General features: G+C 59.6%; 46 protein-coding genes, 2 tRNA genes and 2 pseudogenes (1 of these 50 only partly in view). 19 read left to right on the forward strand and 31 right to left on the reverse strand.

Annotated elements, in window-relative coordinates:
• The first annotated feature begins 3 nt into the window (after nucleotides 1–3).
• Nucleotides 4–390, forward strand: coding sequence for a hypothetical protein (locus KVG95_RS09610; protein ID WP_217855968.1), 387 nt, complete (start codon nucleotides 4–6; stop codon nucleotides 388–390).
• Nucleotides 391–542: 152 nt separating this feature from the next.
• Here the strand turns inward: KVG95_RS09610 and KVG95_RS09615 are convergent, their stop codons facing one another.
• The 10 genes from KVG95_RS09615 to KVG95_RS09655 form a co-directional block, all read right to left on the reverse strand.
• Complete coding sequence (locus KVG95_RS09615; protein ID WP_217855970.1) at nucleotides 543–1007, reverse strand: hypothetical protein; 465 nt, start codon at nucleotides 1005–1007, stop codon at nucleotides 543–545.
• Between the two features lie 168 nt (nucleotides 1008–1175).
• Nucleotides 1176–1529, reverse strand: a complete 354-nt coding sequence (locus tag KVG95_RS09620) for an HNH endonuclease (RefSeq protein WP_217855972.1) — start codon at nucleotides 1527–1529, stop codon at nucleotides 1176–1178.
• Between the two features lie 255 nt (nucleotides 1530–1784).
• The gene (locus KVG95_RS09625) at nucleotides 1785–2075 is read right to left on the reverse strand and encodes a hypothetical protein (protein ID WP_124301732.1); all 291 of its coding nucleotides are present in this window, start codon (nucleotides 2073–2075) and stop codon (nucleotides 1785–1787) included.
• Nucleotides 2075–4549: an AICE element replication initiation protein gene (locus KVG95_RS09630; RefSeq protein WP_225922974.1), complete on the reverse strand. Its 2475-nt coding sequence runs from the start codon at nucleotides 4547–4549 to the stop codon at nucleotides 2075–2077. Before KVG95_RS09630 ends, KVG95_RS09625 begins: the two co-directional genes overlap by 1 nt.
• 122 nt (nucleotides 4550–4671) lie before the next feature.
• Nucleotides 4672–4893, reverse strand: a complete 222-nt coding sequence (locus KVG95_RS29730; protein ID WP_063321337.1) for a helix-turn-helix transcriptional regulator — start codon at nucleotides 4891–4893, stop codon at nucleotides 4672–4674.
• A 77-nt stretch (nucleotides 4894–4970) separates the two neighbouring features.
• Nucleotides 4971–5630 carry a hypothetical protein gene (locus KVG95_RS09635; protein WP_217855974.1) on the reverse strand — a complete coding sequence of 220 codons (660 nt, stop codon included), beginning with the start codon at nucleotides 5628–5630 and terminating at the stop codon, nucleotides 4971–4973.
• Nucleotides 5621–6940: a tyrosine-type recombinase/integrase gene (locus tag KVG95_RS09640; protein ID WP_217855976.1), complete on the reverse strand. Its 1320-nt coding sequence runs from the start codon at nucleotides 6938–6940 to the stop codon at nucleotides 5621–5623. The genes KVG95_RS09635 and KVG95_RS09640 overlap by 10 nt, the downstream gene beginning before the upstream one ends.
• A gap of 160 nt (nucleotides 6941–7100) precedes the next feature.
• Nucleotides 7101–7187 (reverse strand) — tRNA-Leu (locus tag KVG95_RS09645).
• 196 nt (nucleotides 7188–7383) lie between these two features.
• Nucleotides 7384–7457, reverse strand: a tRNA-Cys gene (locus KVG95_RS09650).
• A 277-nt stretch (nucleotides 7458–7734) separates the two neighbouring features.
• The gene (locus tag KVG95_RS09655) at nucleotides 7735–8640 is read right to left on the reverse strand and encodes an AraC family transcriptional regulator (protein WP_217855978.1); all 906 of its coding nucleotides are present in this window, start codon (nucleotides 8638–8640) and stop codon (nucleotides 7735–7737) included.
• A gap of 325 nt (nucleotides 8641–8965) precedes the next feature.
• Between KVG95_RS09655 and KVG95_RS09660 the strand changes: the two genes are divergently transcribed.
• Together KVG95_RS09660 and KVG95_RS09665 are read left to right on the forward strand one after the other, a co-directional pair.
• Nucleotides 8966–10276, forward strand: a complete 1311-nt coding sequence (locus tag KVG95_RS09660; RefSeq protein ID WP_217855981.1) for an ABC transporter substrate-binding protein — start codon at nucleotides 8966–8968, stop codon at nucleotides 10274–10276.
• Between the two features lie 167 nt (nucleotides 10277–10443).
• Nucleotides 10444–11217, forward strand: a complete 774-nt coding sequence (locus tag KVG95_RS09665; protein WP_217855983.1) for an L-iditol 2-dehydrogenase — start codon at nucleotides 10444–10446, stop codon at nucleotides 11215–11217.
• 310 nt (nucleotides 11218–11527) lie between these two features.
• On the opposite strand, the gene KVG95_RS09670 is transcribed toward KVG95_RS09665, so the two are convergent.
• The 3 genes from KVG95_RS09670 to nirB are packed head-to-tail and all read right to left on the reverse strand — an operon-like array spanning nucleotide 11528 to nucleotide 14947.
• Nucleotides 11528–11968, reverse strand: a complete 441-nt coding sequence (locus tag KVG95_RS09670) for a CBS domain-containing protein (protein ID WP_008071340.1) — start codon at nucleotides 11966–11968, stop codon at nucleotides 11528–11530.
• A gap of 31 nt (nucleotides 11969–11999) precedes the next feature.
• Nucleotides 12000–12386, reverse strand: coding sequence for a nitrite reductase small subunit NirD (nirD, locus tag KVG95_RS09675; RefSeq protein WP_052963770.1), 387 nt, complete (start codon nucleotides 12384–12386; stop codon nucleotides 12000–12002).
• Nucleotides 12386–14947 carry a nitrite reductase large subunit NirB gene (gene nirB, locus KVG95_RS09680; RefSeq protein WP_217855985.1) on the reverse strand — a complete coding sequence of 854 codons (2562 nt, stop codon included), beginning with the start codon at nucleotides 14945–14947 and terminating at the stop codon, nucleotides 12386–12388. The genes nirD and nirB overlap by 1 nt, the downstream gene beginning before the upstream one ends.
• Before the next feature lie 646 nt (nucleotides 14948–15593).
• Between nirB and KVG95_RS09685 the strand changes: the two genes are divergently transcribed.
• Nucleotides 15594–16565: a TerC family protein gene (locus KVG95_RS09685; protein WP_217855987.1), complete on the forward strand. Its 972-nt coding sequence runs from the start codon at nucleotides 15594–15596 to the stop codon at nucleotides 16563–16565.
• A gap of 143 nt (nucleotides 16566–16708) precedes the next feature.
• Nucleotides 16709–17635: a bifunctional methylenetetrahydrofolate dehydrogenase/methenyltetrahydrofolate cyclohydrolase FolD gene (gene folD / locus KVG95_RS09690; protein ID WP_217855989.1), complete on the forward strand. Its 927-nt coding sequence runs from the start codon at nucleotides 16709–16711 to the stop codon at nucleotides 17633–17635.
• Nucleotides 17636–17795: 160 nt separating this feature from the next.
• Here the strand turns inward: folD and KVG95_RS09695 are convergent, their stop codons facing one another.
• The gene (locus KVG95_RS09695) at nucleotides 17796–18314 is read right to left on the reverse strand and encodes an SgcJ/EcaC family oxidoreductase (RefSeq protein WP_217855991.1); all 519 of its coding nucleotides are present in this window, start codon (nucleotides 18312–18314) and stop codon (nucleotides 17796–17798) included.
• 171 nt (nucleotides 18315–18485) lie between these two features.
• Between KVG95_RS09695 and KVG95_RS09700 the strand changes: the two genes are divergently transcribed.
• Genes KVG95_RS09700 through KVG95_RS09715 form a run of 4 tightly spaced genes read left to right on the forward strand, consistent with a single transcriptional unit; the run spans nucleotide 18486 to nucleotide 23105 of the window.
• Nucleotides 18486–19670, forward strand: coding sequence for a sensor histidine kinase (locus tag KVG95_RS09700; RefSeq protein WP_217855993.1), 1185 nt, complete (start codon nucleotides 18486–18488; stop codon nucleotides 19668–19670).
• Nucleotides 19667–20320 (forward strand): response regulator, encoded by a 654-nt coding sequence (locus KVG95_RS09705; protein WP_217855995.1) that lies wholly within the window; start codon nucleotides 19667–19669, stop codon nucleotides 20318–20320. The genes KVG95_RS09700 and KVG95_RS09705 overlap by 4 nt, the downstream gene beginning before the upstream one ends.
• Complete coding sequence (locus KVG95_RS09710) at nucleotides 20317–22644, forward strand: ATP-binding protein (RefSeq protein WP_217855997.1); 2328 nt, start codon at nucleotides 20317–20319, stop codon at nucleotides 22642–22644. The genes KVG95_RS09705 and KVG95_RS09710 overlap by 4 nt, the downstream gene beginning before the upstream one ends.
• Nucleotides 22641–23105 (forward strand): response regulator, encoded by a 465-nt coding sequence (locus tag KVG95_RS09715; protein WP_007901111.1) that lies wholly within the window; start codon nucleotides 22641–22643, stop codon nucleotides 23103–23105. The genes KVG95_RS09710 and KVG95_RS09715 overlap by 4 nt, the downstream gene beginning before the upstream one ends.
• Here the strand turns inward: KVG95_RS09715 and KVG95_RS09720 are convergent.
• The gene (locus KVG95_RS09720) at nucleotides 23082–23999 is read right to left on the reverse strand and encodes an alpha/beta fold hydrolase (RefSeq protein ID WP_217855999.1); all 918 of its coding nucleotides are present in this window, start codon (nucleotides 23997–23999) and stop codon (nucleotides 23082–23084) included. The two genes, KVG95_RS09715 and KVG95_RS09720, sit on opposite strands and share 24 nt — an antisense overlap.
• A 274-nt stretch (nucleotides 24000–24273) precedes the next feature.
• Between KVG95_RS09720 and KVG95_RS09725 the strand changes: the two genes are divergently transcribed.
• Complete coding sequence (locus KVG95_RS09725; protein WP_217856001.1) at nucleotides 24274–24954, forward strand: glutathione S-transferase family protein; 681 nt, start codon at nucleotides 24274–24276, stop codon at nucleotides 24952–24954.
• Between the two features lie 82 nt (nucleotides 24955–25036).
• Here KVG95_RS09725 and KVG95_RS09730 read toward each other — a convergent pair whose 3' ends face one another.
• Both KVG95_RS09730 and KVG95_RS09735 read right to left on the reverse strand, forming a co-directional pair.
• Complete coding sequence (locus tag KVG95_RS09730) at nucleotides 25037–26311, reverse strand: glucarate dehydratase family protein (RefSeq protein WP_217856003.1); 1275 nt, start codon at nucleotides 26309–26311, stop codon at nucleotides 25037–25039.
• Nucleotides 26308–27705 (reverse strand): MFS transporter, encoded by a 1398-nt coding sequence (locus KVG95_RS09735; RefSeq protein ID WP_217856005.1) that lies wholly within the window; start codon nucleotides 27703–27705, stop codon nucleotides 26308–26310. Before KVG95_RS09735 ends, KVG95_RS09730 begins: the two co-directional genes overlap by 4 nt.
• A 106-nt stretch (nucleotides 27706–27811) precedes the next feature.
• Between KVG95_RS09735 and KVG95_RS09740 the strand changes: the two genes are divergently transcribed.
• Entirely contained in the window at nucleotides 27812–28714 is a 903-nt protein-coding gene (locus tag KVG95_RS09740; protein ID WP_123721814.1) for a LysR family transcriptional regulator, read from the forward strand.
• 76 nt (nucleotides 28715–28790) lie between these two features.
• On the opposite strand, the gene KVG95_RS09745 is transcribed toward KVG95_RS09740, so the two are convergent.
• The gene (locus tag KVG95_RS09745) at nucleotides 28791–29120 is read right to left on the reverse strand and encodes a hypothetical protein (RefSeq protein ID WP_052963785.1); all 330 of its coding nucleotides are present in this window, start codon (nucleotides 29118–29120) and stop codon (nucleotides 28791–28793) included.
• Between the two features lie 241 nt (nucleotides 29121–29361).
• Between KVG95_RS09745 and KVG95_RS09750 the strand changes: the two genes are divergently transcribed.
• A complete protein-coding gene (locus tag KVG95_RS09750) occupies nucleotides 29362–30786 on the forward strand; it encodes a homospermidine synthase (protein WP_217856007.1) in 1425 nt (474 codons plus the stop codon).
• Between the two features lie 36 nt (nucleotides 30787–30822).
• Here the strand turns inward: KVG95_RS09750 and KVG95_RS09755 are convergent, their stop codons facing one another.
• Nucleotides 30823–31527 carry a phosphoribosyltransferase gene (locus tag KVG95_RS09755; RefSeq protein ID WP_052963787.1) on the reverse strand — a complete coding sequence of 235 codons (705 nt, stop codon included), beginning with the start codon at nucleotides 31525–31527 and terminating at the stop codon, nucleotides 30823–30825.
• 82 nt (nucleotides 31528–31609) lie between these two features.
• Complete coding sequence (locus KVG95_RS09760; RefSeq protein ID WP_123721812.1) at nucleotides 31610–32497, reverse strand: universal stress protein; 888 nt, start codon at nucleotides 32495–32497, stop codon at nucleotides 31610–31612.
• Between the two features lie 367 nt (nucleotides 32498–32864).
• Here KVG95_RS09760 and KVG95_RS09765 point away from each other — a divergent pair, with 367 nt between their 5' ends.
• Complete coding sequence (locus tag KVG95_RS09765; protein WP_217856009.1) at nucleotides 32865–34088, forward strand: DUF3422 domain-containing protein; 1224 nt, start codon at nucleotides 32865–32867, stop codon at nucleotides 34086–34088.
• A gap of 174 nt (nucleotides 34089–34262) precedes the next feature.
• Nucleotides 34263–36449, forward strand: coding sequence for a TonB-dependent siderophore receptor (locus KVG95_RS09770; RefSeq protein WP_217856011.1), 2187 nt, complete (start codon nucleotides 34263–34265; stop codon nucleotides 36447–36449).
• 204 nt (nucleotides 36450–36653) lie between these two features.
• Here KVG95_RS09770 and KVG95_RS09775 read toward each other — a convergent pair whose 3' ends face one another.
• Nucleotides 36654–38741 carry a TonB-dependent siderophore receptor gene (locus KVG95_RS09775; protein ID WP_217856488.1) on the reverse strand — a complete coding sequence of 696 codons (2088 nt, stop codon included), beginning with the start codon at nucleotides 38739–38741 and terminating at the stop codon, nucleotides 36654–36656.
• Between the two features lie 388 nt (nucleotides 38742–39129).
• On the opposite strand from KVG95_RS09775, the gene KVG95_RS09780 reads away from it, so the two are divergent.
• Nucleotides 39130–40176, forward strand: a complete 1047-nt coding sequence (locus KVG95_RS09780; RefSeq protein ID WP_217856013.1) for a Rieske 2Fe-2S domain-containing protein — start codon at nucleotides 39130–39132, stop codon at nucleotides 40174–40176.
• On the forward strand, nucleotides 40173–41123 hold the full coding sequence (locus tag KVG95_RS09785; protein ID WP_217856014.1) for a PDR/VanB family oxidoreductase: 951 nt from the start codon (nucleotides 40173–40175) through the stop codon (nucleotides 41121–41123). Before KVG95_RS09780 ends, KVG95_RS09785 begins: the two co-directional genes overlap by 4 nt.
• Before the next feature lie 11 nt (nucleotides 41124–41134).
• On the opposite strand, the gene KVG95_RS09790 is transcribed toward KVG95_RS09785, so the two are convergent.
• The 5 genes from KVG95_RS09790 to KVG95_RS09810 all read right to left on the reverse strand — a co-directional run bounded on the left by KVG95_RS09790 (nucleotide 41135) and on the right by KVG95_RS09810 (nucleotide 47627).
• Nucleotides 41135–41848: a GntR family transcriptional regulator gene (locus tag KVG95_RS09790; RefSeq protein WP_038983134.1), complete on the reverse strand. Its 714-nt coding sequence runs from the start codon at nucleotides 41846–41848 to the stop codon at nucleotides 41135–41137.
• A gap of 94 nt (nucleotides 41849–41942) precedes the next feature.
• Nucleotides 41943–43184 (reverse strand): thiolase family protein, encoded by a 1242-nt coding sequence (locus KVG95_RS09795; protein ID WP_217856016.1) that lies wholly within the window; start codon nucleotides 43182–43184, stop codon nucleotides 41943–41945.
• Nucleotides 43181–45064, reverse strand: a complete 1884-nt coding sequence (locus tag KVG95_RS09800; RefSeq protein WP_217856018.1) for a feruloyl-CoA synthase — start codon at nucleotides 45062–45064, stop codon at nucleotides 43181–43183. Before KVG95_RS09800 ends, KVG95_RS09795 begins: the two co-directional genes overlap by 4 nt.
• 155 nt (nucleotides 45065–45219) lie before the next feature.
• The gene (locus KVG95_RS09805; protein ID WP_217856020.1) at nucleotides 45220–46668 is read right to left on the reverse strand and encodes an aldehyde dehydrogenase; all 1449 of its coding nucleotides are present in this window, start codon (nucleotides 46666–46668) and stop codon (nucleotides 45220–45222) included.
• Nucleotides 46669–46796: 128 nt separating this feature from the next.
• Entirely contained in the window at nucleotides 46797–47627 is an 831-nt protein-coding gene (locus tag KVG95_RS09810) for a p-hydroxycinnamoyl CoA hydratase/lyase (RefSeq protein WP_217856022.1), read from the reverse strand.
• A 211-nt stretch (nucleotides 47628–47838) separates the two neighbouring features.
• On the opposite strand from KVG95_RS09810, the gene KVG95_RS09815 reads away from it, so the two are divergent.
• Complete coding sequence (locus tag KVG95_RS09815) at nucleotides 47839–48327, forward strand: MarR family winged helix-turn-helix transcriptional regulator (RefSeq protein WP_217856023.1); 489 nt, start codon at nucleotides 47839–47841, stop codon at nucleotides 48325–48327.
• A 56-nt stretch (nucleotides 48328–48383) separates the two neighbouring features.
• On the opposite strand, the gene KVG95_RS09820 is transcribed toward KVG95_RS09815, so the two are convergent.
• Nucleotides 48384–49694 (reverse strand): OprD family porin, encoded by a 1311-nt coding sequence (locus KVG95_RS09820; RefSeq protein ID WP_217856025.1) that lies wholly within the window; start codon nucleotides 49692–49694, stop codon nucleotides 48384–48386.
• 335 nt (nucleotides 49695–50029) lie between these two features.
• Between KVG95_RS09820 and mhpT the strand changes: the two genes are divergently transcribed.
• The gene (gene mhpT, locus KVG95_RS09825) at nucleotides 50030–51247 is read left to right on the forward strand and encodes a 3-(3-hydroxy-phenyl)propionate transporter MhpT (protein WP_217856027.1); all 1218 of its coding nucleotides are present in this window, start codon (nucleotides 50030–50032) and stop codon (nucleotides 51245–51247) included.
• Nucleotides 51248–51381: 134 nt separating this feature from the next.
• Here the strand turns inward: mhpT and KVG95_RS09830 are convergent.
• The 4 genes and pseudogenes from KVG95_RS09830 to KVG95_RS09845 all read right to left on the reverse strand — a co-directional run.
• Nucleotides 51382–52821, reverse strand: a pseudogene (locus KVG95_RS09830) (efflux RND transporter permease subunit); the annotation flags it as partial.
• Nucleotides 52815–53243 (reverse strand): annotated as a pseudogene (locus KVG95_RS09835) (DUF1302 domain-containing protein); the annotation flags it as partial. The pseudogenes KVG95_RS09830 and KVG95_RS09835, both read right to left, overlap by 7 nt.
• A gap of 101 nt (nucleotides 53244–53344) precedes the next feature.
• Nucleotides 53345–54112, reverse strand: coding sequence for a coniferyl-alcohol dehydrogenase (locus tag KVG95_RS09840; protein ID WP_217856029.1), 768 nt, complete (start codon nucleotides 54110–54112; stop codon nucleotides 53345–53347).
• Between the two features lie 59 nt (nucleotides 54113–54171).
• A complete protein-coding gene (locus KVG95_RS09845) occupies nucleotides 54172–55647 on the reverse strand; it encodes a benzaldehyde dehydrogenase (RefSeq protein ID WP_217856031.1) in 1476 nt (491 codons plus the stop codon).
• Nucleotides 55648–55934: 287 nt separating this feature from the next.
• Between KVG95_RS09845 and KVG95_RS09850 the strand changes: the two genes are divergently transcribed.
• Nucleotides 55935–57671 carry the 5' portion of a sigma-54-dependent Fis family transcriptional regulator gene (locus KVG95_RS09850; RefSeq protein WP_217856033.1) on the forward strand. It continues 39 nt past the right edge of the window, so 1737 of the gene's 1776 nt are visible here — the first part of the coding sequence; it begins with the start codon at nucleotides 55935–55937; its stop codon lies off the right edge, out of view.

The following is a 57671-nucleotide window of genomic DNA, read 5'->3' on the forward strand; positions in this document are numbered from 1 at the left end:
CTCATGATCATGGTGTTACCGAAGATCGAACTCAAGGAACTGTCGGTGAAAGCGGAAGCAGACGGTTTAACGCTGAGTGATCTAGTCCCCCTTTGCGAAAGGTTCGGCGTTGCACCGCATGATGTGCTGAACGAGCTGTCCGTCGCAGTTGCGGAAGGCTATCTACAAGGATCTCTGCTCTATGATTTTTGCGACGGCGTTATGAACGGGATCATAAATGCTGTGGTTGAAGTAGGCATGACTAACGACATGCCTCAGCCCGCTTTCTCGCTTTACCAGGCATTCGATCAAGGTGAATGGTTCCGCAGTAACGACCCACCGGAAACTGACCCCAGTGAGAAATACACAAAGCCGGTGGTCGAGGAAATAATGCGTACCCTTAGAGACTAGCTTTCACAGATCGGGAGGTTTTCGCTTATCGGCTGGAAGGTAGTGGATCGAACGCCGCTTTTGGCCGATCTCCGCCTGTCGCGAGGGCCGTAATCGACCCAAAGCGGACATAACGGCTAGAGATACAAAAGGAACAAGCAGCACGGCTACATTTACCGGTATTGTTGCTCTTCTAAAGTAACCACATAATCAGAGAAGTCGACATCACCAACGCCGTCACTGCATTCCAGCATCATCTTGTTACCGGTCTCGCAGACATGCATTCCCGCATTTCCAACCCATGCACTCATGCCAAAAGTGCTTTTCCAGACGTTCCAGATTTTTAAAGTGCTTCCAGATTTGGAAAGCACTTCTATCTCCGCAACATCAGGACTGGTATCAGACCACAAAACTATTTCGGGATAGCCGGTGCCAGAGCTGTCGACGACAAGCTGTCCATTTGCCGCCTTTAACACCAACCCTTGCACTCGACCATTCGTAGCCCTCAATCGGCGAATTGAAAAGACGGTTCTGGGCTTCGTGATCTTGATCTCTATGATCGCAACGACGGTTTGCCCATTGAAATTTATTGGTGTGCCTTTAGTGCGTGCAAATATTGAAGAGAGAGTTTCTTCCACTTTCAGTACCCAGGATTTCTCATGTCAGTGTCAGCATGATCCAGGCGAGGTCAGCGTGTCTATAAAGGTACAGGTCATGAGTGGCTGCTTTTGGCCGATTTCTGCCTGTCGCCACCATCAGCTTCTCCCGATAAACGCGTTCTAGAGCAGCCAAGGCCATCTTGGTGATCAGAACAAATAGGTACCTGCTGGGAGCGGGTGCCAGCCACCTTTGCTCAGCCGCTTCTCTACTAGAGCCTTGTACTCCTGCGGCTCAGGCGCTTCCTTGCGCTTATGACGGCCCTGATTGCACCGCTGGCAGGCGGCAGCAATATTGGACTGGGTATTTCTTCCGCCATCCTGCCTGGCTACTAGATGCTCGGCTGTGCACTGGAAGTGCCTAGCCTGCCGAAGGGAAAGGTCATGGCGGCGGGCGAAGGCCTCAGGAGTATCGCGCCACATCTGGAAGCCGCAGTAATAGCAGCGGCCACCTTGGCGATCGAACGCAGCGAAACGATGTTTGATAACTGATTTATGGGCCATGGCGGCCTCCTGTATGAAAAAGGAAGTCCGCTGCGCCTAAAGGCAAGAAACGGTACCAGTCGACTCACTCGAACCGGCCCAACATCGCCCCCTTAAGGGAACGACAAGAGCAAATCTACGCCAAATCAAAAGCAGTGATCAAGTAGTCTGGAGGCAACCTGAGCTGGTCAAGTATTCCCGGATACCCATGCAGGCGAAATCATCACCAATCAACTGCGTAAAAGAATAAAGCCCGGTAGTTATCCGGGCTAAACATCACTCTATCTTTGCGTTAGGCCATCGCGTTCGGGCTTCAACCAAGGCTTCGGCATGAGTCATTGGCTCACCGATCATTGTGAAGGGACCGTACCCTGTCACGGACACTGTCCAGTGACTGCGTCGGGCTTCACCATCGTTGGCCGCCACTTCGACCATCAGCTCCAAACGGTGCAACTTGATATAGCGGCGCTCCTCCTGTGTCAGCCTGATAGATGGCCAGACGATTAAGCGGTTACCCACCACCTTGGCACTGAACCCGCGATCACGGAGATAGTCGATAACTTTCATCAGAAGGCCTCCGCGTCGGATTCATCGAAGACCATGTCCGGCGAAGTACCGGTGTTGTCGGGGGATAGTTGCCGACTCGAAGTCCTGCAAGTCCCAATGTCCTGCTCGGGGTGATCGTCTGGCAGGACATCAGGACTTGCAGGACATTGCTTCGATAACTTTCTCCCGATACCCCATTTCACCGCCCCCCCAGATTTACCCAGAGACTTGCACTCGATGCCTATCTGCCGAAGAGCGGGAGCAGCACGTCGCAGGGCGTCCCCTAGCCCCTTAGCGGAACGGGGCCACGAATCGCAGCCGGTTGGACGGTACTGTTCCAGGGTACGCAGAATATCCTTTGCCGGGGCGGTCACGCCGTGCGGACGCGCCTCGACCAGTTCCACTACGGCGGCAGCTACCGGGCTAGCGTCAATGGTGCGAGCCAGACTTTCCTGCCGACTGGCGTTGAACTCGCGCAGGAAGTCCTCGGGCTCATGACCTGCTGCGGCGGCGACAGCCATACCGAGGCGAGCAAATTCAACCAGCCGCGGACGATCGTCGGCGGGGATTTGCATCTGCGGCAGTAACTCCAGCGCCTTGGCGAAAATATCCAGCAGCGCCCCCAGCAAACATGGACGCTCGGCTTCGTACTCCCGCCAAAGGTCTGTTACTTCCAGCCGCTCGCTGATAACCGGCGTCTCGATGGTGATCGTTCTGTCCACCAGATCTTGCGCCGTGACTGCCGCAGATATGCCGTTCAGCACGATGGGGCGCTTCACGCTGATAACACTTTCGTCGGCATCCGAGTACAGCTTGCGCTTGGCAAAGCCGCCTCCGGTTGCCAATACGCACATGGCATCCTGAGTTGCTGCGGGCAAGTGCGAGACGTTCTCCAGGCTCACTACCGCACACACACCAGCTGAAACGAATAGGTCCTCCGACGACCTCGGAGCACTGCGCAAAGGGCAGGAATTCGGATCAATGAGCTGGCGCAGCGCTGTTTGTGTCGTGCTCTTCGCACTACCCTGCTCGCCCAGCAGCTCCAGCACTGGATAAGGCGTATCAGGACGCAGGCATTCGATCAGCCAAGCCAGGGCCAGCAGACGGGAGCCGTGCGGGATGTTCGCCACGTGCCAAAGTTGCTCGATCGATCCACCTGGAACTGGAGCTGGAATCGGCTGCATAGATTCAGGTCGAACGAACATGGCCTCGGGTGACTCGGCGATCTCCCACTTACCCGGCCGAATGCGAACCGCTCGGCTACTGCCTAGTACAGCCAGGTCGAGAAAGTAATCACCAGCGGCACCAGCAGTGCGCAGGTGTACCTCCTGACAGTCCCCATGGAATCGGCCGAGGCCGCTCAGGGTGCCCAGCGCCTCCCGGACCGATTGATCTCGGGGCGCCTTTCCGCTGTCCGAGTAAAATCCGGCGACCAGTGCATCTCGGAACTGGCGCGCGGCTAGATTACGCACTTCGCCCGTCGTACGATCCCGGGCGAAGACGTCCTTGTTTTCATCGTGGAACAGCTCGAAGCGTTGTTCCACAAACTTCACCAGTAGAGACGCTTGGCTCTGCTTTTCCTCGGCATCATCACCAGGCTCGAAGTGTTCCTCGACTGGCTGCTGATCGTCGAATTCGAACTGGTGATTGTCGGGAGCGTCCACCATTTGCAGCAGTTGCTCGACAGTGCCACCCGCGTCCAGCCAGTCGGATACGTCGCCCTTCGGCGGCAGCCCTGGAAGGCTCAATACGCGAACTTCTGCCTCGGCCTTACTCAGTGCCCGACAAACCTTGTCGGCGTGTTGATGTCCCGGCTCGTCGTTATCCGCCAGAATCACTACCCGACGGCGTGCGAAGGACTCATTGAGCGCATCAGGCCACTTGCCAGCGCCACCGGCATTGCAGGTTGCGACCAGCCCCAGTGACTCCAAGCGCAACACGTCCTTCTCACCCTCCACGACAAACACTGGCGTACTCCAAGGTGCGCGCAGCAACTGCGGCAGACGGTAGGGAACCTGACGCACACCCTTCACCGACCACACCCAGCCGCCTTTGCCGTCCGGGCGGCACTGGCGAAAGTCCTTTGGTTCGTAGCGGACAACTTGAAACAGAACGTTGCCGTCTTCGTCGGTGTAGTCATAACAAGCCGACATGCGACGGCTGGCCGGTAGGACATCAGGACTTTCAGGACATGGCGCCGGCCGCTTTTCTTTAAAGCCTTGCTGCTCAAACCAGCCCATTTGCTCGGCCCAACTTGTGATGCCGGTTTTCCAGGCAATCAATTCCAATACGCCGCCACCGCACCCGTCTTCGTGCGAGTGCCATACCCCCTTTTCCAGATCGACGGATAAAGAGCCATGCGCTCCAAACCGAAGCTCGCTCGGCTTGCTCATTGCGGCATTTGGCTCGCCAAGAAGGTACCGGGCTACTGGCCCAATCATGGATTTCAGCCAAGCCGATCCCGCCGGCGCATGGGCGCCGTTTTGACTTTTCATGGGTTACACCCCGCGCTGCTTGGCTTTGCGCCAGGACCAATTAGAAGGAGACGGGAAGAAATCAACGTGCAGGGCGGCCATTACGCGAAGCTTCCAGGAAGCTGTAAGCGATGATGAATGGCTCATACTGCGTCTCTCGCTTCAATCTTGGTCCGTAACCAAGCCTCCACCTCAGCCAAGACGTAATAAGCCGCGGCTTGTCGGCTTTCGTTGGCCTTAATTGGCTTCGGGAACGTTGGGTCTTTCTTGCGGAGTTTGTCTAGGCCAGAGCGGGACAGGTCCAGCCATAGACAGAGCGCTGGCTGACGGATGAGAGCTTTCGGGGGAATTGTTGCTGGCTGCATTTGAGTGACTCCGTATCGGGTACAGAGTCATTCTTGTTGAACCCCCGATTGCTGTCGCAGTGCTCAAAAGAGATTAGTTAGAGGCTTATTTCCCCCCTTTTTGCACGTCGGATCAATTTTTCATATTCGACAATGTCCGCTGGCACCTCGACTCCTGCAGCAACGAGAAGCTCTCGGGCGAGCTCTGCTGCTTTGCGTTTGGTCATCTTCGCTAAGGAAGACTGCCGTAGCTTGTCCGCGGTATCAGCCAACAAATCATCTCGCGGATACTTCGGCTTCACGCCACGAATAGTTGGAGCCGCCTCCAACTTCTGCTCGGTAATGTCCAACACATCGGACACCATGGAGGCCTTCGCCATAAGGTCAGAAAGCAAGCCACCGCTGAAAAAGCACCCATGGCTTCGCCAGCAGGCGTCGTTGATGTAACCCTCGGCGAAAGGAGGGAGATTGTTTAGCCCCCGTAACGTTTCCTGAAGATGCAGTTGCACCTGCCGCACATGGCGAAGTTCTTCGTGGCGCGCGGGGCCTTTTTCCGTTTCGCGGATGACCGCTCTGTAGGACCCAAGCCTTTCCTTGAACCATTCCTGAAGATCGCCGTCGTGATGTCCGGCCAAGTCAGCGATAATTGCCCGCGCAGCATCAGACAGGCTTTCATCGACCAAATCACCTGTACCCCATTCGGGTTGATTGTCGAATACTGGAAGTGCCTTTGATCGCTTGCCCCTTTTTATTTCCATGCTTGTAGCCCCCTCTCCACGCTCACCACATCAGTGTTCCGGTGTGCAAAATCATAGGGCGTGATGTGCTTTTCCCGGTTGGCGTCCAGGTAGTCAGCCCACCACGCCATCATCAGTCGGCGCTCTTCCAAGTGCTCAGCCTTGTGGATGTAGGCCGCGCGCACACCGTTGCGCTCTTGGTGGCTCATTTGCCGCTCAACCGCGTCACGCGACCATAGGCCGGACTCGACCAACGCGGAACAGGCCATAGTGCGGAAACCGTGCCCGCAAACCTCTATCTTGGTGTCGTACCCCATACGGCGCAGTGACTTGTTTACGGTGTTCTCCGACATTGGCCGCCAATGGTAGTGATCACCCGGCAACACCAGATCAAAACGCCCGCTTAGCCGGCGTATCTGCTCTAGCACTTCAAGCGTCTGGCGTGACAACGGGACAAGGTGCGGAGTCCCCATCTTGGCTCCTCGATGCGACCTCTTGACGCCCTCGATTGGTGCCCGTTCGCCGGGAATCGTCCACATGCTCCGGGTAAAGTCGAACTCAGACCAGCGGGCAAAGCGCAGCTCACTAGAACGAATGAACACCAGTAGAGCGAGGCTTACAGCAAGACAGGTAAGCGGTCGTCCGGTGTCAGCCTCGCAGCGTTGCAACAACTCCGGCAACCGCTCAAGGGGCAAGGCCGGGCGGTGTTTGGCCTTGCGGGTGGCAGTCCCCCCCACCAGATCAAGCGCCGGGTTGTATACGATGAAGTTGCGCTGAACGGCGATTCGCATGATTCCGGCGATGCGCTGACGCAGTCGCCCAACCACATCAAGCGCGCCGCGCTTCTCTACCGTCTTCAGACAGGCCAGCAGGTCGCGGGTTTTCAGGTCGGATACGGGGCGTTTGCCCAGCATGGGGAAAAGATCAACCTCAATCTCTTTCAGCACCCTGACCGCGTGATCCTTCGACCATTTGCCGGCCATGCTGGCGTGCCATTCCAGGGCCAGCGCCTCAAAGGTGTTCCCCGCCTCATTGGCCGCCTCGATCTTTGCTTGCTTAGCGCTCTCGATGGGGTCTTGGCCATGCGCCAGCAACTCGAGTGCATCGGCTCGACGCGCGCGGGCGGCTTTCAGACCGAGAGCCGGGTAGTTGCCGAACGTTGCCAGACCAGGCTTACCGCTTGGCTTTTTATACTTGAAGCGCCAGACCTTGGTGCCGGTGGCCCTTACAAGCAAAAAAAGCCCTTGCCCGTCGAACAGGGTGTAGTCCTTTGCGCGGGGTTTGGCGGCCTCGCATTTGGGGTCAGTAAGGGGGGTTACGGTGCGCGCCATAGGTATACGCCTCTATATCGAACCGATATATACCTAAACGTATACCTAAATCGTGGGGCTGTACAGGAACATACGGGGATATTCAGACACAAAAAAACCGGCTACAAGGCCGGTTTCTCTAGGTTTCAGATGTTTACGGGAACATCTGAAATCATACTATTGGTGCCCGAAGCCGGAATCGAACCGGCACGCCCTTACGAGCGGGGGATTTTAAGTCCCATGCGTCTACCAGTTTCGCCATTCGGGCGGTAGCGCGGTAAAGCAGTCTGAAAACTGACCAATAACGATCTGGCAGTTCTGACGCTTGTGCAACAGAGGGGGGAAATATATACATCCCGCCCCGGTGAAGCAAGTTCGCAAAGATCCTTTTCAAGACTAAATCTTGCAGGACTGCGAAAATAAAAAAGCTCCGTAGATCATGGATCTACGGAGCTCGTTTAAAGTGGAGGCCGAAGTCGGAATCGAACCGGCGTAGGTGGATTTGCAATCCACTGCATAACCATTTTGCTATTCGGCCTCAAACATCTGATGTCAGTAGCACAACATCAAACGTGTAAACTCGTATCTGGAAACAAGATTCTAATCTAGTATCCAACCCTTTGAAATCTAAGGGGTTTTCGTGTTCCCTAAGCAGGAATGGACGCAATTCTGGACTGGTTCGAAAGGCATGTCAAGAACTGGAGGAAAATAATTCGAGATGCGCGATGGCCAATACCCGGTCGCTTTCGAGCCTAACACTTCAGCGCCACAGAAAACGCTACCTATCGCGAGATAAGTGTCGGCTTTTGTGCCCTTCAATGACTGACCGCCACCACCCGTTGCAACCGCTGTCGATACTGACTGGGCGTCTCCTGCATTTCATGCCGAAAGTGTCGATTGAAGTTCGACAGGTTGGAATACCCCACCTCAAAGCAGATATCCGCAACGCTGAAACTACTTTGCGCCAGCAAACGGCAAGCACGCTGGACGCGCAGTTTGCGTGTCAGGTCAACAAAGGTATGGCCAGTGGCGCGCTTGAAGAATTTGGAGAAGGCCGGTTCGTTCATGTCCAGGCGCTGGGCAATGACAGACATCCGCAGCTCATCCGCGAGATCGTTGAGGATGTAGTCGAAGGCAATGCTCATGCGCTGGGCCGTCAATGCATCGAGCATCGGAGCATATTGCAGGCTGGCGAGCGTCTGTCGCTCGCTGTCGGGGGCAGATGCCAGCAACTGCAGCAACGATAGGAACAGGCACAATCGCTGCAATCCTTCGCACTGGCCCATGTCTTCCAGCAGTCGGGCCGCTTTCTTGCGGGTCACGCCATGAAACTGGATGCCCTGGGCCGCCTGGCGAAACAGGCTTTGCAACTCGCTGAGTTCAGGGACCTTGTCGCGCAGTTGCATCAGCATCTGTCCATCGAATTGCAACACGACGTCGCGGCCGGCAATCACCTCCCCTTTGCCCAGGTCGCTGATCCAGTCGTGAGGCAGGCCTGGACCGATCAGAGCGACGTGGCCGGCCTCGAACAGGCCGATGTAGTCACCGGCCAATAGCCGTCCGCTGCCTTCGCGGATCAAGTGGATCTCGAATTCCGGATGATGGTTCCAGCGCGCAAGGTCGAAGGGATAGTCATGCTCATACCAACGAAAGCTGTGCTGGGGCTCGTTCAAAATGACTTCAAGCGCGGGCGGCTTGTCTGCGGTTACGTGATGGTTCATCACCCTGGCGATTCCATTTTTGTTGGTTTTATCAAGGCTACCGCGAAGCCCGGGACGAGTCGAAGCTGATTCGAAACGCTACGGCGCTGTTATCAGACTCACCCTAAACGGACAGTAAGCCTAGCGCGCTGTATGGCGGCCACTGATACTTTTTTTCCATGGTCCTGCGCGGTTAAAAAAGTATCAGTGCCGCGTATGCCGTTCATTTGTTCACCGCTTGGGTTGCTGTAATCCTGTGGTCATCCCCGCTGCGGCGATGACTCGCACCGTGGATTACAACAACAATAAGAGTCTCTGCCGCCCAAGGCGCAGAGCGGAGAACACGATGAAGATCATTCCAAGCGCGTTTTTTCTGTCCGCCGGCCTGTCCTCTGCCCTGCTCTGCCAGGCTGCCGAAACGGTGACCATCGCCACCGTGAACAACAGCGACATGATCCGCATGCAGCGGCTGTCCAAAACATTCGAACAGCTGCACCCGGACGTGAAGCTCAACTGGGTGGTACTCGAAGAGAACGTATTGCGTCAGCGCCTGACCACTGACATTGCCACTCAGGGCGGTCAATTCGACGTGCTCACCATCGGCACTTACGAAACACCACTGTGGGGTGCCAAGCATTGGCTGGAACCGGTGAAAGATCTGCCCGCCAGCTATGATCTCGAGGATATTTTCCCCTCGGTTCGTCAGGGACTGTCAGTCAACGACACGCTCTACGCCCTGCCGTTTTATGGCGAAAGCACCATCACCTATTACCGCACCGACTTGTTCAAGGACGCCGGTCTAACGATGCCCGAGCACCCGACCTGGACGCAGCTTGGTGAGTTCGCTGGCAAGCTGCATCAGCCGGATAAAGAGCAGTATGGAATGTGCCTGCGCGGCAAGGCCGGTTGGGGTGAAAACATGGCCCTGCTGACCACCATGTCCAACGCTTTTGGCGCGCGCTGGTTTAACGAGCAGTGGCAGCCGCAACTCACCGGGCCGGAATGGACTGCCGCCGCCAACTTCTACGTCAGCACCCTCAAGCAGTACGGCCCGCCGGGTGTTTCGAGCAATGGCTTCAACGAGACGCTGGCCCTGTTCAACAGCGGCAAATGCGCGATCTGGGTCGATGCCAGCGTCGCCGGCTCCTTCATCACCGACAAAACCGAAAGCAAAGTGGCTGACAACGTCGGCTTCGTCGCAGCGCCCACGCAAGTCACCGATAAGGGCTCGTCCTGGCTCTATGCCTGGTCGCTGGCGATCCCTGCGACGTCCAAACACAAGGAAGCCGCTAAAGCCTTTGTGACTTGGGCGACCTCCAAGGAATACATCCAACTGGTCGCCGAGAAGGATGGCATCACCAACGTCCCGCCAGGCACACGGATGTCCACCTACAGCGACGCCTACTTGCAGGCCGCGCCCTTCGCCAGTGTCACGCTGAAAATGATGCAGAACTCCGACCCTGCGCACCCGTCAATCCACCCCGTGCCCTACGTCGGTATCCAGTACGTGACCATTCCTGAGTTCCAGGCCATCGGCACCTCGGTTGGCAAGCTTCTTTCTGCGGCGCTCACCGGGCAGATGCCGGTGGAGCAGGCTTTGGCTTCGGCCCAGCAAACCACCGAGCGCGAGATGAAGCGCGCTGGTTATCCCAAGTAGGTAATCCGTGTGGGGGCGGGCTTGCTCGCGAAGGCGGTGCGTCAGACGACATCGATGTTGAATGTGCCGGCCTCTTCGCGAGCAAGCCCGCTCCCACATAGGTTCTCCGCAGACTTGCCATGCCCTCAACGGGGGCGTCTCTTTAGCTCTAACGATTGGATGGAAAAATGAAACGTTTGGAAGGAAAAAGCGCCCTGATCACCGGTTCTGCCAGAGGCATCGGGAGAACGTTCGCGCAAGCCTATATCCGCGAAGGCGCTACGGTCGCGATCGCAGACATCAACCTGGAACGCGCGCAAACCACCGCGGCCGAACTGGGGCCGAATGCCTATGCGGTCGAGATGGACGTGACTGATCAGCAGTCAATCGACGGCGCCATCGCGACGGTCATCGCCACCGCAGGCAAGCTCGATATCCTGATTAACAACGCGGCGCTGTTTGATCTCGCGCCTATTACCGAGATTTCTCGCGAGAGCTACGAACGGCTGTTCTCGATCAACGTGTCTGGCACCCTGTTCACGCTGCAGGCCGCGGCCAAACAGATGATCCGCCAGGGTCATGGCGGCAAGATCATCAACATGGCCAGTCAGGCCGGTCGGCGCGGTGAAGCGCTTGTCGCGGTGTATTGCGCGACCAAAGCAGCGGTGATCAGCCTCACGCAATCGGCCGGTCTCAATCTCATTCCCCACAAGATCAATGTGAATGCCATCGCACCGGGTGTGGTGGACGGTGAGCATTGGGATGGCGTCGATGCGCTGTTCGCAAAATATGAAAACCGGCCGCTCGGGGAAAAGAAAAAGCTGGCGGGTCAGGAAGTCCCGTACGGACGCATGGGCACGGCAGACGATCTTGTCGGTATGGCGATCTTCCTGGCATCGGCCGAGAGCGAGTACATCGTGGCGCAAACTTATAACGTCGATGGCGGCAACTGGATGAGCTGACGGGCATTGAACCCGACTTAAAGTCTGTACCGAAAAGGCCATGTCTACTGCATCGTAGACATGGCCTTCTTACGCTCAATCCAGGGGCCAGCCCATGCCTCAAAGGCGAAACCGATCCACCGACTGCGAAAGCTGGCCCGCCAAAGTGGACAGCTCATCGGTGGTCGAGGCGGTCTGGTTGATGACCTTGCTGTTGCCTTCGGACATGACGGCAATCATTTCCACTTAGGCCTATTTCCACTCAAGCCGTTTTAAGCGACCTGTGGTATGCCTTATCGCGTTGGTTTTGTCATTCGGCAACGCAAAGTTCTCAGTGCCCGCGAATGTAATGCTCCAGTTGCCGAATCAAATCGGCCTGCTCGACGATAGCTTCCTTGACCAGATCGCCGATCGACAGCAGCCCGATCAGTTCGCCGCTCTCCAGTACAGGCAGATGGCGCAAATGACTGTCGGTCATGACCGCCATGCAGCGCTCGATGCTCTGCTGACTGTCGGCGGTCACCACCGGCGCGCTCATGATCTCGCGCACTGGCGTACCGACCGAAGAACGGCCCTGTAGAACCACCTTGCGCGCATAGTCGCGCTCGCTGATGACGCCGACCACCTGTCCATCCTCGATGACGGGCAACGCGCCGACGTTTTTCTCGGCCATCATTTTCAGGGCGTCGAGGACCATCTGATCCGGCGCAATGCTGTGCACCTGCTGGTTTTGCACGACTTTCAGTTTGAGCAACTGTGCGGCTGTCTTCATCAACGTTCTCCGATACGGTTCAGGGCGGCAGTCAAGCCGCCGCGACTTCCACGACGCCGGCGTTCAGGCGCACCGGCCATACGCGCAGGCGCTGCTCCGGGTACTCCAGGCAACTGCCGTCTTCAAGACGGAAATGCTGTTTGTAGATCGGCGACGCCACCACCAGATCACCCTTGAGGCTGCCGATCAGTCCGCGGCCGATGACGTTCGCGCCGGATTGCGGATCATGGTTGTCGATGGCGTAGAGGGTGCGACCCTCGGCCTGCGGCAGGTAGAACAGCGCCACCTGCGCGCCGTCGAGCCAGACGACGACGCCGGAGTTACTGACCAGATCCTGCTCGCTGCACACCGCCTGCCAGGCTTGAGCATTGGCGGCCGTGACAAGGGCGTTGACCCGCTGGGTATTGGACTGACTCATCAGGCATTCTCCTCGGTGACAGGGATAAGGTTGAGTTCGGCGGCCATGATCGGCCGGCGTTGACCGCGTTCCTGAACAAAATGGATGTCCGGGTCCGGGCGTTTATCGTTGACGAAGGTGCGGAAGCGCTTGAGTTTTTCCGGGTCTTTGAGGGCGTTGGCCCATTCGCATTCGTAGCGGTTGACCACCAGTTGCATCTGCGATTCGAGTTCTGCGCCGAGCCCCAGGCTGTCGTTGATGACCACGTCCTTGAGGTAATCCAGACCACCCTCCAGGCTTTCGCGCCAGACCGAGGTGCGCTGTAATTTGTCGGCGGTGCGGATGTAGAACATCAGGAACCGGTCGATGTAACGGATCAGGGTTTCATCGTCCAGGTCGGTGGCGAACAGCTCGGCGTGGCGTGGGCGCATGCCGCCGTTACCGGCCACGTAGAGGTTCCAGCCGTTCTCGGTGGCGATCACGCCCACGTCCTTGCTTTGCGCCTCGGCACATTCACGGGTGCAGCCAGAGACGGCGAATTTGAGCTTGTGCGGCGAGCGCAGGCCTTTGTAGCGGTCCTCGAGGGTCAGGGCCATTTTCACGCTGTCTTGCACGCCGTAACGGCACCAGGTGCTGCCCACGCAAGACTTCACTGTGCGGGTCGATTTGCCATAGGCATGCCCGGTTTCGAAACCGGCCTCAATCAGCTCGGACCAGATGTCCGGCAACTGATGCAACTGCGCGCCGAACAGATCGATCCGCTGGCCGCCGGTGATTTTGGTGTAGAGGTCGTATTTCTTCGCCACCACGCCGATCGCGATCAGCTTGTCGGCCGTGATCTCGCCCCCGGCGATGCGCGGCACCACCGAATAGGTGCCGTTTTTCTGCATGTTGGCCATGAAGGTGTCGTTGGTGTCCTGCAACGGCACCAGCGAAGCGTCCATGATCGGCTGGTTCCAGCACGAGGCGAGGATCGAGCCCACCGCCGGTTTGCACACGTCGCAACCGGTGTGGCCACGGCCGTGTTTGGCCAGCAGTTCTTCGAAGGTGATCACCCCTTCTACCCGCACCAGCGCGTAAAGCTCCTGACGGGTGTAGGCGAAGTGTTCGCACAGGCTCTTGTCGACACTCACGCCACGGGCAATCAGTTCATGCTCGAACACTTGCTTGAGCAGCCCCGCGCAACCGCCGCAACCGGTGCAGGCCTTGGTCTGCGACTTGAGCAGGCCCAGGTCGGTGCAGCCACCGTCGATGGCCGAGCAGATCGAGCCCTTGGTGACGTTATGGCACGAGCACACCGTCGCCGCCTCAGGCAGCGCGCCCGGGCCCAGGGTTGGCGCACCGGTGGACGATGGCAGAATCAGGCTGGCAGGTTCCGACGGCAAGGCAATGCCGTTCTGCATGTATTGCAGCAGGGTGTCGTAATAGCTGTTATCGCCGACCAACACCGCGCCGAGCACGCGTTTGCTGTCAGCATCCACCACCAGGCGACGGTAGCTGGCCGTGGCTTCATCGATGAACTGATAGCTGCGCGCACCCGGCGTCTGGGCGTGAGCATCACCGATGGAGCCGACATCGACGCCGAGCAGTTTGAGCTTGGTCGACATGTCCGCGCCCTGGAACGGCTCCGCCACTTGATTGCACAGCAGCGACGCGACGCCACGGGCCATCTGATAACCGGGGGCGACCAGACCGAAGAGGCTGCCATTCCAGGCAGCGCACTCACCAATCGCATAGATATTCGGATCGCTGGTCAGGCACTGATCGTCAATCACCACGCCGCCACGCGGACCGATGTCCAGCGCACATTGGCGGGCCAGCGCGTCTTGCGCGCGGATGCCGGCGGAGAACACGATCAGGTCGGCTTCGAGGAATTCATCATTGCCAAAATTCATCCGGTAGCGGTACTGCTCGCCGGCACTGATCGACTGCGTGCCACGGGACAGATGCACACCCACGCCGAGTCGCTCGATTTGCGCTTTCAACGCCAAGCCACCCTGCTCGTCCAGTTGCACCGGCATCAGACGTGGGGCAAATTCCACCACATGCGCTTCCAGCCCCAGGCTTTTCAGGGCGTTGGCCGCTTCCAGACCGAGCAGGCCACCGCCGACCACCACGCCGCGCCGGGCATTGGCCGCCGCGGCACGAATCGCGTCGAGGTCTTCAAGGGTGCGATACACCAGGCGCGAGTCGCCTTCTGCACCTTCAATAGGCGGCACAAACGGATAAGAACCCGTGGCCAGAACCAGTTTGTCGTACGAGACGCAACCTTGTGCGGTGATCACCTGACGTCGCGCCCGGTCGATTTCCAACACGGGCACGCCAAGATGCAGGGTGACGCCCGGCGTCTGGTACAGAGAGGCTTCGCCCAGAGCCAGCGACTCGGCATCGCGACCGCCGAAATACTCCGACAGATGCACCCGGTCGTAGGCGCGCATCGGCTCTTCGCTGAAGACATGCAGCCGGTAATGGTCGAGGGCGCCGCGCTCGATGAGCTGCTCGACACAATGATGTCCGACCATGCCATTGCCGATCACGATCAGTGTTTGCAGTTTGTTCAACGCGGCAACATTGGAATTCATAGTAAGCACCCAGCCAAAGCCAATCACGGTTAAAAAAGCAAAAAAAAACGCCTGAAACCTCTCGGTTTCAGGCGTCTTTGCCTGTTCTTCGCGGTGTTCGACCTGGCGCCTTCGCCTGATCCACCGATGTTGCCCACGACCTGCTCGGCCGGTCGATCTCCGTTGATCGAGTGGGCTGCCCATCTTTTTCAGATGTTGCTGAAGGGAGAATGCAGCCTTTGTGCCAGACTGCGGTGTATGACTTCCTCAGTTCGGGAAAACCGACCTCTGAACGATGGGAGAAGGTGATAAAGACCGCGCCCCAGGCGGGTCTCATCAGGCGCGAGTCAACTTTGCAGGCCCCCGCGAGCGGGTGGGCAGACGTTGGAACAAAAGGAAGGAGTAGCTCAGGAAACCGCTTCGCACTGGTGCAAGTTGTCAGGCATGGCTCCTTAAAAGTGCATGCGGCGGTCAGCGCTCGCGGCGAGTTTGCACCCCAGCAGCCTCGCCACTTTTCCGCCAGCAAAGCTGCATCTCGCTGAGAATCATCAGCGACACTTCGTAAATAACGAATTATTGGTAAGGAATATTCGATTTTTCTTCGCTGCAATCTCCCCGTTAGCATGACTCCGTCGGCTCCAGAACACCTCCAGACAGGGAGAACGACATGCAACCCCTGAACATTGGTGAACCCTGGATGTGGGTCGCCTTCATCGTCTTCGTCGTCGCCATGCTGGCTTTGGATCTGTTTGTCTTCGGCGGGCGCAAGGCGCATCGGGTATCGGTGCGCGAGGCGACGTGCTGGGTAATTGCCTGGTGCGCGCTGGCGCTGGTCTTCGCCGGATTGCTCCGGTGGTACTTGAATGGCGAGTTCGGGCCCGAAATCGCCCAGCGCAAAATGCTGGAATTCCTCACGGGTTATTTCATCGAGCTGTCGCTGTCGATCGACAACATGTTCGTCTTCGTGATGATTTTCGGCTACTTCGCCGTACCGCCAGAGTTGCAGCGCCGAGTGTTGCTGTACGGTGTGCTTGGGGCAATCGTGATGCGGGGGGCGATGATTTTCGCCGGCGTGTGGCTGGTGTCGCAGTTCGCGTGGCTGCTGTATGTGTTCGGTGTGTTCCTGATCATCACCGGGATCAAAATGCTGACATTCGCCCATCAGCAGCCAGACCTCGATAAAAACCCTTTATTACGCTGGATACGCAGCCATCTGCGCGTCACCAATGAGTTTCATGGCGAACGTTTTTTTGTGGTGCAAGACGGTCGGCACTGGGTGACGCCGATGTTTCTGGTGCTGGTGCTGATCGAGGCCAGCGACCTGATGTTTGCGGTCGACAGCATCCCGGCGATCTTCGCCATCACCACCGATCCGTTCATTGTGTTCACGTCGAACATCTTCGCGATCATGGGCCTGCGTGCCCTGTACTTCCTGCTGGCCGACATGGCTGACCGCTTCCACCTGGTCAAATACGGTTTGGCGATCGTGCTGGTGTTCATTGGCGCCAAGATGACGCTGATGCCGTGGCTTCACATGCCGGTTGAATGGTCGCTGGCCGTTGTTGGCGGGATCATTCTGACTTCGGTGCTGTTGAGTCTGATCTTGACCCGCAAGGAGGATCAAATGCGATCCCTGTAGCGGCCGAATGCGATCTTTTGTCGTATTCGCCTGCCCTCACCTGATAATCTGAGCCCCCTTGCCTGCATGTCTCTGATGGATCATCAGCGCGCGAAGACGCGGTGATCACTTCACCCCTTTCAATCAAGACAACGGTGACTCTTTTGATCAGCAGCACCCCTGCATTTGCCCGCGATATCGACGGCAAAGCCATTTCTGCCCAGGTTCTCGACGAGGTCCGGGAAGAGGTTCTGGCCCTGGCCGGCCAGCAGATCTATCCCGCCCTGGCGGTCCTGTTGGTCGGCGACGACCCGGCCAGCCACGTTTATGTGCGCAACAAACTGCTGCGTGCCAAGGAAGTCGGCATCCGTTCCCTTGAATACCGTCTGCCGGAAACCGCCAGCCAGGCCCAGGTGCTGGAATTGATTGCGCAACTCAATGCCGATCCCACGGTGAATGGCATCCTGGTGCAACTGCCCTTGCCGGATGCTATCGATGAACAAGCAGTGATTCATGCCATCGACCCGATCAAGGACGTGGATGGTTTTCATCGGGAAAACGTCGGCGGGCTGGTGCAAGGCTTCGAGGTTCTGACCCCGTGCACGCCCAGCGGCTGCATGCGCCTGCTGCGCGAAACCTGCGGTGCTGACTTGAGCGGTTTGCACGCGGTGGTTATCGGCCGTTCGAACATTGTCGGCAAGCCGATGGCAACCTTGCTGTTGCAGGCCAATTGCTCGGTCAGCGTGGTGCATTCACGCAGCGTCGATGCCCCGGCGTTGTGCCGGTTGGCAGATATCGTGGTCGCGGCGGTGGGCCGACCAGAGTTGATCGACGCCAGCTGGCTCAAGCCCGGTGCGGTGGTGATCGATGTCGGCATCAACCGCATCGCCAGCGAGTCCGGCAACCGTCTGGTGGGCGATGTCGATTACGCCAGCGCCCGCACCGTCGCCCGTGCGATCACCCCGGTGCCCGGTGGCGTCGGGCCGATGACCATTGCCTATCTGCTGAAAAACACCCTGATCGCCAGCCAGTTGCAACGTGCCGCGCTAGCCCGCGGGCAGCAGCCTGTGGACGACCTGGCGTTGAATTGAGCACACAATCAGTCAGTTAAGACACGGACCCTGTGGGAGCGGGCTTGCTCTCGAAGAGGGAGTGTCAGTCGACATCAATCTTGACTGATACACCGCTTTCGCGAGCAAGCCCGCTCCCACAGGGATTGTGCTTAACCACGATCAGGCGTCGAAGACGTAGTTATTTCCCGGCGTGCAGCACCTGCGCTTGCGGCATCGCCGAAGAGTGGTGGTTGAGAATCTTCCACTGACCGCCCACTTGTTCATAGACGAAGGTGTAACGGGCCTGCACCTGACGGGTCTTGCCATCGGCCTCGGTCAGGAAAAAGGTGTAGACGCCACTGTCCATGGCCACGTTGGTGCCCAATGGACGGATCTCACGGTAGTTGATCTGCCCCACCGGCTTGAGCGCCATGAAGTGATCGAAGTAGTCCTTGATCTGCGCCGGCGTGGTGCGCACCTTATTGGAAACCGTCGGCTGCAGCACGGCGTTCGGCGCGTACAGATCGACCACGCTTTGAACATTGCCGCTCTTTAATGCGCTATTCCATTGATCAAACAACGCGGCAATTTCACGATCCTTCGCGTTACCGGGCTGTTCGGCCACGCTGCTGTAAACGTAAGGCACTGCCTCCAACGCCTGGGCCAACGGGGCGGTCAGGGCGAACAACAGGGCGATGGTTGAGGTCTTGAATTTCATTGCGCTATTCCAATGGTGGTCGATGGCCACACTGTGCCGCTCGAAACGCCGTCCGCCATCGGCCAACCGGAGTCATTTGCCTATGCCATTCGGCAGATAGCGCCCTGCCCCGTCAACAAGGTTTAATGACGCCCCTGCCCGAACGGGCGTGTCTGGCGCCGGAATCTGTCCATGCAAAACCCTGATCACGACCCCGGTAGCGCCCTGGCCATTCGCACCCAATATCGGCAATCGCAAAGTCGCGCGGCGCGGCTGCGGCTGCTGGTGGATACCGGCCAGGAACTGACGCAACTGGCCCCCGAGGCCATGCGCCAACGTGTGCTGCAACGGGCCTGTGCCTTCCTCGCGATGGACCACGCGCTACTGCTGGAATGGGGTGTGGATGCGCAGGTCAGGACCACCGCCAGTCATGGCAGCCGTGATCGTTTAAACAGTCTCGAAAACCTCGCCGATACCGCGATGCGCACTCCGCAATGGCAGGAACAGCCGAGCGCGATCCTGCCCAATGTGCTGCGGGTGCCTTTGCGCGATGGCGATGGCGCGGCCTTCGGTGCGTTGGTGCTGGCCAACAGCGTCAGCATCAGTGCACCGGACACCGAGGACATCGAATCCCTGCAATTGCTCGCCACCCTGCTGGCCGCGCACCTGGAAAACCAGCGGTTACTCGACGCCTTGGTCGCCCGCGAGCGCACCATGTCCGATCTGGTGCATCGGCTGTTCAGAGCTCAGGAAGACGAACGCAAACGCATGGCTTACGACCTGCACGACGGTTTGGCGCAAACCCTCGCCGGGCTGCATCAGCGCCTGCAAGGTTTTGCCGGCCGCTGCCCGCCACTGTCCGACGAACTCGGCGTCGATCTACAAACGATTCTTGCGTTGGCCCAGCATTGCGTTGGTGAAGGCCGCCAATTGATCAGCGGCCTGCGCCCGACCGTGCTCGACGACTTTGGCTTGCTGAAGGCGGTCGACAAAGAAGCGGATCGCCTGCGTGACGCCGGGATCAAAGTGAACTGGAGCACGCGTTGTGAAGCACGCCTGCCCAGCCAGGTGGAGATCGCCCTGTTCCGGATCGCCCAGGAAGGCATCAACAATATTCTCAAACATGCACAGGCCAGCCACGTCGTATTGGCGCTGGAGTTGCACGAAGGACAGGCCTCGCTGCGGGTGGACGACAACGGCAAAGGCTTTGCCATGGAACAACGACTCGACACCTGCGGCGCCCGGCACCTCGGGCTCGCGGCGATGCAGGAACGTGCGAGCCTGCTGGGCGGTGATTTCACCTGCGTCAGCCATGCGCACCGCGGAACACAACTGCGCGCCACCGTCCCTTCCGACCTCAATGGAACAGCTCAATGACTGAAGTTTTACGTCTGGTTCTGGCGGACGATCATGAGGTCACCCGAACCGGCTTCGTCGCGCTGCTGGCGGGTCATCCGCAATTCGAAGTGGTCGGCCAGGCCCGCGATGGCCAGGAAGCGGTAGACGTGTGCGAACGTCTGCTACCCGACATCGTCATCCTCGACATTCGCATGCCCGTGCTCAACGGGTTGGGCGCGGCGCGGATTCTTCAGCAGCGGCTGCCGGCCCTGAAAGTGGTGATCTTCACCATGGACGACAGCCCGGATCACCTGGAAGCGGCGATGAATGCCGGTGCCGTGGGTTACCTGCTCAAAGACGCCAGCCGCGATGAAGTGATCAACGCCCTGCAACGCGTCGCCGCGGGTGAGGAAGCCCTCAATAGCGCCGTGAGCGCCCGTCTGCTACGGCGCATGACCGAACGCAACGCCAGTGGCGCCGCCCCTGCCGAAACCTTGACTGCCCGCGAACGCCAGGTCCTCGGATTGGTGGCCAGCGGTTTCAGCAACCGTGAAATCGGTGAAGAGCTCGGCATCACCACGGGAACGGCCAAGGCCCACGTGGAACGGGTCATCGGTAAACTCGGGGCCGCCGACCGAACCCAGGCCGCTGTCCGCGGCATCGCCTTGGGTCTGGTGACCCAGTCATGAAGGTTTCAAGCGCTCGACGCTGGGCCGATCTGCCGTTACGCGGCAAAGCCCTCGTGGTGATTTCCCTGCCGTTGGTGATCCTGATGCTCTCGCTGGTGCTGATCTACATCACCGAGCGTCAGACCGCACGCGCGGAAGAGGACGTGCGCCGAGTGCTGCTGGTGCAAGGCGACATTCAGGCGGTGCACACGCTGCTCGCCGAGGCCGCCGCCAGCGTGCGCGGTTATCTGCTGACCCGCCGCGAGGATTTCCTGCCGGGTTATCGACAAGCCAAGCCCTTGATCGAGTCCGCCCTGCGACGGCTCGACAGCAACGTTCGTGATGAGCGGGTGCGCAAACATCTGGCGGTCATCACGCCGCTGATCGACACCAAGGTCGAGGGCCTGGTTGAGCTGCTCGATGATCGCAACGCCACACCCGAGTCGATCACCACGATCCTGATCAATAACAAGCACATCCTCGACGAATTGCGCGAACGCATCAGCGCCATGCGCACCCTTGAAGACACGCTGCTGGCCGAGCGCACCGCAGCGGCCGCCTCCACTCGACAGCGTTTGTTGTTCTCCACCCTGCTGGCCGCTGCTTGCGGACTGTTTGGCGCCATTGTGGCGGTACTGTTTCTGTCCAAAGGCATCGTCGCCCGGGTTAAACAGGTCCAGGGCAACGCGCAACGGCTGGCACTCGGTCAGCCATTACTGCCGCAACCGCCGGAGAACGATGAGATTGGTCAACTGGGCACTCGTCTGGTCGAAGCCGGGCTGTTGCTGGCCGAACGTGAACGGGCGTTGCGCGACAACGAAGAACGCCTGCGGCTGATCATCGACGGGGTGAAGGACTACGGTATTTTCGCCCTCGACACACGGGGCTTCGTTACCAGTTGGAATGCGGGCGCCGAACGGATCAAGGGCTACACGGAGCAGGAAATCGTTGGCCAGCATTTCTCGGTGTTTTATCTGTCGCAAGAATGCCCGCAGCATCCCGACATGGCGCTGCGCGAGGCCACTCGCGACGGTCATTACATGGAAGAGGCGTGGCGTTGCCGCAAGGATGGCAGCCGCTTCTGGGCCAGCGTGGTGATTACCGCGCAATACGACAGCAGTGGCGCCCTGCGCGGATTCTCCAAGATCACCCGCGACATCACTGATCGCCGTGTGGCCGAGATAGCACTGAGCACTGCACGGGAAGAAGCCGAACGCGCCAGCCGCGCCAAAAGCGAATTCCTGTCGCGCATGAGCCACGAACTGCGTACCCCGCTCAACTCTATTCTCGGCTTCGCACAACTGCTGGACATGGACTCGCCCAAGGGACAGCGGGCGCAGATCGGTCACATTCTGCGGGCCGGGCAACACCTGCTGACCCTGATCAACGAGGTGCTGGATATCGCCAAGATAGAGGCCGGACGCCTGCCGCTGAATGTTGAAGCCGTTCCCTTGACGGTGGTGCTGCAAGAAGCCCTGACGCTGGTTTCCCCCATGGCCTGCGACGCCGGCATTCAGCTGGTTGAGTTGCCAATGCTGGCCGCTGATAGCGGGATCGTCGCTGATCGGCAACGCTTGGTTCAGGTGCTGCTGAACCTGTTGTCCAACGCGATCAAATACAACCGGCCTCAGGGTCAGGTGCACATCGAAGTCAGGGTCATTCAACAGCGAATTGCCGTGTCGGTCTGCGATACCGGCAAGGGCATTGCGGCCGATCGACTGGAGCAACTGTTCAAGCCGTTCGAGCGCCTGGAGACCGATCCAAACGTGGAAGGCACCGGCCTTGGCCTGGCCTTGAGCAAGAGTCTGCTGGAAATGATGAACGGCAGCCTGACCGTCAAAAGCCAGCCCGGCGCAGGCTCCAGTTTCACCCTGGAACTGCCCTTCGTGCGCCTGCAGCCAGTCACCGAGCCACCGGTTGCACGAATCAGCCACCCAGCGGTCACGGCCGCCCTCAGCGCTCCTAATTATCAGGGTAAAGTGCTGTGCATCGAAGACAATCTCTCGAGCCTGGCCCTGATCGAAACCCTGCTGCAACGACGGCCGCACATCCAATTGCTCTCAAGCATGCAGGGGCAAATGGGCCTGGACCTGGCTCGTCAACATGCGCCGCAGCTGATTTTGCTCGACGTGGCGCTGCCGGATCTGGATGGTTTCAATGTTCTGCAACGCTTGCGCCAGTCGTCCATCACCCGTGCCATTCCGGTGCTGATGATCACCGCCGATGCCAGCGACCTCACTCATCTGGCGTTACTGGAAGCGGGTGCGACGGCGGTGCTGACCAAGCCGATTCACATCCCTTCATTCCTCGCCCATCTTGACCAGCACCTACCGGAGCCCGTGTGAACACCGACCTGCGTATTCTGATCATCGACGACCAACGGCCCAACCTCGATTTGATGGAGCAACTGCTTGTCCGCGAAGGGCTGACCAATGTACTGAGCAGCACTCAGCCGCTGCGAACCCTGGACCTGTTTAACAGCTTCGAACCTGACTTGGTAATTCTCGATCTGCACATGCCGGAGTTCGACGGCTTTGCCGTGCTGGAACAACTCAACCGGCGCATCCCGACCGGCGAATACCTGCCGATCCTCGTGCTCACCGCTGACGCCACCCGCGATACCCGGCTGCGCGCGCTGGCCCTGGGCGCCAAAGACTTCATCAGCAAGCCACTGGATGCCCTGGAAACCATGCTGCGCGTCTGGAACCTGCTTGAAACCCGCGCGCTGTATAAAGCCCTGCGCACCCTGGTCCCGGCAGATCAGATCGAGTTGCTGCGCCAGTTAAAGCCGCACCCAGTTAGCTGACTGAAGGGGCGGAATCACTGACGCTTTGCTACTGAATGTCAGGTCACGGGGCTGGTTCGGTATTTTGGCGACCGGCTGCAGAAAGCCCAGCAAGGCCTGCTGGGTGTCATTCCAGGCCGTCGGATGTTCCATATCGAGGAAGTGCCCGGCGTTCTTGATGGTCTGAAATTGAGCCTGACGGCTATGAGCCGCAAAAAGACGGGCGTCTTCCACCGAGGTGTATTCATCCCGTTCGCCGTTGATAAACAGCAGCGGAACTTCGATGGCATCGGCACAGGAAACGTAGCAGTGAGTGTCCTGGGTCAGCACCTCATTGACGTGAAAATGCATCTGCCGGTACTCGTGTTCGTCCAGGCTGCTGACATGGCGCTCATTGAAACGCTTGAACAGCGACGGAAGATGTTTGCCGATAGTACTGTTGATCAAGCGCCCGACATTGCGCCGATCGCAGGCTTGAAGAAAATTCCGGCCGCTCTCCAGATAATCACGCATCGGTGTGTTGATCCGTGCGGCGAATGAACTGATCACTGCCTTTTCGATTCGGCGCGGATGCTGCGCCAGCGCCAGCAAGGTCGCCGCCCCGCCCCAGGAAAAGGACATCACATGCTGCGCGCGAAAGTGCTCGATCAACTCCAGCAGGATTGCGGCCTCGTCTTCCTTGCGGATCGGCTGGTCGTGCTGGTTGTGTTGTTTCGATTGACCGGCGTAGGGCTGATCGTAGAGGACTACGTTGAAGCGTGGCCGCAGGTAGCGCACTGTCTGGGCAAAAGATGCGGTCGTTGCCAGCGAGCCATTGACCAGAATAATGGTCTTGTCGGCGGTGGCGTTGAGATAATGCTCGGTATAAACCTTGTACTTCTTACTAATCTCGACGATCGCAGTTTTCAGCATCATGTCACTCTCTTCCTTGAACAATTGGATCAACACACAGCGTGAATGACTATCCGGCTTCCTCCGGGCAAGCCTGACAGCAAGAACCAGCGACAACGGTACAAGGGCGCTGAGATGAACGCCATGACCAATAAGTCACAAACCGACCAGTGGTTCACAGTTAAGCAGGGATTCTTTCGTCTGCAAGTAGGCTAGCTTGAAAGTGGCGGCCCTGACGCCCTGCCGACATCCGTCTATGATTGTTCATTTCCCCCTCCATCCATCGAGGCGTTGGAAGATGTCACTGACCCTTTACTACCATCCGCTGGCATCGTTCTGCCACAAAGTACTCATCGCGCTCTACGAAAACGGCACCGAATTCGAGAGAAGGATCATCGATCTGGGGGACGCTGCCGACCGCGCAGAACTTCAGGCATTGTGGCCAATCGGAAAGTTCCCGATTATTCGTGACCATGCACACCAGCGGGATCTGCCGGAGTCCAGCATCATCATCGAGTACCTGGATCGGCTGTATCCAGGCACGCACAGACTGATTCCAGACGATTGGGAGAGCGCGCTGGAGGTCCGGTTATGGGATCGTTTCTTCGACCATTATGTACAAGTGCCATTGCAACAGATTGTCAGTGATCGCCTACACGCGACCAACGGCGATTTGAGCAGAGAGCGGTCCACGCTGGAAACGGCGTACGGCATGCTCGATCGCCGGATGGCGTCCAGAACCTGGGTGGCCAGCCTGGAGTTCAGCATGGCCGATTGCGCCGCCGCCCCGGCACTTTTTTATGCCAGGACGCTCGTGCCACTCCCTGACGACTACGGCCACTTGAACGCCTATTTCGAGAGATTGGTACAGAGACGGTCATTTCAGCGGGTGATTGACGAAGCCAGGCCGTGGTTTTCGTTCTATCCGTTTGCGGAGGCCCTCGAGCAGCGGTTTCGCCAGGCGCCGGACAACGCATGAGCCGCGATCCATAGCCTTCGCGCCTGATACCAGTCGGCTCGAAGCGCGAAGGACAGTCATCGATTTGTTCGGGAATGCGCGATCAAAACCGCGGTTTGATCGTCTCCCAGTCCGGCTTGTAACGCTGCATCTGCTTCACGTCATCGCGCTGACGAATGCCGCACGTCAGGTATTGATCATGAAGTTTGCCCAATTGATCGTGATCCAGCTCAAGACCCAACCCTGGCGCACGAGTGATTTTCACGCAACCATCGACGATGGGTAGCTTGCCGCCCTTGATCACCTCTTCGTCCGGTTCCTGCCAGGGGTAATGGGTGTCGCAGGCGTAATCGAGGTTGGGCACCGAGGCGGCGACATGCGCCATGGCCATCAGGCTGATGCCCAGGTGCGAATTGGAATGCATGGACACGCCAAGGCCGAAGGTGTCGCACATTTTCGCCAGCGCCTGAGTGTCGCGCAGGCCACCCCAGTAATGATGGTCGGCGAGCACGATCTGCACGCTGTTCAGGGCCACGCTGCGGCGGAACTCATCAAAGTCAGTGACCACCATATTGGTCGCCAGCGGCAGACCGGTGCGTTTGTGCAGTTCGGCCATGCCGTCGAGGCCCGGCGTCGGGTCTTCGTAATATTGCAGGTCATCGCCCAGCAGTTCTGCCATGCGAATCGAGGTTTCCAGCGACCAGTTGCCGTTCGGGTCGATGCGCAGCGGATAACCGGGAAAAGCTTTTTTCAGCGCCTTGATGCACGACACTTCGTGCTCCGGCGGCAGTGCCCCGGCCTTGAGTTTGATGCTCTTGAAACCGTAGGCCTCGATCATGCGCCGAGCCTGGGCGACGATCTGCTCTTCGTTCAGCGCCTCGCCCCAGCTGTCTGGTTTGTACGGTGAATCGATGTGTTGCGCGTACTTGAAGAACAGATAGGCGCTGAACGGCACCTCATCACGAATCGCCCCGCCCAGCAGGTCCACCAGCGGCACATTCAGGGAATGCGCCTGTAGATCGAGAAACGCCACTTCGAACGCCGAATATGCGTTGCTTACTGCTTTGCTGGCGTGAGAACCGGGCGCCAGTTCCGCACCGGCGATGCTCGGGGTTTTGTTTGCCGCCACGGTGGCCTGCACGATGGCGCGCAACTGGTTGAGGTTGAACGGGTCGAGACCGATCAGCTGATTTTGCAATTGCTGTTGAATCGCCAGCGCCGGGGCGTCGCCGTAGCTTTCGCCCAAGCCGATGTAGCCGTTATCGCTCTCGATCTCGATGATCGAGCGCAGCGCGAAGGGTTCGTGAATGCCACTGGCATTGAGCAGCGGCGGATCACGGAAGGCGATGGGGGTGACGGTGACGCGTTTGATTTTCAAGAGGCAGCTCCCTTTGGCTCGGTATTCAAGGCTTGATGACTGACAGGTTTTTTCGGTGCCGCGGCGTCGACCGGTTCACCGGTGAGCGAACTGCGCGTGTCGCCACGTGGTGCAGTGCGGGCAAAAAAGATCACCACGGCCGCGACCAGCGAAGTGGCCGCCAGGCCGTACAAACCGCCTTCGATAGAACCGGTGGTCTGTTCCAGGAACCCGAACGCGGTTGGCGCCACAAAGCCGCCGAGATTGCCGATGGAGTTGATCAAAGCGATTACTGCCGCAGCGATGCGCGCATCCAGATAGCCTTGGGGAATCGGCCAGAACAACGCCGAAGCCGCCTTGAAACCGATGGCCGCAAAACAAATGGCGACGAAGGCGAAGATCGGCCCGCCGGTGGTTGACATGAACATGCCGAACGCGGCAATCACCAGCGTCACGGCCACCCAGGCCTGCTGGTATTTCCATTTACTGGCCATGGCGGCGAAGCCATACATCGCCAGGATGGAAATGATCCACGGGATCGAATTGAACAGGCCGACCTGGAAGTCGCCCAGGTTACCCATCTTCTTGATCATGCTGGGCAGCCAGAACGTGGCGCCATAAATCGTCAGGGCGATGGAAAAGTAGATAAAGCAGAACAGGGCAATCTGCCGGTCGGCCAGCAATTTGAACATCGACGGTTTGACCGTCTGCACGGCTTCGCGAGCCTGCTGTTCCAAGGCAATGGCGCTTACCAGTGCGTCCTTTTCTTCGACGCTCAGCCATTTCGCCTCGCGTGGATGGGATTGCAGCCAGAACCAGACAAACCCACAGAGCACGATGGAAGCAAAGCCTTCAATCAGGAACATCCACTGCCAGCCATGTAGGCTGAGACCGCTGACGTGCAGCAGAGCGCCGGACAACGGACCGGAAATCACCGAAGCAATGGCCGAACCGCTGAGGAAAATCGCCATGGCCTTGCCCCGCTCGGTCGACGGTAGCCATTGGGTGAAGTAATAAATGATGCCGGGGAAAAACCCCGCCTCGGCGGCGCCGAGAATGAAGCGCAGTACATAGAAGCTGGTTTCGCCACGCACGAAGGCCATGGCCATCGCCGCCGCGCCCCAGGTGAACATGATGCGCGTCAGCCAGGCGCGGGCACCGTAGCGTTGCAGCAACATATTGGACGGTACTTCGAAGATCGCGTAACCGATGAAAAACAGCCCGGCGCCCAAGCCATAAGCCGCGGCGCCAATGCCCAGGTCGGTTTCCAGGTGACTGCGCACGAAGCCGATGTTGACCCGGTCGATGTAGTTGACGATGAACATCACCACAAACAGCGGCAGCACATGGCGCTTGACCTTGGCCGCTGCTCGGGCAAGGACTGTCGGGTCCGGCGGACTCTGATGGGTATTCAAGGGGCGACTCCCGTTCATTGTTTTTTTAGGGGAGAACCGATCATGGACGCGCCTATTGATCCCGTCTAATCTAACTTGGCACTCGATTGATACCCGGATTAGATCAATGTTCGAACTGACGCAACTGCGCTGCTTCACCACCGTGGCCACCGAACTCAACTTTCGCCGAGCCGCCGAACGGTTGAACATGACCCAACCGCCTCTTAGTCGCCAGATTCAATTGTTGGAGCACCACCTGGGCGTCGAGTTGTTCACCCGCAGCACGCGCAGCGTCGCCTTGACCGCCGCCGGTCGCGCCTTCTTCATCGAAGCGCAGAACCTGCTGGAGCGCGCTCAGCAAGCCGCCGTGACTGCCCGGCGTTTCGCCGAAGGCGACATCGGTACGGTCAATATCAGCTTCGTCGGCAGCGCGGTGTACGAATTCCTGCCCAAGGTCATCGCTGAAGCCCGGCTCAAACAGCCTCAGGTCAAAATCGATCTGTCGGAGATGAACACCTACCAGCAGCACGAGGCCCTTCGCGCCCGCCGGATCGATCTGGGCATCGTTCGCGCGCCGTTGCTGGAGCCGGGCTATGCCACCGAATGCCTGGTGCGTGAACCCTTCGTATTGGCCGTCCCCCACAATCATCGGCTGGCCAGCGCCGAAACCGTGTCCGTCAAAGACCTGGACGCACAACCCTTCCTCATGTACTCCCATGCGGCTTACCCGCCGTTCAACGAACTGCTGACCGGCATGCTCCGCTCGGCCCGCGTCGCCCCGGAATATGTGCAATGGCTCGGCTCGTCCCTGACCATCCTGGCTCTGGTGAACGCCGGAATGGGCCTGGCCCTGGTGCCGCGTTGCGCCACCAGTGTCGTGTTCAAGAACGTTGTGTTTCGCGATATCGATCTGGGGGAAGGCGTGCAGAGTGAGCTGCACTTGATCTGGCGCGAGAACAACGACAACCCGGCGTTTGCGATGTTGCTGGAGGGGATTCGAAAAGCTGTCAGAGAGGGGTGGGGATTGTGAGTTGTCGGCGTATGTTACGAGGCCCCCCCCGTAGGAGCAGCCTTCGGCAGCTCCTACAAATTAGCCGCCCTCCAGGCTACCGTTGCGCCAGTTCATGCTTGATGCATTGCTCGTAATACGTTTGCTTGATGTCGGAAGGCTTGAGGCGTGAGGGACTGTTATAGGTTTGTTCCGTGATCCCCATGGCTGTCATGCGCATCCACGGCCGGGGAAATTTGCGCGCTTGCAGTTTCCTGCGTGCCCCGTAAAGCGTGAGCCCGGAAAGCTTTGACGCTTGTGCGCCGGCAGCTATGTCCGAGCCCCAGCTGCAGACGAAACGACTGTTCTTGCTCAGGTCTTTTGCCTGAGCCTCAAGCGAGAGAGTCACCAGGACAAACGTTGCAGCCATCCATACCAAAGTCCGCATATCGCCAATGCCTAACCTTCTGAAAAGAAAGCAAGTTTGACAACGAAACGGACATCGGGGGGCCAGCAGTTCGCCTCATTCTCATCTGTTTTTTTGTTCTCGATCGGCACAGCAGAGTCTTCTTGACGGTGCCCGAAACTTTTTTGAGCTTTAACCGAGCCTTGCAGTCTCTAGATTGAGAGCGGCGTGGTTATCGACAGGTCATTTGCGGCGAACGCGCGGTCAGGCGGTGGAGGCATCGATGTCAGATCTTGAGCATGTCATTCAGCCCTTTAATGCCAGGTTGGTGATGATCGGCTCTGGCTGTATCGGAAAAGGCGTACTCCCGCTGCTATTGCGCCATCTTGAGATTGAACCGCAGCGACTGTTGATCCTCAGCCCCGATGACGATGGACGTTTGCTCGCGCAGGAATTTGGCGTCTCCCACCAAGCCGAGCAACTGGACCAGAGCAACTACGAGGCGGTGCTGGACCCTCTTTTGAGCGCTGGCGATTTCCTGCTCAACCTCTCGGTAGGTGTATCGAGCCTGTCCCTGATTCAGTTCGCCCAACGTAAAGGTGTGCTGTATCTGGACACCTGTATCGAGCCGTGGGAAGGCGGTTATGTCGACCCCGATAAATCCCTGTCCGAAAGATCCAACTATGCATTGAGGGAAGCGGCGCTTCAGCTTCGGGGTGAAAGTGCGCAAGGTCTGTCCACCGCCATGTTGACCCACGGTGCCAATCCGGGGCTGGTGTCCCACCTGGTCAAACAGGCACTGGTCAACCTCGCTGAAGATTTGGGTGACACAACGCCCCTGCCCGCTTCTCGTGAAGAATGGGCGCAACTGGCCAGCCGACTGAATATCCGCTGCATCCACATCGCCGAACGCGATTCGCAGTATTCATCGCAACATAAAATCGCCGATGAATTCGTCAACACCTGGTCCGTGAACGGTTTCATCAGTGAAGGCAGCCAACCGGCGGAGTTGGGTTGGGGCAGCCATGAGAAGGCGCTTCCCGAGGACGGCTATTACCACGCCTTCGGGTGCCAGGCCGGGATCTATCTGCAACGCCCCGGTGCCTCCACGCGGGTTCGCACCTGGACACCCTCGACGGGACCAACCCATGGGCTGCTCGTGACCCACAACGAAGCCCTGTCGATTGCCAACTACCTCACCCTTGGCCAGGGAAGGCAGCCGACTTACCGTCCGACCGTCCACTACGCCTATCGGCCCTGTGACGATGCCTTGCTATCGATGTATGAACTTGCCGAGCGCAACTGGAACCCCCAGAGCGGCGAGCGCCTGCTCGACGACGAAATCCTCGACGGCAGTGATGAACTCGGCGTGCTGCTGATGGGGCATGCCAGAAACAGTTATTGGTATGGCTCGCGCCTATCGATCCAGCAAGCCCGGGCTCTATGCCCCTATAACAGCGCCACTAGCCTGCAAGTGACGGCGGGAGTGCTGGCCGGCGTGATCTGGGCGATACGCAATCCTCAACGCGGCATTGTCGAACCGGATGAATTGCCCTTCAGGGAGATTCTGCAGATTTGCCTGCCCTACCTGGGAACTGTAGAAGGCATTTATTCCGACTGGACGCCGCTTACCGGACGTCACTCACTGATGCCCGAGCAGACCGATGAATCCGATCCATGGCAATTCGTGAACGTCAGGATTACTTGAAAGCCTGACGTGGTTTATTCCACGCCAGGCAACGGCTCAAATACCGGAACCGTTCTGAAATGAGTCGCCCGAACCGGACTCTCTTTGCCACGCCCGATGCAGAAGATCGATGACTTCTTCGTCCGAGGTCTGCGAAAAATCCGTGTACCAATAGCCGATCGAAATCAGCCAATCAGGGATCAGCGGGCAGATCAGCTCGTCCACTTCGTCGCGCAACGCCTCTGCCGTCTCAAGAGGTGCCACCGGCACGGCAACGACGATGCGAGAAGGCGCTTGCAGGCGCACGGCCTGTATCGCGGCCATCATCGTAGCCCCCGTCGCCAGGCCGTCATCGATCAGAATCACCACCTGATCCTTGAGCGCCACAGGTGCGCGCGATGCCCGGTATATACGCTCGCGACGCAATAATTCCTGGGTTTCTCGTGCAGTAACACCATCGAGCGTGCGTTGATCGATACCGTTCGCCCTCAGTACATCGTCATTGACAATTCGTATGTCGCCGCTGGCAATCGCGCCCATGGCGAGTTCCTGATGAGACGGTACTCCCAGCTTGCGCACCAGCATCAGGTCCAGGCGAACCTCCAGGGCCGTGGCCACTTCATAGGCGACCGGAACGCCGCCACGGGGCAAGGCAAGGACGATGACATCGGCTCTTTTAGCGTATTTAAGCAACGGTTCCACCAGGCCTCGGCCGGCATCAACCCGGTCATGCAAGATGGTTTGCAATGAAGGACTAGTCATTTGAAAACCTCCCTGGGGCGGGAGCCCCAAAAAACGGGCGTTCGTTTGACGGCGGCCATCATTCCAATAGGGACGTCCGCCCCTAGACCGCCAGAATGCTGCAAGGCACCTGGTACAGAATATGTTCCGTCGTGCTGCCAAGCAGCCGCTCCAGACCACGGTATTGAGCTCTGCCCATCACGATCACATCCACTTGATGCTCATTGGTGAATTCGCTCAGTACTGAGACAGGGTTCCCCATGATGAAATGCCGACAGTCAGCGGTCACACCGAACCGAGCGGCCAACTGGAGAAAAGACTTTTCCAGGTCGCTGCGCAACTCTCGGGTAAGCTCCGCGAGCGTCAGACCGCCGTCCATATCCGCCAGAAAGGCTGCCGAAATGTCACACGCGTACAGCAGATGCAGTTCGGCATTGCACTGCAGCGCAAGGCTCGACGCCTGCAGGATGATCCGGTCATTGAGTTCATTGTTCGAAGGCTCGGTGTCTGACACGTCAACCGCGGCCACCACTTTCTGCGGCAAGGCATGGCATTCACCCCCCACCAGATAAACCGGGACCGGGCAATGGCGCAACAAACGCCAATCCAGCGGCGTGAAGAACGCGCGCTTGAGCACGGGTTCATGCTGCACTTGCTTGATCAACAGATCGGGCTGCATTTGCGTGACATGGTCAAGGATGTCCTGACGCATGTTATCGGCCCATGCGACTTCGGTTGTCACCTCGATCCCCCGGCCTCGCATCTTTTCCGCCTGCTCATCGAGCCAGTCGCGGTGCTCCTGCAGGTAGGTCGCCCGGGCCATTTTGCGGTCGCCTTCTTCGAGCAGCGACAGAATGTCCAACGAGGGAATCAGGCCGGCAATGTGCAAGCTCGCCCCGCTGGCCTTGGCCAGGGCGGCGCCATGGTTTATCGCAGGCGAATGGCGCAGCAGCGGGTTGATGATCAGCAATAACCGTTGATACTGGCTCATGATCTGACTCCAGACAGGTTGATCCTCGACGCCGGCTCGAGAATCCAGCATCAGGCCCAGACTCCGCCATTAAAGCCTCTTAAGCGTTGATTTATATCAATTCCTTGAATGAGGCATTGCAGGGGCCACTTGAGAAGAATAGTTCACAACGGTGCTGTGCATCTCGTGCCGGACTCATCCGTGATGGCCGTTCGCCTGAAAAGGTAGCACCGCTGATGTAGGCGGATACTCCGCCTTCGCGGGCAAGCCCGCTCCCACAGGTTCCGTGCTTGGCTGATTGGCATTGGGCACCGCCAGGTTTTGTTTGTGACTCGGGTATTCGTCATCCTGTCCCAAGAACAAACAACTCCAACATGGCCCAAACAGCATGCATCCGCAAAGACTGATCCTGCACAACGAGTTGCACGCGCGCCCTTCTCTGTATTTCGACGAGCCCGCCCATGTATTTCATATGGCGTTTCTGGCGAATGACGGGCAGTGCGACACTCTGCTGAGTCGCTGCTGCCCCGGCCCGGTCGACCCGGATGCGGCCCAGGGCATCACCGAGCTGGAGGGCCATGCCTTGAAGTGGGAGCGGCACGCGGAGTTCCTGACGCTGACGCTGGTGGTGCCCTCCTCCAGTCACGAGCCATGCTGGAGCCCGCCACCCAGAGCCTTGATGGACCGGGTCGAACCCTTCATGCAGCACATGATCAACGCTGTGCAGATTGTGGTGCGCACCGATACATCCTTCTCTGGCAATCTGTCTGTTTATGGATTCAAAGATCCTAGCGGCTCTTGCATCGGTGGTGGCGATGCGACGGTCTGGAGCGATTTTCGCCTGAGCGCCGACGGCACCAACCGTTTCCTGTTCATTAACAAACGCCTGAATGCGTATCGGCTGGGACGGATGATCCGCCGCCTGCTGGAAATCGAAACCTACCGAATGATGGCTTCGCTTTCACTCATCACCGCGAAAGCCTTGAGCACTCAGCTCAACGTCTTCGACAAAACTCTGGTAAACCTCTCGGAACGTAACGCCGGCCCCGATACCGCAAATGCGAAAGCGTTGCTGACCGACATTGCCAACCTGTCAGCGCAGGTGGTCAGCAGCAGCGCAAAAACCCGACACCGCTTCAGCGCCACCCAAGCCTATGCACAACTGGTTTTCGAACGTTTGGGCGAACTGCGCGAAAGCCACGTGGGTGATTGCCAGCGACTGGGTATCTTCATCGAAAGACGCTTTAAACCCACGGTCAGATACTGCGCCGTCACCGAACAACGCCTGGAGCAACTGGCCGAAAGCGTGGCCAACCTCGGGGACTTGTTGCAGGCCCGTGTGCAGGTCGAAATGGAAGAGCAGAACTCGGAAATCCTGAAGAGCCTGAACGCCCGCGCCGATACTCAAATCAAAATCCAGCGCGCGGTCGAAGGCTTGTCGATTATCGCCATCACCTATTACTTGTTGAGCCTGTTCAAGCTGCTCTACTCGGGATTGCACGTCATGGGCGCGGACATTTCCGCGAGAGACGCCATGCTGGCCATGACCCCGATCGCGCTCTGTGTCCTGCTGTTTATTTTGATCAGGATCAGGAAAGCCAAAGAACATTGACCCACCGTAAAGCGCCCCTGCGCGATAATTGCCGTATGCGCCAGGGGCCATGCACTACCAGCCCTCAGGGCACACATCGCCTTTTCCAGTTTTAACCGACTCTTTCCTGAAGCGCACCCGGGCATCTATGCCCGGTATTCGCCAGCCCGGGAGCGCAGTCGTCGAGGAGTTTTCATGGATATGCTTTACCGGACCTCCCGCGAGGGAGTGCCCGCCCCGCGGTTCGCGTTCAATCCCCTGAACCTGGGCCTGCTGCTGGCCAGCGCGATGCCTTCGGCCTGGGCCGCCACCGAACTGCCGGCGGTGACCGTCACCGGCGAAGACACCTCCAGTTATCAGGTCGAAAGCGCTTCGGTCGGTGGTTTCGAAGCGGCGCCATTGCTCGATACGCCGGCCTCGATTTCGGTGGTCAATGAAGCCTTGATCAAGGATCAGCAAACGCGCCTGCTCAGCGAAGTGCTGCGCAACGACGCCTCGGTGGGTGAAAGCTACGCGCCGGTCGGTTACTACGAAAACTTCGTGGTGCGCGGTTTTTCCCTCAACTCCGCCAGCAGCTACAAGATCAACGGCCGCACCATCACCGGCGAGCAGAACGTCGGGCTGGAAAACAAACAGCAGGTGGAGGTGCTCAAGGGCCTTTCCGGCCTACAAAGCGGCGTCAGCGAGCCCGGCGGGCTGGTCAACTATGTGACCAAGCGGCCCGCTGATGTGCGTTCGGTCACCGTATCCACCGATGATCGCGGCAGCGGTTACCTGGCCACCGACGTCGGTGGCTGGTTCGGCAGCGAACAACAGTTCGGCCTGCGTGCCAACGTGGCCCATGAAGACCTGCATTCCTACGTCGAACACACCAATGGCCAGCGCGATTTCGCCTCGCTGGCCTTCGACTGGAACATCAGCCCCGATGCGCTGCTGCAACTGGATGCCGAGTACCAGACCAAGGAACAGCGCTCGGCACCGGGTTATCAATTGCTCGGCGGTTCCAGCCTGCCGCACCATGCCTCGCCGAAGAAGCTGCTGGCACACCAGAGCGGTTCGGAGCCGGTTACCACCGACGCGCTGAACCTCAACGGCAACTTCGAATACCGCTTCAGCGACCAGTGGAAAGGCAATCTCAGCGCTTCGCGCAGCCGGGTGGTGATCGATGACTACAGTTCGTTCGCCTGGGGCTGCTATGGCTCCGCCAGTTGCGCCAGCGCGGCAGTGCCGAACTACTTCAGCCCCGAGGGCGACTACGACATTTACGATTTCCGCAGCCCCGACGATACCCGCCGCAACGACGAGGTGCAGGCCACCCTCAGCGGCCGCTTCGAAACCGCCGGCCTGGGCCATGAACTCAGCGTCGGGACCAGCGCGTTCCGCCGCGTGGTGGACAAACGCGACGCCATCAACCAGATGATCGGCAGTGCCAACATCAACAGCGAGCCGGCTGATTTTGCTCGCTACGACGGGCCGCTCAACGATTCCTATCGACGTCTGGACAGCCGTCAGTACGGGTTGTTCTTCAATGACCGGATCAGCTTCAACGAGCAATGGCAAACCGTGCTCGGCGGGCGCGAAGTGCGCCTGGATGAAGAGACCTTCGACAGCCAGGGCGACACCACCCGGCACACCCAGCGCTATGTGTTCCTGCCCCAGGCCGCACTGATCTACAAGCCGCTGCAAAACCTGTCGCTGTACACCCGCTACAGCAAGGGCCTGTCCCTGGGCGGCGAAGCGGCGTGGTTCACCACCAATGCCTTTGAAATCCTAGCGCCCACCGTGTCGCGACAAATCGAGGCCGGCATCAAATACGACTGGCAGCGCATCAGCCTGGCCGCGGCGCTGTTCCAGATCCGTCAGGCCTATCAGTACTCGCGACCGAATGACGACGGCACGTTCACGTTCACCCAACAGGGCGAACAGAAGAACACCGGGCTGGAGCTCTCGGCCAATGGCTGGGCCAGCCAGCGTCTGCAGATTTCTGCCAGTGTCGCGGCGATCCGCGCGCGGGTCACCGACAGCGGCACGCCAGCTTATGAAGGCCACCAGACGATCAACGTTCCGACCTTGCGCGCCAGCCTCTACGGCGACTATGCCCTGCCCTGGTTCGACGGCCTGGCGCTGCTCGGCGGAGTGCAGTACAGCGCCAGCAAGTACGCCAACCGCCAGGGTGAAGTGCAGACCAGCGCCTACGCCATCTTCAACATCGGCAGCCGCTACAGCACGCGCATCGACGGTTACGACACGGTGTTCCGCCTGACCGTGGACAACCTGTTCGACAAACGCTACTGGCGTGATGCCGGTGAGTACATGGGCGATGGCTACCTGTTCCAGGGCGCGCCATTGACCGCGCGGCTGAGTGCCTCGATCAACTTCTGAGTCACCGGAACGAAAGAAGAGGTCGAAGCCTGATGGTACGGAACCTGTGGGGCGGGCTTGCTCGCGAAAGCGTCAGGTCAGCCAACACTGATGGTGACTGACACATCGCCTCCACGAGCAAGCCCGCTCCCACATTTTGAATTGGGTTGCGCCGGCTACTTGGGCTCGACACACAGCCCAAGCATCGCCGTCAATGCACAGGGGTCAGAATGTCACACTGGCGCTGAGGCGTGCCGTGCGCGGCTCGCCGACATTAACCTGCAACTGGCTGCCGGTGGAGGACGGGTAGTACTGTTTGTCGAACAGGTTGTCGACGTTGAATTGCAGCGAAGTCTTGTACCCGAACATCGGCGATTCCCAACGCACGAAGGCATCGGCCACGGTGTAGCTGCTCAACCAGAAATCGTTGGCGTTGTTCGCCGCACGCTCGCCGACGTAACGCGCGCCAGCACCGGTATGCCAGGCTCCGAATTCCGCAGGGACGTTCAGGTGATGCGTGAGGTACAGGCTCGCGGTGTGCTTCGGCGCGTTGGCGAGGCGGTGACCTTCGTCATCTGGATCGTCGAGGATTTCCGTGTGGGTGTAAGCGTAGGTGCCGATCAGGTCCCAGCGCTCGGCCACACGCCCGGTGATGTCCAGTTCCAGGCCCTGCGAACCGACCTTGCCCGCCGCCTCCGAGAGGCTGACACCATTGATCGTCTGGCTGGTCACGACGTTTTTCTTGACGATGTCGAACAGCGCAAGATTGATGTTCAGCCCCGGCAGCGGGTCGTACTTCGCGCCGACCTCGTAGCTGCGGCCCTCCTCCGGATCGAAGGTGTGGCCGGCATCGTCGACATCGGTATTGGGCTTGAATGAACGGCTGTAGTTGCCGTACAGCGACAAGGTATCGGTGGCTTTGTAGACCAGGCCCAAAAACGGCACAAAGGCATCGCCGTTATCGTCGCGGTTGACGGTGTAGCTGCTGCCGCGGCCCTGATCGCTGTACTGATCATAATGCTGCTGGCGACCACCGAGGACCAGGATCCAGCGATCGTCGAGGTGCCAGTTATCCTTGAAGTACACCGAGCTGGAGGTCAGCTGGTTGCTCAAGTCGCTTTGGGCAGCACTGACGAGATTGGGCTCGGCCAGACGACCATAAACCGGCGATGTGATGTCGAAGCCTGACCGTGCTGTATTACGGTAGGTTTTGCCGCGGAATTGGTCGGACGCTTCAGTATCCGCGCCGACCAGCAGGTCATGGCGTTGGCCGAACAGTTCCTGCTGGCCGATGAAATCCCAACTGGCGTAGCGGGTCTCATCGTCGTAGTGAGCGCCGTTGGCAGCACGTCGCAGATTGTTGCCGGTCAACGAACTCGGCTGGGCAATCGAGAGGCTGTAGCGGTCGTTGTTCCAGCCGTAGGTGACGCGGGTTTTCCAATCGTCATTCAACTGATACTCGAAACGCGCGGTGGCCACTTCACGAATACCGACGCTTTTGGCCCATTTTTCGTCGAGGCGCTTGTCGTAGTCGATGTCCGCCGGATGACCGTTGGTGAACACGGTGCCGCGGTCGAAGGGATTGGAGTATTCGTTGTACTCGTAGCTCAGCGTCAAGCTGGCGCGGTCGCCGGTCCAGCTCAGCGACGGTGCGACCAAAGTGCTCTCATTCACGCCGTAGTTGCGCCAGTAATCTTCATGGCCGCGTTCAGCAATCAGGCGATAGGCCAGGCCCGTATCTCCCATCGGCCCGGTGGTATCCACCGCCATGGTGCCGCCGCCTTCGCTATAGGCCGAGCCGCTCAGGGTCGTGCTCTGGGTGTATTCAGGCTTCTTGCTGATCACGTTGATCAATCCGCCGGGCTCCAGCGCACCGTACAGCATCGAAGCAGGCCCTTTGAGCACTTCGACACGATCCGTCGTGGCGCTGAAGTTGTGCCCCAGATTGGAACGCACGCCATCGCGCAGGATCGAGCCGTCATCGTTGGTACCAAAACCGCGCTTGACCAGCGAGTCCCGGGAGCCGCCCAGAGTGTTGCCCTGACTGACGCCGCTGACGAACTTCATGGCGTCGGCCAGCGAGCGCACCTGATAGTCGGCCAGGGTCTGCTGGGTGACCACATTGATCGATTGCGCCTCTTCCTTGATCGGCACATTGCTTTTGCTCGCCGTGCTGGCTTGAGAAGTGGTGTAGCTAGTGTCTTGGCTGACGCGGCTCGCCTGAATATCAGTGGTCGGCAGTTCGATGGCTTCCTGTGCCCATAAAGGACTGGCAAACATGACGCAGGAGAGTGTTGGCAACGCGTGTTTCATGAAGACCTTGCGGCGGGCAAAGGGGTGAGGATGGCTCAAGACGTCGCGCTCAATGAGTTAGTAGTAATGATTCTCATTGTATGATGCGACGTATTTCCAGTAAATACCCTCAGTATTATTAACTAACGAGTTATTAATCCGCCCCCTGGATGATGGTTTGTGAGTCACCAACCGTCAGCATCAACTCAAGCCCGGAGCGTTTTTCGACAAGCCCCGTGCCGAAAAAACAACCTTCCTCTGCGGTGGCCATCTGATCGACCGACCAATCGTCACAAGCCGACCAATGGATCCACTAAATCGTTAACAAACAGAATCAGTTTGACAAATACCCTATAAATCACCATTAATGGATCCACTAAATAACAACAAACAGCCTTGGAGAATCTCCATGTACCCCAAGAACACCTGGTACGTCGCCTGTACGCCCGATGAAATCGCCGACAAGCCGCTTGGCCGTCAGATCTGTGGTGAGAAGATGGTTTTTTACCGCGGGCATGAAGGCAAGGTGGCAGCTGTCGAGGACTTCTGCCCCCATCGCGGCGCACCGCTGTCTTTGGGCTATGTGGAAAACGGAAATCTGGTGTGCGGCTATCACGGCCTGGTGATGGGCTGCGACGGCAAGACCGTGGAAATGCCCGGGCAACGGGTTCGTGGCTTTCCGTGCAATAAGACATTCGCCGTGGTCGAGCGTTACGGATTTATCTGGGTCTGGCCCGGCGATCAGGCGTTGGCCGACCCGGTGCTGATCCATCATCTGGAATGGGCGGTCAGCGATGAGTGGGCCTATGGCGGCGGCCTGTTCCACATCCAGTGCGACTATCGCCTGATGATCGACAACCTGATGGACCTGACTCACGAAACCTACGTCCACGCGTCCAGCATCGGCCAAAAGGAAATCGACGAAGCACCGCCGGTGACCACGGTCGACGGCGACGAGGTGGTCACTGCCCGTCACATGGAAAACATCATGGCCCCGCCCTTCTGGCGCATGGCCCTGCGCGGCAACAATCTGGCCGACGATGTACCGGTGGACCGCTGGCAGATCTGCCGCTTCACCCCGCCCAGTCATGTGCTGATCGAAGTCGGTGTGGCCCATGCCGGAAAAGGTGGTTATCACGCCCCTCAACCGTTCAAGGCGTCGAGCATCGTCGTCGACTTCATCACGCCGCAAACCGAAACCTCGATCTGGTACTTCTGGGGCATGGCGCGCAATTTCAACCCGCAGGATGAAGCCTTGACCGCGAGCATTCGCGAGGGTCAGGGCAAGATTTTCAGCGAGGACCTGGAGATGCTCGAACGCCAGCAACAAAACCTGCTCAGCCATCCCCAGCGCAACTTGCTCAAGCTCAATATCGACGCCGGCGGCGTGCAGTCGCGCCGTGTTCTGGAGCGCCTTATCGCCCAGGAACAAACGCCGCAGGAGTCAATGGCATGATCGAAGTGCTGGTGGTATCCCGCAACAACGAAGCCCAGGACATCTGCAGCTACGAGCTGGCCAGTGTCGATGATCGACCGCTACCGACCTTCAGTGCCGGCGCGCATATCGATGTGCATCTGCCTGGCGGCTTGATCCGGCAATATTCCCTGTGTAACCACCCCGAAGAACGTCATCGCTACCTGATCGGCGTGCTCAAGGACCCGACCTCTCGCGGTGGCTCACTTACCATGCACGAGCAGATCCACCCCGGCACGCGGCTGTCTATCAGTGAGCCGCGCAACCTGTTTCCGTTAACCCATGAAGCCACGCGCAGCCTGCTCTTCGCCGGCGGTATCGGCATTACCCCAATCCTCTGCATGGCCGAGCGCCTGGCCCACAGCGGCGCAGATTTCGAGCTGCACTACTGCGCCCGTTCGCGAGAGCGCGCGGCCTTTGTCGAACGCCTGCAACACTCGGCTTTTGCCCACCGGGTGTTCCTGCATTTCGATCAGGAGCCCGACACTGCGTTGGACGCGGCCAAGGTCCTGGCCACGCCACACAATGACGTTCATTTATATGTGTGTGGCCCCGGTGGTTTTATGCAGCATGTGCTGGACACGGCCAAGGCCAAAGGCTGGCAGGAGCAATGCCTGCATCGCGAGTACTTCGCCGCCAATCCCGTCGACACAGGCGCCGATGGCAGTTTCTCGATCAAGGTCGCCAGCAGCGGCCAGGTCTTCGAGGTGCCGGCCGACAAGAGCGTGGTTCAGGTGCTGCAAAACCAGGGCATCGAGATCGCCATTTCCTGCGAACAGGGTATTTGTGGCACCTGCCTGACTCGGGTTCTGGAGGGTGTGCCGGAGCACCGTGACCTGTTCCTCACCGAGGATGAACAGGCCTGTAACGACCAATTCACCCCTTGCTGCTCGCGCTCGAAAACGCCGCTGCTGGTGCTGGATATCTGAAAGAATCGCGCCTATTCCGAGCGGAGAATGACCTTCATCCGCTCTTCGGCCGTCGCCGAGCCGAAGATCTCGGCATAACGTAACGTGGCGTTGGCGTGCTCGCGCATGATCGCTTCGGCACGCGCACCCTGGCGGTTGACCAGGGCGTCAAACACCGAATGGTGTTGCATGTGGGCGTAGTTGAAGCGTCGGTATTCCCGGACCATGTCGTTGCGGTCCACTGCCAGAGCTGTTACCGAAGCGAAGGGTAAATGATCGTTGCGCGCCAGTGCGTCGGCGATCGCCGGGTTGTGGCTGCCTTCGACAATCACTTCGTGAAAACGCATGTTGAGGTCGTGATAGACCTCCAGGTCCTCGATGGTCACAAACCCCTTGTCGAACAGCTGATCGCCCTGCATCAGGCACTGTTCAAGGGTCGCGCGGGCCTCGTCCGATAGCCCGCGCTCGGCGGTCTGACGCGCCGCCAGGCCTTCAAGGACACCCCGCACTTCAACCGCACCGGCAATGTCGTCGGGGCTGACCGAGCGCACCTGAAACCCGCGCCCGCCAAAGCGCACCAGCAAGCCTTCCTGCTCCAGTGTGCGGAACGCCATGCGCACCGGCATTCGCGAAACACCGAACAATTGCGCCGTGGGAATTTCCATCAAGCGCTCGCCAGCCGCCAGCTCGCCCGAGGCGATCATCTTGCGCAACGCGACCAGCACCGTTTGACCGGGCTTACTCATCCAGGCAATTTCCAGAAAAGGTGGGTCTGCATAGTAACGCAAGACAGTGACGCAAGGATTAGGCTGACTGCAGCAAAGACCTCGGGGTTCTGCTTCAGCCTTGATACGCCGGGTTTTCGATCAGCAGAGCCATGCCCTGGCCGCCACCGACACACGCGGCCGCAATGCCATAACGCAGATTACCCTGACGTAATTGCCTGGCCAGGGTCAGCACCAGGCGCAAACCCGTGGCGGCCAAAGGATGTCCCAAAGCAATCGAACCGCCCCGCCGGTTGAGCCGGTCACCGTCCAATTCAAGCACCTGAGCCACAGCCAGCACCTGAGCGGCCTGGGCCTCATTGATTTCCAGCAAGCCGATTTCACCAAGGGCCAGCCCGCTGCGTTGCAACAGCAACTGGATGGCTGGCGCCGGCCCTATCCCCATGAATTCCGGTGCCACGCCTACCACGGCACTGGCCAGCAAATGGGCCAACGCCGGACGCCGGGCGGCAGACGCTCGCCCCACCAGCGCGGCTGCCGCGCCATCGACCACCGCGCAACTATTGCCGGCCGTTTGTACACCGCCGGCATGCACCGCTCGCAACCGGCCCAAGGCGTCCAGATCGGTGGGTCGCGGATGACTATCGCGAGTCACGCGGTCTACGCCCCGTGGCAACTGGATACTGCGTGGCTGATAGCCGGCCAGTTCAAAGCGCTCATTGCCGAGCGCTACCAGCTCCGGTTCAAACCAACCATCGGCCTGGGCCTGCAGCGCCAATTGATGGCTGTCGAGGGCGAAGCGATCCACCTCTTCGCGGCTCAGGCCATGCCGCCGGGCCAGGTTGTCGGCGGTGGCGATCATGTCTACGCCCGGGGCCGGGTCGTAGAGGGCCTCCCAGAGAAAGTCCTTGAATTCCACGCCCGCACCGAGCCGGAAGCCACCTCGGTGGGTGTAGGCGGCAATCGGGTTGCGCGACATGGATTCGGCCGCCACGCACAGGGCCAACTGCACACCATCATCCAGCTGCCTGGCGGCCTGCCGCAAGAGTTCGAAACCGGTGGCGCAGATGCGCTGCACACCCAGTGCCGGGATCCCTTGCGGCACGCCACTATAAATGCCGATATGTCGGGGAAGCAGGTAGGCGTCAAAACTGGCTTGAGCCATGGAGCCAGCGAGCACGCTATCGACCGAGGATGGGTCGATAGCAGCGCGGGCCAGCACCTCGCGCCCCACCTTGATTCCCAGGTCGATCGGCGAAACCTGGGCCAAGGCCCCGCCGAGATCGACCCAAGGCGTGCGCAGTGCTTCGAAAATGGCCACATCGTCAAAGCTCGAATACTGCCCCGCACCGCTCACGGCAGAGGTCCGGCACGCAAGATGGAAGGTTCTTCGCCGCGATACAGCGCCTCGACCTTGTTGGCGCGCCACTGCAGCACCGCGCGCTGGTTGATCGAGCCCTTGTCGGTGATTTCACCGCGGTCGATGGAGGCGGGTTCGTCGAGCAGCGCGATCCATTCCAGGCGGCTGGCATTACCAGTAGCGTCGCGATTGAGCCGTTGCAGCCAATCTCCGAACCACTGACGCACCGGCGCGCTGGCCAGGACTTCGGCATCGCTGGCGTCCGCACTCAAACCGGCCAGACGTCGGCATTCGTAAAGACGGGGAAAGACCAGCGCACCCAGGCACTCGCGGTCCGGCGCGGCCACCACCAAGTCCTGAACATAGGGTGAGCCCTCGAGCACCGCGCGATTACGCAACGGGCCGACGCTGACAAACACACCGGAGCTCAGTTTGAAGTCCTCGGCGATGCGCCCGTCAAACATCAACCCCAGTTGCGGATCGCGGGCGTCGGCCAGTTTCAACGCGTCGCCGGAACAGTAGAAGCCCTGCTCGTCGAACACTTCGGCGGTCTGCTGTGGCGCACGCCAGTAGCCCGGCATGATGTGCGGCCCGCGAAAACGCCCCTCCAGTTTGCCGTCCACCGGCACCAGCCGCACTTCGCAACCGGGTGCCGGCAGGCCGATGTAGCCGGCCATGGACAATGGCCCCGTGGTGAACGTGCAGGACGGTGCCGCCTCAGTCATGCCGAGCCCGGCCATCATGCGAATGCGTTCGCCACAATGCTGTTCGGCGACCCGGTCCAGGCGATCCCAAACGCGTTGGGACAAGCCGGCGGCGGCGAAAAAGAACAGTTTCATGCGCGAGAAGAAACGTTCGCGCAGCTCGCCGTCCTGCTCCAGCGCGTTGACCAGTTCTTCCCAGCCTTTGGGCACGGTGAGGTACGCAGTGGGCGATATTTCCTTGAGGTTGCGCAGTGTTTCAGCAAAACCCTGGACGGTCGGCTTGCCGTCGTCCAGGTAAAAGGTGCCGCCGTTGTACAGCACGATCCCGACGTTATGGCTGCCGCCGAAGGTGTGATTCCACGGCAGCCAGTCCACCAGCACCGGAGGTTCTTCGCCGAACACCGGGAAGGTCTGCAACAGCATCTGCTGGTTAGCGCAGAGCATGCGCTGGGTGGTGATCACTGCCTTGGGCAACTTGGTGGAGCCTGAGGTAAACAGGAACTTGGCAATGCTGTCCGGCCCGGTAGCCGCGAAAGCGCAATCGGCCTCGGCACCGCCGGGTTGTTCCAGCAGGCTGGCAAAGCTCACCTGATGGCGGCCAGGAATTTGACCGCGCACGGTGATCAGCGGTGTTTCGGCCGGCAGCACCGCATCGATCGCCCGCTGATAGGCCGCAGCGTCGCTGACAAACACCAGGCCCGGCTTCAACAGATTGCAGACATGCTTCAGCTTGGCGAAATCCTGGGACAACAACGAATAGGCCGGTGAGATCGGGCTATAGGGAATGCCGGCGTACATGGCACCCAAAGCAATTTGCAGATGCTCGATGTCGTTGCCCGAGAGGATCGCCAGCGGTCGTTCGGCCGAAAGCCCATAACTGAGCAGGCATTGGGCAATGGCGCGGACGCTGGTCAGCATCTCGGCGTAACTCACCCGGCGCCAGTCGCCGCCGTTCTGGCGAGCAGCGATAAAGGTCTGCTGCGGGCGCAAATGGGCCCAATGCACCAGGCGATCCAGCAAACGTACAGGCAACTTGGCCAAGGGTTCCAGGGAGCGCATGTGCAGGATGCCCTGCTCTTCGCTGACCTCGACCGCAGGATGACCGATGGACACTTGGCGATAGCGCGGCGCATTGGCTTCGGTCTGGGGTGGCGATCTGAATTCGGAACTCACGTGCTTGTCCTCCGTCAAGGCACGCCACCGGCTCGCAGCAATGCGTTCAACCGGGGCATGGCAGCCTGTGGCTGCAGCCTTGTTATTGTTATGTCTGCCTGCACTGGGCAGCGATTGCTTTCAAGCGTTCGCTCGCCCGACAGTGCGGCGGATACTCAGATCGGGTAGTGCCGCGGTCCGTTCTGCAAGGTCACCCAGCGTAACTGGGTGAAATGCTCGATGGACGCCTTGCCGCCAAAACTGCCATAGCCGCTGGACTTGACTCCGCCGAAAGGCATCTGCGCCTCGTCGTGCACGGTCGGGCCGTTGATATGGCAGATGCCAGACTCGACCCGCTGGGCCAGGGCCAAAGCACGGCCGGTGTCGCGACTGAAAATCGCCGCCGACAGACCGAACTCGGAATCGTTGGCCAGGCGCAACAGTGCTTCATCGCCCTCGCTGCGCAACACCACCGCCACCGGGCCGAAGGACTCTTCGCGGTACAGGCGCATGGCATCGGTGACGCCGTCGAGCAAGGTCGGCTGCAGAATGCTGCCCTCCAACTGGCCACCCGTGACCAGGGTGGCACCCTTGTCGAGGGCATCGTCGATCAACAGTTTGATGCGTTCACCGGCGCTGCTGTCAACCAGTGAACCGAGCACCGAACCTTCGGCGTTGGGGTTGCCGGCGGGCAAGGTGGCGATCTTCGCCGCGAGTTTGGCGACAAAGGCATCGGCCACTTTGGCATCGACGATCAGGCGCTCGGTAGACATGCAGATCTGCCCCTGATTAAAGAAGGCGCCGAAGGCTGCAGCCTCCACCGCCGCATCCAGGTCGGCATCCTCCAACACCAGGAATGGCGCCTTGCCTCCCAGTTCCAGCAACGCCGGTTTGAGATGACGTGCCGACAGTTCACCGACGATACGCCCGACATGGGTCGAGCCGGTGAAGTTGACCCGACGCACCGCCGGATTGGCGATCAGCCGCTCGACAATCGCCGCAGCATCCCGGGGCGCATTGCTGATGACGTTGACCACGCCGTCCCCGAGGCCTGCGTCCTGCAACACCTGGCCGATCAGCCGGTGCACCGCCGGGCTCAGTTCCGACGCCTTGAGCACCACGGTGTTGCCGCAGGCCAACGGCATGGCGATGGCGCGAGTGGCGAGGATCACCGGAGCGTTCCAGGGCGCGATACCCAGCACCACGCCGCAGGGTTGACGCAAGGCCATGGCGAAGCTGCCGGGCACATCGGAGGGAATGACTTCGCCGGTGATCTGAGTGGTCATGCACGCGGCTTCGCGCAGCATGTTGGACGCCAGATGCACATTGAAACCGTACCAGTTGGCCATGGCGCCGGTCTCGCCGGCTGCCGCGATGAATTCCGCGCTGCGGGCCTGCAACTGCTCGGCCGCACGCAACAACCGGGTGCGTCGTTCATTGGGGGCCAAGGCCGCCCAGGCGGGGAATGCCGCTTTGGCCGCGGCCACGGCGGCGTCGGCATCTTCCAGGGTGGCGGCGGCAACCCGCGACACGACTTCGCCGGTCACCGGATTACGCCGTTCGAAGGTTCGTCCGTCTCGGGCGGGGCACGACTGGCCGCCGATCAGCAGGGGCACGTCCAGCATGGTGATTCCTCTTTATTGTCTTTATCGGGAATACGTTCGAGGGGCTCACAGTAGCGCCTGGGCGCCGGGGCGAACAGCTGGCGGACGCTCGATCGCCCGGCCAGCTCGCCCTGATTCAATGCCGGGGTTCAGCGTTTGTAAGCCTGCAAACCGGGCTTGATGCTCTTGTCGTCGAGGAACTGCTTCATGCCCTGCTCGCGGCCACCTTCGGTGTCCAGCAGGCGCGACTGATCGAGCTTGGCGTAGAGGTAATCTTCGTTCTGCTCCCAAGTCAGTTCGCGGCAACGCTTGAAGCCGTGCTTGGCCGCCCGCAGCACCACCGGGTTTTTCTCCAGCAGGTTACGCGCCAGCTCGATTGTCACTTCACGCAGTTGTGCCAAGGGTACGCTCTCGTTGACTAGGCCCATCTCGGCGGCTTTCTGCCCGCCAAAGGTCTTGCCGGTCATGATGTAGTACAGCGACTGCCGATGGCCCACGGTGTCGGCCATGGCCTTGCTCACCAAGTTGCCTGGCGGGATGCCCCAGTTGATTTCCGACAGGCCGAAGGTCGCTTCATCGGCGCAGATCGCCAGGTCGCAGGCCACCAGCGGGCTGAAACCGCCACCGAAGCACCAACCGTTGACCATGGCGATGGTTGGCTTGGCGTACATTCGCAGCAGTTTCCATTGCCATTGAGAGGCTTCGCGGCGAATTTTTTCCTGAAGGATTTCCGGGCCGGCGTCCACTTCGCGGAAGTATTCCTTGAGGTCCATGCCGGCGGTCCAGGCGTCACCCGCACCGGTCAGCACCAGCACACCGGCGTCTGGATCCTGCTCCAGGGTTTCCAGAACGTCGATCATCTCGCGGTTCAGGGTCGGGCTCATGGCGTTGCGTTTTTCCGGGCGATTGAGGATAACCCAGGCAATGCCTTCCTCGATTTCCACGTTGACCGTTGTCCAGCGACCTTCGTAATTGCTCATGGCGTTGCTCTCTTGTTCTTGGCTTGACGATGGGTAAAAACTAAACCCGAATATTAGTTATGTCAATTAACTATTAATCAAATTAACCAAATGTTTTTCGTCACGAAAACAGGCGCAACGCCCAGAGATCTGAAAGAGGTCATGGCTATCCCCGGCCAATCTCGGCAAACTAGATAGTCTTCTTAACCGCCAGCCGAGGATTCACCCTGTAATGGCCAAGTCTTCCAAGATTGCCGCCGCCCCCGAGGCCCCTGTCGACAGCGCCGAAACCCAGGCGCCGCTGGATTCCGCCCTGGACGATCTGATCGGTTACGCCATGCGCCGGGCGCAGCTGAAACTGTTCCAGAACCTGATCGGCCGGCTCTCGGCCCACGACTTGCGACCGGCCCAGTTCTCGGCGCTGGCGATCATCGACCAGAACCCCGGCCTGATGCAGGCCGACCTGGCCAAGGCCTTGACCATCGAGCCACCGCAAGTGGTGCCGCTGCTGAACAAACTGGAAAGCCGCGCGCTGGCGGTGCGGGTGCGCTGCAAACCGGACAAGCGCTCCTATGGGATTTTTCTCAGCAAGACCGGCGAGGCCCTGCTCAAGGAGCTGAAACTGATCGCTGCCGAGAGCGACATGGATGCAACGTCCAACCTCGACAGCCAGGAACGCGAAGACCTGCTCAGGCTGCTGAAGAAGGTCTATCAGGCCTGAAACGCCAACGCCGGCGCGTTCCTGGGGAACGGCCGGCTTCATGACAGGTAAACGACTTACCAGATCGGCACGGTGTAGAGCACCAGAAAGCGGGTCTGGTTTTCATCGCGAAATGCCGCGCCGGCGGGGAAGTCATTGCGATAGATCGACTTGCGCGCCATCAGCCCGACGTTCTTCAGCGGGCCACTCTGGATCACATACCCCAGCTCCATCTGGAATTCTCGCTCCTTGCGGTCGTCGGCATTCAGCGCCGTCAGCTCGATATGGTCACCGCGCACATAACGCAGCCGGCTCTTCAGGCCAGGCACCCCGACGGCGGTGAAGTCATAGTCGTACATCGCTTGCCAGGTCCGTTCCTTGGCATTGAGGAAGTCCGAACTCATGGTCAGCTCACTCATGCCCATCAACTCGGTACCCGACACATAAGGTGTCGCTGTATCTCCACTGGCGTGCATATAGCCCAGGCTCAGGCGATGGCCGCCAAAGCGATAGCCGAACAGCGCCGACAGGTTGCGGTTGTCCACCTTGCCGGCCTTGGCGCTGCCATCTTCGTCGCTGAAAAAACTGCGCAGATCGGTGGTCAGCGTGCCCTCGCCCACCTGCAGATTGTGCAGCAAGGCCAGGGTGTTCTGCTGGTACAGGTCCGCCACTTCGGCGTGATAGGCGCGCAGACTGAGGTCTTTGTTCACCTGATAATCGCCGCCGACATAGGCCATGTGCGATGAGGTGGCCGCGCTATTGAAACGCCGGTTCGGCGAGGCGATACTCATCGGCTGGTAGTCGGTGGAATCACGCTTGTTGATGCGATCGATGTAGCCGGTGTTAAGGGTCAGCCCGTCGATGTCCTTGGAACTGAGGGTGGTGCCGCGAAAAGTCTGCGGCAACAGCCGCGACGGGCTGGCGAAAGCGAACGGCAGGAAGATCGACACATCACCGGTCTTCACCGTGGTCTGGGCAAAACGCATCTTGGCGGTCATGGCCAGGCGCGAATATTCGTCCGCCGCGCGCTTGTCGCTGCTGGACACCGGCAGCAACTCGGTGCCGCTGCGGTCCGGCGACGAGTCCAGCTTCACCCCCATCAGCCCGCGGGCATCCAGGCCGAAGCCGACAGTCCCCGGGGTGAAGCCCGACTCCACATTCATGATGAAACCCTGAGCCCATTCCCTGGCCGCGGTTTTCGCTCCGTCATCCTTGTAGTCGCGATCCAGGTAGTAATTGCGCAAGGTGAAGGTGCCGTGGCTGTCGTCGATGAAGCCTTCGGCCAGCGCCGGGGTGGCAATCACACTCAAGCCCAACAGGACCAGGCAAGGTGCGCGAACAGGTAAGGCTGAAGTCGCCGCAAGGGCGTTCCAAGGGAGCTTTGGCATGTTCGATGTCCACTTATTGTTGTTGTTTTTTGAACGGGATCGCCAGGGTTGTTCCAAGGATCTCAGGCCAGAGAATGGAAACAGCCGAGGGGTGGCGTCAATCCACAATGACCGATAACCGAACATTAATATTATTATCTATTTTTTAGATCCATCTTACTCAATGAGTCATGACGTTGATTTTAATGAGATTAATGCCATTTTTTGGCCAACAACCTTGGTCGTTCATTTTTTAGTTATCTTTGTTAATCTTAATTCCAGCCTGTCATCGCTTGAGACGAGCAGGCTCGCGTTCCCCCGTCAGCACACCAACAAAAACAATAATGAGGTTCGCCATGGACACCCCATCACGTCGTACGACGCTGACCATCGCCCTGTGTTTTATCGTTGCACTGATTGAAGGCTTCGACCTGCAAGCTGCCGGCACTGCCGCCGCGGGCCTGCGCCAGACCTTTGCCCTGGACCCGAAAATGATGGGCTGGGTGTTCAGTGCCGGCATCATCGGCTTGCTGCCGGGCGCCTTCTTCGGCGGCTGGATTGCCGATCGCATCGGTCGCAAGAAAATCCTCATCGGCGCCGTGTTGCTGTTCGGCGTGTTCTCGCTCAGCACTGCCTATGTCAGCACTTTCTCCGGCCTGCTGCTGGCGCGCTTCATGACCGGCCTGGGCCTGGGCGCCGCCCTGCCCAACCTGATCGCCCTGTGCGCCGAAGCCGTGGGTGAGCAGCGCCGAGGTACTGCCATCAGCATCATGTATGCCGGCGTGCCGTTGGGTGGAGCGCTGGCGGCGGTGGTCGCCATGCTGTTCACCGATCATTGGCAGGCGACCTTCATCATCGGCGGTCTCGCGCCGTTGCTGGTGGTGCCGCTGATGATCCTGTTGCTGCCCGAGTCCAGCGCCTTTCGCCAGCAGCAAGGGACTGTCAATGTGGAGCGCGCCTCAACCGGCCAGGCACTGTTCGGCGAAGGCCGGGCTCGCGTCACCCTGGCGTTGTGGTTGAGCTACTTCTTCACCTTGACCGTGATGTACATGCTGCTCAACTGGCTGCCATCACTGCTGCTGGAACAGGGTTTCAGCAAACCTCAGGCAGGCCTGGTGCAGATGCTGTTCAATATCGGCGGCGCCCTCGGCTCCCTGCTCGGCGGACTGCTGCTGGATCGCTGCAACGGCATCAAGGTGGTGCTGTTTGTCTATACCGGGTTGCTGGTGGCGCTGGCCGGGGTCGGCCTGTCGGTGGGCATTGTTCCGCTGGGCATCGCCGGGTTTGCCGCGGGGTTGTTTGTGATGGCTGCGCAACTGGTGCTTTACGCGCTGGCACCGCCGTCGTACCCGACTTCGGTGCGTGCCACCGGCGTCGGCGCGGCAGTGGCCATCGGTCGCTTGGGGTCAGTCGCCGGGCCCTTGGCTGCGGGGCAGATTCTGGCAGCCGGAGCCGGCACCACCGGGGTATTGCTGGCGACCTCCCCCGGGTTGGTGATTGCAGCACTGACCATCATCAGCGTGATTGCCCGTTCAGCCCCACTGACTGTATCGATGGAAAAGGCCAAAGCCTGATGCCTGTCAGTTAACGCGAGACCTGTGGGAGCGGGCTTGCTCGCGAAGGCGGCGGCACAGGCAACATTGATGTCGTCTGACACTCCGCCTTCGCGAGCAAGCCCGCTCCCACAGGGTCCAACGTGCCGAGCTCTTCAGCCCTCCTTGACCCACTGCACAAGCACGCTCGCCTCAGGCTTTTTTGCGAAGACCTTCTGCGGCAGCAGCAGCCAGGCCAGAGCCGGCAGCAGGATCAAGGCGCCAAGCATGTTCACCAGGAACATGAAGGCCAGCAGGATGCCCATGTCGGCCTGGAATTTGATCGGCGAGAAGGCCCAGGTCGATACCGCGACCGCCAGTGTCATGCCGGTCAGCAATACCACTTTGCCGGTGAACAACAGCGCCTGGTAATAGGCTTGGGCCAGAGTGTCACCGGCACGCATTCGCGCCAGGATCACGCTCAACACATAGAGTGCATAGTCGATGCCGATCCCCACCCCGAGTGCAATCACCGGTAGTGTCGCCACTTTTACGCCCATGCCCAGACCCACCATCAGCGCCTCGCAAAGAATCGAGGTGAGCATCAGCGGCAGCATCGCGCAAAGGGTTGCACGCCAGCTACGGAAGGTCAGCAGGCACAGCAGGCTGACTGCGCCGTAGACCCAGAACAGCATCTCGTGCATGGATTTTTTCACCACGATATTGGTCGCGGCTTCGATGCCGGCGCTGCCGGCGGCCAGCATGAATTTGACCTCTGGCACCTGATGCGCAGCGATGAAGGCCTCGCTCGCCTCCACCACCCGATTCAAGGTATCGGCCTTGTGATCGGACAGGTAAACGTACAGCGACAGCATCGAACAGCCCTGATTGAACAGTTCCCGCGGAGCCCGGGTCTGCACGGCGCCCAGCGCGCCGTCATTGGGGATCAGCTCATACCACTTGAAGTTGCCTTCGTTGTAACCAGCCGTGGCGATCTTGCTCATCGCCGCCATTGAAGTGGTCGACTCCACACCAGGCAATTGCTCCAGTTGCCAGGCCAACGCGTCCACCGCAGACAGGCTGGCGTAGCGCGTGCACTGATCTTCCGGCGTCTTGATCATGATCACAAAAATATCCGAACTGGCCGCATAGTTTTGGGTCATGAACAGCGCGTCGCGGTTGTAGCGCGAGTCGGCCCGCAACTCCGGCGCGCCAGGGTCGAGATCACCGATTTTCAGGTTCAGGCTCACGGCACAACCGAACGCTGCCAGCAGCAGGCCGCCCAGCATGGCGCCAATGGCCCAGCGCCGCTGGGTGAACAAATCGAGCACACGCCACAACGGATGCTTGATCTGTGCTTGCAGCTCGGCGGTTTCCGAACTCAGGCTGCGTTGCGCTGCTGCCGGGCTGACACCGATATAGCTGAGCAGGATCGGCAGCAGAATCAGGTTGGTGAAAATCAGCACCGCCACGCCGAGGCTGGCGGTGATCGCCAGGTCCTGAATCACCCGGATATTGATCAGCAGCAACACGGCGAAGCCCACCGCATCGCAGAGCAAAGCGGTCATGCCGGCGGCGAACAGTCGGCGGAAGGTATAACGCGCGGCCACCGACCGTGGAGCTTGCGGGTTTCGCTGAGGAAATGCGGTTGCTCGCGGCTGTCGGTGTCCTGGTTGTAGATATCGTCGTACCAGGCCGCGCCGCTCACACGCAGCCCATAGTTTTGCCGGCTGAGGTCCATTTCGGAAAACAGATCCAGACGGTTGGAGACCAGACCGCGGCTGAAGTTTTTATCGCCCTGACTCTGGATCGAGGGGTACAGGCCATTGGCGGTCGGTGCGTTGACTAATCGGCTGTCCTGACCTTGCAGACGCCAAGCCTGGCTGTACTTGATGGTGTTGTCCCAACGCAGTTTCCAGTCCGAATCCCCCAGGTCCATTTGCATGGCCTCGGCCCTTTCGATCATCACGCCGGCACTGCATAACGCCAGAAACAGGGCGCAATGCTTGAAACGAAAGCAACGTTTAACGTTGTCCATGGACGCTCCTCATTATTTTTATTTTTGGCATGGCTTTGCACGCATAGCACCAGCCAGCATGCTCAGGTAGCGGCTTGCGCCGCTGTCTATAGGTGTGCGTTTCAGATGTAGGTGGAGGCCAATCCGCCATCGACTGCCAGGTTGACGCCGTTGATCCAGCGCGACTCGTCGGCACACAGGAAAGCGATCACCGCCGCCACCTCATCGGCATAACCGGGGCGTTTCATGCGATGGGCATCGGCCTGGGTTCGTGCTTCACCGAGCATGCTCACGAAGTCGCCGAGGATGGGGGTGAAGACCGGGCCCGGCGCCACGCTGTTCATGCGCACTGAATGTTCGAGAAACCAGGGCTGAGCCTGCAGGTAATTCCAGACGATCAAGGCTTCCTTGAAATACTGGTAGTAGGTCGCGTCCGGTACCGGGTGCTCGGCCAGCCAGGCTTGCGCGGCGGCGAAACCTTCGATGCGTGCCAGCGCCTTGTGCTGTTCCAGGCGTAACGGCCACTCGGCGCCGAGGATTGAGGCGACATTGACGATGCTGCCGCCAGCGGTGATGCGCGGCAACAGTGCGCTGCTCAGGTGACGCAACCCCAGGTAATTAACCTTCGCCAGCAGTTGCGGGTTTGCCGTGCCCGGCACCCCGGCGATATTGCACAGGCTATCGATCCGCGCCGGTAGCTGCGGCAACAGCCGGTCGATGTTCTCGGCACTGCTCAGATCGCCGTGGACAAAACCGTCCAGGGTCATGTGCGGGGCCTTAAGATCGACGCCAATCACGTGGGCGCCGTGGGCGCGCAGCAGGCTTGCAGTAGCGGCGCCGATACCCGAGGAGACCCCGGTCACCAGCACAATCTTGTTGTCGAGTTTCATGTTGAGTCCTCTTATTATTTTTGTGTACTCGGTGGGCCTCGTCGGCCTGGTCCTGTCCGTCAAAACGGGTAGCGCGGCGCCTTATCCTTGATCGTCACCCATTGCCATTGGGTGTATTCGTCCCAGTCGGCCGGGCCGCCCACGCTGCCGCCATTGCCCGAGCTGCCGCGCCCACCGAACGGGTTGATGCATTCGTCGGCCACCGTCTGATCGTTGATGTGCAGCAGGCCGCAATTAAGTTGCTCGCCAATCGCCATCGCGTGCCCGACCGAAGGCGAAATGATCCCTGCGGACAAGCCATATTCGGTGCGATTAGCCAGGTCGATGGCCTCATCGTCGCTGGTAAAACTCACCACCGTGGCGACCGGGCCGAAGATCTCCTCGTCAAATGCGCGCATGCCCGGGCGCACACCGGAAAGCACCGTAGGTTGGTAGAACAGCCGTTCAAACTCGCCACCGGCTTGCAGTGTTGCCCCGGCCGTCACACTCTCGGTGACGATTTCATGCACACGTTGCAACTGTCGCTTGTTGATCAAAGGCCCCAATACCGCCTCGCCACGAGCGGCATTGCCGACCGTGATCGCCCGGGCTTTCTCTGCCAGCCGACGGACCAGTTCTTCAGCGATCGATTCATGGGCCAGGATGCGTCCGGTGGCCATACAGATTTGCCCCTGATGCAGCCAGGCCCCCCAGGCTGCATTGCTCGCCGCCAACTCAAGATCGGCATCTTCGAGCACGATTAACGAGTTTTTGCCGCCCAGTTCCAGAGCGACTTTTTTCAGATGACGCCCAGCCACCTCCGCAACCTTGCGCCCGGCTGCGGTAGAACCGGTGAACGCGATCATCCGAACATGCGGATCGCGGCACAGGGCCTCACCGACCACTGCTGCGCCCGGTAAAACCTGCAGCAACCCTTTTGGCAAACCGGCCGCCTCGAACAACCGGGCAATGATGAAACCGCCACTGACCGGGGTTTGCGGATCGGGCTTGAGCACCACCGCATTACCGGTCGCCAGCGCCGGTGCCACCGAACGCAGGGAGAGCACCAGGGGAAAATTGAACGGCGAGATCACCCCGACCACACCATGGGGCAATCGGCGTGCATAGGACAAACGCCCCGCTTCGCTTGGGAGGACCAGACCATGGGGTTGCGACAGCAGACCGGCGGCCTGATGCAACAAGACGATCGCCTCGCGAACCTCATGTTCACCCTTGAACAGACTACCGCCGCTTTCCCGAGCGATGTACAGCGCCAGTTCGGCAAAATGTTGCTGGGCCAGGGCTGCGGCTTTGCGAAAGATCTCTGCGCGTTCCCGTGGCCCCAATGCCGCCCAGGCCGGTTGAACACGGGCAGCGGTCAGGCTGGCAAACGCGATGTCCGCCGCATCGGCTAATCCGGTGACGGTCAGTACCTCGCCGGTGGCCGGCTCGATGACTCTGTTGACGCCGCCCAATGGACGTATCCAGTCGCCATTGAAGATGCGTTCGCACCACAGCTCGTCCCGCAGAAAATCAGATGGTTCACTTACCGACATTTCGGTCTCCCGGCTCTTGTGTTTGTAATTGCCTGACGCGGCCTCGCGAAAACGATGCAGCGTCGTGAAAGCACTAGAGCAAGGGCTGTGCCGACTTCCTCTGTCGCCACGCGTTTTAGGTGGCGAAGGCTCTGGCCTGAAGGTTTGAGAAGAGCACTGATGAATAGGGCAAGGCGTTTGGCGCTCGGCCGACACCCGGCCACTTGTCCAAATGATAAAGTTATGTTTAATAACTGTTTTGCTAATTGATCATTTCGATCAGTCGACTCGCTCAGGGGCATATAACAATGAATAATCCCCATTCGCTGCTTCCTCATCTCGCGGTGCAGGAGGAACATTTTTCGCCCCGAGGAGACAGCACTCAACTGACCGAGGGCAACTCACCGACCCTGGCCGAGTTAGCCGAATGCCTGTTCTTTTCCCCGGTTGACGGACGTATCTGGCTCAACGACCAGCGCATGCTGCTATTGCACAGTTCATCCTTCGGCGCGCTGCGACGGGAGATTATCGAGCGCCAGGGACTGGAACAGACTCGCGGTCTGTTTACCCGCACCGGTTATTTGTCCGGCGCACGTGATGCGCGATTGATCCGCGAGCGCTGGCCAGACGCCGACGCCGCGGCGGTTTTCTCGGCCGGCACGCGCCTGCACACACTCGAAGGCATGACCAAGGTCGAACCCCTGCACTTCAAATTCGACGCCGACTCGGGCTTCTATGAAGGTGAATTCCTCTGGCACCACTCCTGTGAGGCCGACGAACATATCGCCGCCCACGGGATCGGCCAGGATCCGGTGTGCTGGACCGAACTGGGCTACGCCATCGGTTACGTCAGCGGGCTGTTCGGCCGCCTGGTGATCTTCCGTGAGACCGAATGCCGGGGCATGGGTCATGAGTGCTGCCGGGTGATCGGCAAGACCGCCGAGCAATGGGGCGATGTCGAACAGGACCTGAGTTATCTCACCGCCACGCCATCCAGCGTCGCCCCCAAGCAGCGCCCGGCCCCGGCGCCGGCGCCCCAGGACGACGACAGTGAATTACCCGGCGGGCAAAAACCCATTGGCGCCAGCGCCGCCTTCAACGCCGCGACCCTCGCCTTGCAGCGGGTTGCGCCGACGCCGGCCACAGTGCTGTTCAGCGGCGAGTCCGGAGTCGGCAAGGAATTGTTCGCCCGTCAGTTGCACCAGTTCAGCCCACGCCATCAAGCACCTTTCGTGGCCCTCAACTGCGCCGCGATCCCGGACAATCTGATCGAGGCCGAACTGTTCGGGGTCGAACGCGGCGCCTATACCGGCGCGACCCATTCGCGTCCTGGACGCTTCGAACGGGCTCACGGTGGCACCCTGTTTCTCGATGAAATCGCCAGCCTCAGCCTGCCGGGCCAAGGCAAGCTGCTGCGTGCATTGCAAGAGCGTGAGATCGAGCGCATCGGTGCAAGCCAGCCGATCAGGGTCGATGTCCGGGTGGTGGCGGCAACCAATGTCGACTTGCGCAAAGCCGTGGCGGCCGGAGACTTTCGCGAGGACCTGTTCTACCGCCTGAACGTCTACCCCATCACGTTGCCGCCACTGCGCGAACGTCGTGATGACATTCCGTTGCTGGTCAACGCGTTCCTGCGGCGCTTCTGTCAGGCCTACGCCCGCAAGCCCGCCGGGCTGACCATGCGCGCGCTCAAAGTGCTGTTGCGCTATGACTTTCCCGGCAACGTGCGGGAATTGCAGAACCTGGTAGAGCGCGGTTTGATCGCCAGCGAAGACGGTCAAGCCATCGATCTGGTCCACCTGTTTCGCAACGAACCCATGCCACAGGAGGCGTACTCTCTGGACGGCAATGGCAGCCTCGCAGCCACTGACCCGAGCCCCGCCAACACGCAGCCTCGTCCAGCCTTGCTGGAAACCCTGGCTCGTCTGGAACACGGCTTCTCCATTGAAGGTCTGGAGTCGCGTTTGATCGACGAAGCGCTGCAAAAGAGCGAAGGCAACCTCGCCGCCGCCGCGCGACTGCTGGGGTTAAGTCGTGCGCAGTTT

This window comes from Pseudomonas farris, from assembly GCF_019145235.1.
Taxonomy (GTDB): domain Bacteria; phylum Pseudomonadota; class Gammaproteobacteria; order Pseudomonadales; family Pseudomonadaceae; genus Aquipseudomonas; species Aquipseudomonas farris.

Coding starts and splice junctions, on each gene's coding strand:
- KVG95_RS09610 (WP_217855968.1), top strand. CDS start 4: ATGATCATGGTGTTACCGAAGATCGAACTCAAGGAACTGTCGGTGAAA.
- KVG95_RS09620 (WP_217855972.1), bottom strand. CDS start 1,529: ATGGCCCATAAATCAGTTATCAAACATCGTTTCGCTGCGTTCGATCGC.
- KVG95_RS09625 (WP_124301732.1), bottom strand. CDS start 2,075: ATGAAAGTTATCGACTATCTCCGTGATCGCGGGTTCAGTGCCAAGGTG.
- KVG95_RS09630 (WP_225922974.1), bottom strand. CDS start 4,549: ATGAAAAGTCAAAACGGCGCCCATGCGCCGGCGGGATCGGCTTGGCTG.
- KVG95_RS29730 (WP_063321337.1), bottom strand. CDS start 4,893: ATGCAGCCAGCAACAATTCCCCCGAAAGCTCTCATCCGTCAGCCAGCG.
- KVG95_RS09635 (WP_217855974.1), bottom strand. CDS start 5,630: ATGGAAATAAAAAGGGGCAAGCGATCAAAGGCACTTCCAGTATTCGAC.
- KVG95_RS09640 (WP_217855976.1), bottom strand. CDS start 6,940: ATGGCGCGCACCGTAACCCCCCTTACTGACCCCAAATGCGAGGCCGCC.
- KVG95_RS09655 (WP_217855978.1), bottom strand. CDS start 8,640: ATGAACCATCACGTAACCGCAGACAAGCCGCCCGCGCTTGAAGTCATT.
- KVG95_RS09660 (WP_217855981.1), top strand. CDS start 8,966: ATGAAGATCATTCCAAGCGCGTTTTTTCTGTCCGCCGGCCTGTCCTCT.
- KVG95_RS09665 (WP_217855983.1), top strand. CDS start 10,444: ATGAAACGTTTGGAAGGAAAAAGCGCCCTGATCACCGGTTCTGCCAGA.
- KVG95_RS09670 (WP_008071340.1), bottom strand. CDS start 11,968: ATGAAGACAGCCGCACAGTTGCTCAAACTGAAAGTCGTGCAAAACCAG.
- nirD (WP_052963770.1), bottom strand. CDS start 12,386: ATGAGTCAGTCCAATACCCAGCGGGTCAACGCCCTTGTCACGGCCGCC.
- nirB (WP_217855985.1), bottom strand. CDS start 14,947: ATGAATTCCAATGTTGCCGCGTTGAACAAACTGCAAACACTGATCGTG.
- KVG95_RS09685 (WP_217855987.1), top strand. CDS start 15,594: ATGCAACCCCTGAACATTGGTGAACCCTGGATGTGGGTCGCCTTCATC.
- KVG95_RS09695 (WP_217855991.1), bottom strand. CDS start 18,314: ATGAAATTCAAGACCTCAACCATCGCCCTGTTGTTCGCCCTGACCGCC.
- KVG95_RS09700 (WP_217855993.1), top strand. CDS start 18,486: ATGCAAAACCCTGATCACGACCCCGGTAGCGCCCTGGCCATTCGCACC.
- KVG95_RS09705 (WP_217855995.1), top strand. CDS start 19,667: ATGACTGAAGTTTTACGTCTGGTTCTGGCGGACGATCATGAGGTCACC.
- KVG95_RS09710 (WP_217855997.1), top strand. CDS start 20,317: ATGAAGGTTTCAAGCGCTCGACGCTGGGCCGATCTGCCGTTACGCGGC.
- KVG95_RS09720 (WP_217855999.1), bottom strand. CDS start 23,999: ATGATGCTGAAAACTGCGATCGTCGAGATTAGTAAGAAGTACAAGGTT.
- KVG95_RS09725 (WP_217856001.1), top strand. CDS start 24,274: ATGTCACTGACCCTTTACTACCATCCGCTGGCATCGTTCTGCCACAAA.
- KVG95_RS09740 (WP_123721814.1), top strand. CDS start 27,812: ATGTTCGAACTGACGCAACTGCGCTGCTTCACCACCGTGGCCACCGAA.
- KVG95_RS09745 (WP_052963785.1), bottom strand. CDS start 29,120: ATGCGGACTTTGGTATGGATGGCTGCAACGTTTGTCCTGGTGACTCTC.
- KVG95_RS09750 (WP_217856007.1), top strand. CDS start 29,362: ATGTCAGATCTTGAGCATGTCATTCAGCCCTTTAATGCCAGGTTGGTG.
- KVG95_RS09755 (WP_052963787.1), bottom strand. CDS start 31,527: ATGACTAGTCCTTCATTGCAAACCATCTTGCATGACCGGGTTGATGCC.
- KVG95_RS09760 (WP_123721812.1), bottom strand. CDS start 32,497: ATGAGCCAGTATCAACGGTTATTGCTGATCATCAACCCGCTGCTGCGC.
- KVG95_RS09765 (WP_217856009.1), top strand. CDS start 32,865: ATGCATCCGCAAAGACTGATCCTGCACAACGAGTTGCACGCGCGCCCT.
- KVG95_RS09770 (WP_217856011.1), top strand. CDS start 34,263: ATGGATATGCTTTACCGGACCTCCCGCGAGGGAGTGCCCGCCCCGCGG.
- KVG95_RS09775 (WP_217856488.1), bottom strand. CDS start 38,741: ATGAAACACGCGTTGCCAACACTCTCCTGCGTCATGTTTGCCAGTCCT.
- KVG95_RS09780 (WP_217856013.1), top strand. CDS start 39,130: ATGTACCCCAAGAACACCTGGTACGTCGCCTGTACGCCCGATGAAATC.
- KVG95_RS09785 (WP_217856014.1), top strand. CDS start 40,173: ATGATCGAAGTGCTGGTGGTATCCCGCAACAACGAAGCCCAGGACATC.
- KVG95_RS09790 (WP_038983134.1), bottom strand. CDS start 41,848: ATGAGTAAGCCCGGTCAAACGGTGCTGGTCGCGTTGCGCAAGATGATC.
- KVG95_RS09805 (WP_217856020.1), bottom strand. CDS start 46,668: ATGCTGGACGTGCCCCTGCTGATCGGCGGCCAGTCGTGCCCCGCCCGA.
- KVG95_RS09810 (WP_217856022.1), bottom strand. CDS start 47,627: ATGAGCAATTACGAAGGTCGCTGGACAACGGTCAACGTGGAAATCGAG.
- KVG95_RS09815 (WP_217856023.1), top strand. CDS start 47,839: ATGGCCAAGTCTTCCAAGATTGCCGCCGCCCCCGAGGCCCCTGTCGAC.
- KVG95_RS09820 (WP_217856025.1), bottom strand. CDS start 49,694: ATGCCAAAGCTCCCTTGGAACGCCCTTGCGGCGACTTCAGCCTTACCT.
- mhpT (WP_217856027.1), top strand. CDS start 50,030: ATGGACACCCCATCACGTCGTACGACGCTGACCATCGCCCTGTGTTTT.
- KVG95_RS09840 (WP_217856029.1), bottom strand. CDS start 54,112: ATGAAACTCGACAACAAGATTGTGCTGGTGACCGGGGTCTCCTCGGGT.
- KVG95_RS09845 (WP_217856031.1), bottom strand. CDS start 55,647: ATGTCGGTAAGTGAACCATCTGATTTTCTGCGGGACGAGCTGTGGTGC.